This is a genomic window from Klebsiella sp. HMSC16C06 (genome assembly GCF_001808325.1).
In the GTDB taxonomy this organism is placed as follows: domain Bacteria; phylum Pseudomonadota; class Gammaproteobacteria; order Enterobacterales; family Enterobacteriaceae; genus Klebsiella; species Klebsiella variicola.
In genome coordinates this window covers 25,183-81,039 of record NZ_KV793010.1, presented here as the reverse complement: position 1 = coordinate 81,039, position 55,857 = coordinate 25,183, and the positions used below count along the sequence as shown (strand labels likewise).

58 protein-coding genes and 1 tRNA gene are annotated in these 55,857 nt (G+C 57.6%); 19 read left to right on the top strand and 40 right to left on the bottom strand.

Annotation, left to right across the window (positions count from 1 at the left end):
- The first annotated feature begins 41 nt into the window (after positions 1–41).
- The gene (ldtC, locus tag HMPREF3142_RS17285) at positions 42–1,001 is read left to right on the top strand and encodes a L,D-transpeptidase LdtC (protein WP_012542231.1); all 960 of its coding nucleotides are present in this window, start codon (positions 42–44) and stop codon (positions 999–1,001) included.
- Between the two features lie 129 nt (positions 1,002–1,130).
- Here the strand turns inward: ldtC and bhsA are convergent, their stop codons facing one another.
- Positions 1,131–1,388, bottom strand: a complete 258-nt coding sequence (gene bhsA, locus HMPREF3142_RS17280; RefSeq protein ID WP_022065354.1) for a multiple stress resistance protein BhsA — start codon at positions 1,386–1,388, stop codon at positions 1,131–1,133.
- 133 nt (positions 1,389–1,521) lie between these two features.
- On the opposite strand from bhsA, the gene HMPREF3142_RS29475 reads away from it, so the two are divergent.
- Complete coding sequence (locus HMPREF3142_RS29475) at positions 1,522–1,641, top strand: hypothetical protein (RefSeq protein ID WP_046622381.1); 120 nt, start codon at positions 1,522–1,524, stop codon at positions 1,639–1,641.
- Positions 1,638–2,273 (top strand): TetR/AcrR family transcriptional regulator, encoded by a 636-nt coding sequence (locus tag HMPREF3142_RS17275; RefSeq protein WP_008806001.1) that lies wholly within the window; start codon positions 1,638–1,640, stop codon positions 2,271–2,273. The genes HMPREF3142_RS29475 and HMPREF3142_RS17275 overlap by 4 nt, the downstream gene beginning before the upstream one ends.
- A gap of 52 nt (positions 2,274–2,325) precedes the next feature.
- Here HMPREF3142_RS17275 and HMPREF3142_RS29470 read toward each other — a convergent pair whose 3' ends face one another.
- The gene (locus tag HMPREF3142_RS29470; RefSeq protein WP_012542233.1) at positions 2,326–2,448 is read right to left on the bottom strand and encodes a hypothetical protein; all 123 of its coding nucleotides are present in this window, start codon (positions 2,446–2,448) and stop codon (positions 2,326–2,328) included.
- Between the two features lie 69 nt (positions 2,449–2,517).
- Here HMPREF3142_RS29470 and HMPREF3142_RS17270 point away from each other — a divergent pair, with 69 nt between their 5' ends.
- Positions 2,518–4,707 carry a TonB-dependent siderophore receptor gene (locus HMPREF3142_RS17270; RefSeq protein ID WP_022065355.1) on the top strand — a complete coding sequence of 730 codons (2,190 nt, stop codon included), beginning with the start codon at positions 2,518–2,520 and terminating at the stop codon, positions 4,705–4,707.
- A gap of 57 nt (positions 4,708–4,764) precedes the next feature.
- Here the strand turns inward: HMPREF3142_RS17270 and HMPREF3142_RS17265 are convergent, their stop codons facing one another.
- The 22 genes from HMPREF3142_RS17265 to yceD all read right to left on the bottom strand — a co-directional run bounded on the left by HMPREF3142_RS17265 (position 4,765) and on the right by yceD (position 23,740).
- Positions 4,765–5,304, bottom strand: a complete 540-nt coding sequence (locus HMPREF3142_RS17265; RefSeq protein WP_008805999.1) for a glycine zipper 2TM domain-containing protein — start codon at positions 5,302–5,304, stop codon at positions 4,765–4,767.
- A 192-nt stretch (positions 5,305–5,496) separates the two neighbouring features.
- Positions 5,497–6,801: an NAD(P)/FAD-dependent oxidoreductase gene (locus tag HMPREF3142_RS17260; protein ID WP_008805997.1), complete on the bottom strand. Its 1,305-nt coding sequence runs from the start codon at positions 6,799–6,801 to the stop codon at positions 5,497–5,499.
- Between the two features lie 244 nt (positions 6,802–7,045).
- On the bottom strand, positions 7,046–7,588 hold the full coding sequence (gene ycfP, locus HMPREF3142_RS17255; RefSeq protein ID WP_002900775.1) for an alpha/beta hydrolase YcfP: 543 nt from the start codon (positions 7,586–7,588) through the stop codon (positions 7,046–7,048).
- A 35-nt stretch (positions 7,589–7,623) separates the two neighbouring features.
- A complete protein-coding gene (gene nagZ / locus HMPREF3142_RS17250; RefSeq protein WP_162494430.1) occupies positions 7,624–8,634 on the bottom strand; it encodes a beta-N-acetylhexosaminidase in 1,011 nt (336 codons plus the stop codon).
- A gap of 23 nt (positions 8,635–8,657) precedes the next feature.
- Entirely contained in the window at positions 8,658–9,485 is an 828-nt protein-coding gene (thiK, locus tag HMPREF3142_RS17245; RefSeq protein ID WP_008805995.1) for a thiamine kinase, read from the bottom strand.
- Entirely contained in the window at positions 9,466–10,104 is a 639-nt protein-coding gene (gene lpoB, locus HMPREF3142_RS17240) for a penicillin-binding protein activator LpoB (RefSeq protein ID WP_162493324.1), read from the bottom strand. Before lpoB ends, thiK begins: the two co-directional genes overlap by 20 nt.
- 21 nt (positions 10,105–10,125) lie before the next feature.
- Complete coding sequence (locus HMPREF3142_RS17235) at positions 10,126–10,500, bottom strand: YcfL family putative periplasmic lipoprotein (protein WP_002900683.1); 375 nt, start codon at positions 10,498–10,500, stop codon at positions 10,126–10,128.
- A gap of 4 nt (positions 10,501–10,504) precedes the next feature.
- On the bottom strand, positions 10,505–10,861 hold the full coding sequence (gene hinT / locus HMPREF3142_RS17230) for a purine nucleoside phosphoramidase (protein WP_004204571.1): 357 nt from the start codon (positions 10,859–10,861) through the stop codon (positions 10,505–10,507).
- Between the two features lie 261 nt (positions 10,862–11,122).
- Positions 11,123–12,556: a PTS glucose transporter subunit IIBC gene (gene ptsG, locus HMPREF3142_RS17225; protein ID WP_008805993.1), complete on the bottom strand. Its 1,434-nt coding sequence runs from the start codon at positions 12,554–12,556 to the stop codon at positions 11,123–11,125.
- A 297-nt stretch (positions 12,557–12,853) separates the two neighbouring features.
- Positions 12,854–13,648, bottom strand: a complete 795-nt coding sequence (locus HMPREF3142_RS17220) for a metal-dependent hydrolase (protein ID WP_008805992.1) — start codon at positions 13,646–13,648, stop codon at positions 12,854–12,856.
- Between the two features lie 10 nt (positions 13,649–13,658).
- On the bottom strand, positions 13,659–14,663 hold the full coding sequence (gene holB / locus HMPREF3142_RS17215) for a DNA polymerase III subunit delta' (protein ID WP_070612245.1): 1,005 nt from the start codon (positions 14,661–14,663) through the stop codon (positions 13,659–13,661).
- Positions 14,660–15,301 carry a dTMP kinase gene (gene tmk / locus HMPREF3142_RS17210; protein WP_008805990.1) on the bottom strand — a complete coding sequence of 214 codons (642 nt, stop codon included), beginning with the start codon at positions 15,299–15,301 and terminating at the stop codon, positions 14,660–14,662. The genes holB and tmk overlap by 4 nt, the downstream gene beginning before the upstream one ends.
- Complete coding sequence (yceG, locus tag HMPREF3142_RS17205; protein ID WP_016160617.1) at positions 15,291–16,313, bottom strand: cell division protein YceG; 1,023 nt, start codon at positions 16,311–16,313, stop codon at positions 15,291–15,293. Before yceG ends, tmk begins: the two co-directional genes overlap by 11 nt.
- Position 16,314: 1 nt before the next feature.
- Complete coding sequence (gene pabC / locus HMPREF3142_RS17200; RefSeq protein WP_048267736.1) at positions 16,315–17,124, bottom strand: aminodeoxychorismate lyase; 810 nt, start codon at positions 17,122–17,124, stop codon at positions 16,315–16,317.
- A gap of 125 nt (positions 17,125–17,249) precedes the next feature.
- Positions 17,250–18,491: a beta-ketoacyl-ACP synthase II gene (gene fabF / locus HMPREF3142_RS17195; RefSeq protein WP_022065359.1), complete on the bottom strand. Its 1,242-nt coding sequence runs from the start codon at positions 18,489–18,491 to the stop codon at positions 17,250–17,252.
- 89 nt (positions 18,492–18,580) lie between these two features.
- Entirely contained in the window at positions 18,581–18,817 is a 237-nt protein-coding gene (gene acpP, locus HMPREF3142_RS17190) for an acyl carrier protein (RefSeq protein WP_000103754.1), read from the bottom strand.
- A 210-nt stretch (positions 18,818–19,027) separates the two neighbouring features.
- A complete protein-coding gene (gene fabG, locus HMPREF3142_RS17185; RefSeq protein ID WP_002899294.1) occupies positions 19,028–19,762 on the bottom strand; it encodes a 3-oxoacyl-ACP reductase FabG in 735 nt (244 codons plus the stop codon).
- A gap of 12 nt (positions 19,763–19,774) precedes the next feature.
- Positions 19,775–20,704, bottom strand: coding sequence for an ACP S-malonyltransferase (gene fabD / locus HMPREF3142_RS17180; RefSeq protein WP_012542242.1), 930 nt, complete (start codon positions 20,702–20,704; stop codon positions 19,775–19,777).
- 15 nt (positions 20,705–20,719) lie between these two features.
- Complete coding sequence (locus HMPREF3142_RS17175; protein WP_070612244.1) at positions 20,720–21,673, bottom strand: beta-ketoacyl-ACP synthase III; 954 nt, start codon at positions 21,671–21,673, stop codon at positions 20,720–20,722.
- Positions 21,674–21,727: 54 nt separating this feature from the next.
- The gene (gene plsX / locus HMPREF3142_RS17170) at positions 21,728–22,825 is read right to left on the bottom strand and encodes a phosphate acyltransferase PlsX (protein WP_012542244.1); all 1,098 of its coding nucleotides are present in this window, start codon (positions 22,823–22,825) and stop codon (positions 21,728–21,730) included.
- Between the two features lie 203 nt (positions 22,826–23,028).
- Complete coding sequence (rpmF, locus tag HMPREF3142_RS17165; protein WP_000290724.1) at positions 23,029–23,202, bottom strand: 50S ribosomal protein L32; 174 nt, start codon at positions 23,200–23,202, stop codon at positions 23,029–23,031.
- Positions 23,203–23,218: 16 nt separating this feature from the next.
- Positions 23,219–23,740 (bottom strand): 23S rRNA accumulation protein YceD, encoded by a 522-nt coding sequence (gene yceD / locus HMPREF3142_RS17160; RefSeq protein WP_008805983.1) that lies wholly within the window; start codon positions 23,738–23,740, stop codon positions 23,219–23,221.
- Positions 23,741–23,881: 141 nt separating this feature from the next.
- On the opposite strand from yceD, the gene HMPREF3142_RS17155 reads away from it, so the two are divergent.
- Positions 23,882–24,466, top strand: coding sequence for a Maf family protein (locus tag HMPREF3142_RS17155; protein ID WP_008805982.1), 585 nt, complete (start codon positions 23,882–23,884; stop codon positions 24,464–24,466).
- A gap of 37 nt (positions 24,467–24,503) precedes the next feature.
- On the opposite strand, the gene rluC is transcribed toward HMPREF3142_RS17155, so the two are convergent.
- Positions 24,504–25,457, bottom strand: a complete 954-nt coding sequence (rluC, locus tag HMPREF3142_RS17150) for a 23S rRNA pseudouridine(955/2504/2580) synthase RluC (protein ID WP_012542245.1) — start codon at positions 25,455–25,457, stop codon at positions 24,504–24,506.
- Positions 25,458–26,156: 699 nt separating this feature from the next.
- On the opposite strand from rluC, the gene rne reads away from it, so the two are divergent.
- A complete protein-coding gene (gene rne / locus HMPREF3142_RS17145) occupies positions 26,157–29,405 on the top strand; it encodes a ribonuclease E (protein WP_070612243.1) in 3,249 nt (1,082 codons plus the stop codon).
- Positions 29,406–29,443: 38 nt separating this feature from the next.
- Here rne and HMPREF3142_RS17140 read toward each other — a convergent pair whose 3' ends face one another.
- Entirely contained in the window at positions 29,444–30,472 is a 1,029-nt protein-coding gene (locus HMPREF3142_RS17140) for a LysR family transcriptional regulator (protein ID WP_176747619.1), read from the bottom strand.
- A gap of 16 nt (positions 30,473–30,488) precedes the next feature.
- Between HMPREF3142_RS17140 and HMPREF3142_RS17135 the strand changes: the two genes are divergently transcribed.
- The gene (locus HMPREF3142_RS17135; protein ID WP_070612242.1) at positions 30,489–31,703 is read left to right on the top strand and encodes an MFS transporter; all 1,215 of its coding nucleotides are present in this window, start codon (positions 30,489–30,491) and stop codon (positions 31,701–31,703) included.
- 53 nt (positions 31,704–31,756) lie between these two features.
- Here the strand turns inward: HMPREF3142_RS17135 and murJ are convergent, their stop codons facing one another.
- From murJ to rimJ, 4 genes are all read right to left on the bottom strand, one after another.
- Entirely contained in the window at positions 31,757–33,292 is a 1,536-nt protein-coding gene (gene murJ / locus HMPREF3142_RS17130; protein ID WP_023339882.1) for a murein biosynthesis integral membrane protein MurJ, read from the bottom strand.
- 111 nt (positions 33,293–33,403) lie between these two features.
- The gene (locus HMPREF3142_RS17125) at positions 33,404–34,315 is read right to left on the bottom strand and encodes a Gfo/Idh/MocA family protein (RefSeq protein ID WP_155870612.1); all 912 of its coding nucleotides are present in this window, start codon (positions 34,313–34,315) and stop codon (positions 33,404–33,406) included.
- A 14-nt stretch (positions 34,316–34,329) separates the two neighbouring features.
- The gene (locus tag HMPREF3142_RS17120; protein ID WP_012542247.1) at positions 34,330–34,983 is read right to left on the bottom strand and encodes a YceH family protein; all 654 of its coding nucleotides are present in this window, start codon (positions 34,981–34,983) and stop codon (positions 34,330–34,332) included.
- 9 nt (positions 34,984–34,992) lie between these two features.
- Positions 34,993–35,577, bottom strand: coding sequence for a ribosomal protein S5-alanine N-acetyltransferase (gene rimJ, locus HMPREF3142_RS17115; protein WP_008805973.1), 585 nt, complete (start codon positions 35,575–35,577; stop codon positions 34,993–34,995).
- A 228-nt stretch (positions 35,578–35,805) separates the two neighbouring features.
- Here rimJ and mdtH point away from each other — a divergent pair, with 228 nt between their 5' ends.
- The 7 genes from mdtH (at position 35,806) to HMPREF3142_RS17080 (ending at position 41,177) form a co-directional block, all read left to right on the top strand.
- On the top strand, positions 35,806–37,014 hold the full coding sequence (gene mdtH / locus HMPREF3142_RS17110) for a multidrug efflux MFS transporter MdtH (protein ID WP_042947243.1): 1,209 nt from the start codon (positions 35,806–35,808) through the stop codon (positions 37,012–37,014).
- Between the two features lie 115 nt (positions 37,015–37,129).
- Positions 37,130–37,690 (top strand): lipoprotein, encoded by a 561-nt coding sequence (locus tag HMPREF3142_RS17105; protein WP_012542249.1) that lies wholly within the window; start codon positions 37,130–37,132, stop codon positions 37,688–37,690.
- A gap of 125 nt (positions 37,691–37,815) precedes the next feature.
- Positions 37,816–38,862, top strand: coding sequence for a dihydroorotase (gene pyrC / locus HMPREF3142_RS17100; RefSeq protein ID WP_048964264.1), 1,047 nt, complete (start codon positions 37,816–37,818; stop codon positions 38,860–38,862).
- Between the two features lie 73 nt (positions 38,863–38,935).
- A complete protein-coding gene (gene dinI / locus HMPREF3142_RS17095; RefSeq protein ID WP_002898994.1) occupies positions 38,936–39,187 on the top strand; it encodes a DNA damage-inducible protein I in 252 nt (83 codons plus the stop codon).
- Positions 39,188–39,491: 304 nt separating this feature from the next.
- On the top strand, positions 39,492–39,746 hold the full coding sequence (bssS, locus tag HMPREF3142_RS17090; protein WP_008805969.1) for a biofilm formation regulator BssS: 255 nt from the start codon (positions 39,492–39,494) through the stop codon (positions 39,744–39,746).
- A gap of 126 nt (positions 39,747–39,872) precedes the next feature.
- Positions 39,873–40,991, top strand: coding sequence for an N-methyl-L-tryptophan oxidase (gene solA / locus HMPREF3142_RS17085; RefSeq protein WP_008805968.1), 1,119 nt, complete (start codon positions 39,873–39,875; stop codon positions 40,989–40,991).
- A gap of 72 nt (positions 40,992–41,063) precedes the next feature.
- Positions 41,064–41,177, top strand: a complete 114-nt coding sequence (locus HMPREF3142_RS17080) for a DUF2770 family protein (RefSeq protein ID WP_002898988.1) — start codon at positions 41,064–41,066, stop codon at positions 41,175–41,177.
- Here HMPREF3142_RS17080 and HMPREF3142_RS17075 read toward each other — a convergent pair.
- The gene (locus tag HMPREF3142_RS17075) at positions 41,163–42,227 is read right to left on the bottom strand and encodes an oxygen-dependent tRNA uridine(34) hydroxylase TrhO (protein WP_008805967.1); all 1,065 of its coding nucleotides are present in this window, start codon (positions 42,225–42,227) and stop codon (positions 41,163–41,165) included. The two genes, HMPREF3142_RS17080 and HMPREF3142_RS17075, sit on opposite strands and share 15 nt — an antisense overlap.
- A 205-nt stretch (positions 42,228–42,432) precedes the next feature.
- On the opposite strand from HMPREF3142_RS17075, the gene HMPREF3142_RS17070 reads away from it, so the two are divergent.
- The 3 genes from HMPREF3142_RS17070 (at position 42,433) to HMPREF3142_RS17060 (ending at position 45,240) form a co-directional block, all read left to right on the top strand.
- Positions 42,433–43,353, top strand: coding sequence for a Kdo(2)-lipid IV(A) acyltransferase (locus HMPREF3142_RS17070; protein WP_004893024.1), 921 nt, complete (start codon positions 42,433–42,435; stop codon positions 43,351–43,353).
- A 170-nt stretch (positions 43,354–43,523) separates the two neighbouring features.
- Entirely contained in the window at positions 43,524–44,762 is a 1,239-nt protein-coding gene (gene mdtG, locus HMPREF3142_RS17065) for a multidrug efflux MFS transporter MdtG (RefSeq protein WP_008805966.1), read from the top strand.
- A gap of 91 nt (positions 44,763–44,853) precedes the next feature.
- On the top strand, positions 44,854–45,240 hold the full coding sequence (locus HMPREF3142_RS17060) for a MysB family protein (RefSeq protein ID WP_012542251.1): 387 nt from the start codon (positions 44,854–44,856) through the stop codon (positions 45,238–45,240).
- Here HMPREF3142_RS17060 and HMPREF3142_RS17055 read toward each other — a convergent pair whose 3' ends face one another.
- The 3 genes from HMPREF3142_RS17055 to mdoG form a co-directional block, all read right to left on the bottom strand.
- Positions 45,241–45,468: a YceK/YidQ family lipoprotein gene (locus tag HMPREF3142_RS17055; RefSeq protein ID WP_008805964.1), complete on the bottom strand. Its 228-nt coding sequence runs from the start codon at positions 45,466–45,468 to the stop codon at positions 45,241–45,243. It abuts the gene before it with no gap.
- Positions 45,469–45,534: 66 nt separating this feature from the next.
- Positions 45,535–48,063: a glucans biosynthesis glucosyltransferase MdoH gene (gene mdoH / locus HMPREF3142_RS17050; RefSeq protein ID WP_008805963.1), complete on the bottom strand. Its 2,529-nt coding sequence runs from the start codon at positions 48,061–48,063 to the stop codon at positions 45,535–45,537.
- On the bottom strand, positions 48,056–49,609 hold the full coding sequence (gene mdoG / locus HMPREF3142_RS17045; RefSeq protein ID WP_012968580.1) for a glucans biosynthesis protein MdoG: 1,554 nt from the start codon (positions 49,607–49,609) through the stop codon (positions 48,056–48,058). The genes mdoH and mdoG overlap by 8 nt, the downstream gene beginning before the upstream one ends.
- A gap of 251 nt (positions 49,610–49,860) precedes the next feature.
- Here mdoG and mdoC point away from each other — a divergent pair, with 251 nt between their 5' ends.
- Positions 49,861–51,021 (top strand): glucans biosynthesis protein MdoC, encoded by a 1,161-nt coding sequence (mdoC, locus tag HMPREF3142_RS17040; protein ID WP_012968581.1) that lies wholly within the window; start codon positions 49,861–49,863, stop codon positions 51,019–51,021.
- A gap of 34 nt (positions 51,022–51,055) precedes the next feature.
- On the opposite strand, the gene HMPREF3142_RS17035 is transcribed toward mdoC, so the two are convergent.
- The 6 genes from HMPREF3142_RS17035 to ghrA form a co-directional block, all read right to left on the bottom strand.
- Complete coding sequence (locus HMPREF3142_RS17035) at positions 51,056–51,649, bottom strand: TetR/AcrR family transcriptional regulator (RefSeq protein ID WP_008805960.1); 594 nt, start codon at positions 51,647–51,649, stop codon at positions 51,056–51,058.
- A 66-nt stretch (positions 51,650–51,715) separates the two neighbouring features.
- Positions 51,716–52,243, bottom strand: coding sequence for an O-acetyl-ADP-ribose deacetylase (ymdB, locus tag HMPREF3142_RS17030; RefSeq protein WP_008805959.1), 528 nt, complete (start codon positions 52,241–52,243; stop codon positions 51,716–51,718).
- Between the two features lie 152 nt (positions 52,244–52,395).
- Positions 52,396–52,878, bottom strand: coding sequence for a DUF1097 domain-containing protein (locus tag HMPREF3142_RS17025; RefSeq protein ID WP_016160611.1), 483 nt, complete (start codon positions 52,876–52,878; stop codon positions 52,396–52,398).
- Between the two features lie 103 nt (positions 52,879–52,981).
- Positions 52,982–53,536 carry a TorD/DmsD family molecular chaperone gene (locus HMPREF3142_RS17020; RefSeq protein WP_008805957.1) on the bottom strand — a complete coding sequence of 185 codons (555 nt, stop codon included), beginning with the start codon at positions 53,534–53,536 and terminating at the stop codon, positions 52,982–52,984.
- A 22-nt stretch (positions 53,537–53,558) separates the two neighbouring features.
- Positions 53,559–54,296, bottom strand: coding sequence for a phosphatase (locus HMPREF3142_RS17015; protein ID WP_008805956.1), 738 nt, complete (start codon positions 54,294–54,296; stop codon positions 53,559–53,561).
- Between the two features lie 88 nt (positions 54,297–54,384).
- Complete coding sequence (ghrA, locus tag HMPREF3142_RS17010) at positions 54,385–55,323, bottom strand: glyoxylate/hydroxypyruvate reductase GhrA (protein WP_008805955.1); 939 nt, start codon at positions 55,321–55,323, stop codon at positions 54,385–54,387.
- Positions 55,324–55,591: 268 nt separating this feature from the next.
- On the opposite strand from ghrA, the gene HMPREF3142_RS17005 reads away from it, so the two are divergent.
- Positions 55,592–55,679: transfer RNA gene (locus tag HMPREF3142_RS17005), tRNA-Ser, on the top strand.
- The last annotated feature ends 178 nt before the right edge of the window (positions 55,680–55,857 follow it).

The following is a 55,857-nucleotide window of genomic DNA, read 5'->3' as shown; positions in this document are numbered from 1 at the left end:
TCATATAAAAATAACCACTTATATATTTTGGAGTTATGGTAATGAGAAACCGTTTCCCCGTTACGCTCTGGCTGGCGCTGGTCGCGCTGGTCGCCGCGCTGGCTCTGCCCGCGCGCGCCAACACCTGGCCCCTTCCCCCGCCGGGCAGCCGGCTGGTAGGTCAGAATACGTTCCACGTGGTGCAGGATAACGGCGGTTCGCTGGAGGCGATTGCCAAAAAGTACAATGTCGGCTTTCTGGCCCTGCTGCAGGCCAATCCCGGGGTTGACCCCTATGTTCCCCGCGCCGGCAGCGTGCTGACCATCCCCCTGCAGACGCTGCTGCCCGATGCGCCGCGCGAAGGGCTGGTGATTAACCTTGCCGAGCTGCGCCTCTACTATTACCCGCCGGGTAAAAATGAAGTGACCGTCTACCCGATCGGCATCGGCCAGCTGGGCGGAACCACCATCACGCCGACGATGGTCACGACCGTGTCTGACAAGCGGGCCAATCCGACCTGGACGCCCACCGCTAACATTCGCGCCCGCTATAAGGCAATGGGGATTGAGCTGCCGGCGGTGGTGCCAGCCGGTCCTGACAACCCGATGGGCCATCACGCCATCCGCCTCGCCGCCTATGGCGGAGTCTATCTCCTGCACGGCACCAATGCCGATTTCGGCATCGGCATGCGCGTCAGCTCCGGCTGCATTCGTCTGCGCGACAACGATATCAAGGCGCTGTACAACGCCATTTCGCCAGGCACTAAGGTGAATATCATTAACACGCCGATCAAGGTATCGGTAGAGCCGGATGGCCGCCGTCTGGTTGAAGTCCATCAGCCGCTGTCTGAGCATATCGATGACGACCCGCAGACCTTGCCCATTACGCTTAACGCGACCATGACGGAGTTCAAACAGGCGCCGCAAACCGACGGGACGGTGATGGAGCGCGCGATGAATTACCGCTCGGGCATGCCCATTGACGTCACGCGTCATGCTGCCCCTGGACCGCAGTCGTTGTAGTCTTACGCTGCAGAAAACAAAAAAACCCGCCTGATGGCGGGTTTTTTGTTGGCAAGGGTCAAACAGGGGTACAACAGGGTCTTACTCATCGCTGTCCGGTGAAGGGGGCCGGGCAACGACGCATCGGGCTTACTTGTAGATAACAGCGGTGCCGTGAAGGGTATTCGGACCGGTTACCGAAGTAATACGGAATGAGGTGGCGCCCATCTCTTCTGCTTTCTGCGCCAGCTGATCTTCCAGCGAGCCCAGGTTGGTCCCGGCAGAAGCAGAGATGGTGCCTACTTTATGCTGACCCGCTGGGGTGGACTGCACCTCAACAGCGGCAAAGCTGGCGAAAGAGAGTGAGCTAAGAACGGCGGCAATAGCCAGAGTATTAACGGTTTTCATGATTATTATACCTGTGCAGATGAATTTTTTAGTAGGGCCGTAAGTATTAACTTAACGATCGATAGGTAAATAGTAATGTGATCTACATCACACGTCAACGCATTTTTATAACGATCGTTTAACTATTTATAAAATGCTTAAATTTCATACGCATATGATTTATTTATTTTTAAACCAACAGCGCTGGCCCCGGCGATCGTTTATTTTTATAATGGCCTTTCACCAAACCAACATAGGTACAACGGCACCATGACAACTGACGTTCAAAGTTGCGCCAAAAAAAGCCGTGGCCGACCGAAGGTGTTCGACAGGGATGCGGCGCTGGACAAAGCCATGACACTCTTCTGGCAGCACGGCTATGAGGCGACCTCGCTCGCCGATCTGGTCGAGGCGACAGGAGCAAAAGCCCCCACCCTGTATGCGGAATTTGTGAATAAAGAAGGCCTGTTCCGCGCAGTGTTGGATCGTTACATTTCGCGCTTTGCCGCGAAGCACGAAGCCGTGCTGTTGGCCGAAGGGAAATCCGTCGATCAGGCGTTGCGCGACTACTTCACGGCGGTCGCCACCTGCTTTACCAGCAAAGAGACGCCGGCCGGCTGCTTTATTATCAATACCTCCGCCGCGCTGGCCGCCTCCTCGACGGATATCGCCAATACCATCAAATCCCGCCATGCGATGCAGGAGCAGGCGCTCACTCAGTTTCTGCAGCAGCGGCAAGCGCAGGGCGAACTCCCCGCGGGCCGCGACGTCGCGCCGCTGGCGCAGTTTCTCAACTGTGTCCTGCAGGGGATGTCGATTAGCGCGCGGGAAGGCGCGGATTTCGACAAGCTGATGCAAATCACCGACACCACTCTCCGTCTCTGGCCGCAGATCCTCGAGTCCTGATGTGCCCTGCCTCCGGCGGTATTCTGCCGCCGGATCCACTCTCCTGTTGGCTTTATCCCCACAAAATAGATTGATTTTTATTACCTTTTCTCGTGCAAGATAAACGCAAATGATATTGATTGCGATATTCATTATGTGCAAAATCCTTTTTTGAGTTTTTCCAGATGTTTCGCATTGTAACTAATGCCGACCCGGCGTCGGCCTATAACAACGACAAAGCAACTTGCTCATAAAAGGAATGGATATGAAAAAGCGCCTCTGGGTGCTCCACCCCCTGCTGCTGGTCAGCTCGCTGCCTGCGCTGGCGGCTCAGTCTGATGAAGACAGCATCATCGTTAGTGCAAACCGCACCCATCGCACCGTGGCCGAAATGGCCCAAACCACCTGGGTCATTGAGGGCCAGGAGATTGAGCAGCAGGTCCAGGGCGGGAAAGAGTTCAAAGACGTGCTGGCGCAGCTGATCCCGGGCATCGATGTCAGCAGCCAGGGGCGCACCAATTACGGGATGAACATGCGCGGGCGCGCCATCGTCGTGCTGATCGACGGCGTCCGGCTCAATTCCTCACGCACCGACAGTCGCCAGCTCGACGCCATCGACCCCTTTAACATCGAACATATCGAAGTGATCTCCGGGGCGACCTCGCTGTACGGCGGAGGCAGTACCGGCGGGCTTATCAACATCGTCACCAAGAAAGGGCAGCAGGATCGCCAGGTCGATCTCGAGGTGGGCAGCAAGAGCGGGTTTGCGAACAGTAACGATCACGATGAGCGCATCGCGGCGGCCGTCAGCGGCGGGACAGACCATGCATCTGGGCGCTTATCGGTAGCCTATCAGCGTTTCGGCGGCTGGTACGATGGCAATAACGATGCGCTGATCCTCGATAACACCCAAACGGGGCTCCAGCACTCTGACCGCCTCGACGTGATGGGGACGGGGACGATTGAGATCGATGACAACCGCCAGCTGCAGCTTGTCACCCAGTATTATAAAAGCCAGGGGGATGATGACTACGGCCTGTGGCTCGGGAAGAACATGTCCGCGGTCACCAGCGGCGGCAAAGCGTACACCACCGACGGGCTCAATTCCGACCGTATCCCCGGTACAGAGCGGCACTTAATCAGCCTCCAGTACTCCGATGCCGACTTCTTCGGCCAGAATCTGGTGAGCCAGGTGTACTATCGCGATGAGTCCCTCACCTTCTATCCGTTCCCGACGCTTACGAAAGGCCAGGTCAGTAGCTTCTCCTCGTCGCAGCAGGATACCGATCAGTATGGGGCAAAGCTGACCCTTAACAGCCAGCCGCTGGCGGGATGGGATCTCACCTGGGGTCTCGACGCCGATCATGAGACCTTCAATGCCAACCAGATGTTCTTCGATCTGCAGCAATCGCTGGCGTCCGGCGGGCTGCACAACGAATCGATCTACACCACCGGCCGCTATCCGGGATACAGCATCTCCAACGTCGCGCCGTTCCTGCAGTCCAGCTACGATCTGAACGAGATCTTTACCGTCAGCGGCGGGGTACGCTACCAGTGGACCGAAAACCGGGTTGACGACTTTGTCGGCTACGCCCAGCAACAGGATATCGCCAACGGCAAAGCGCGCTCCGCCGACGCCATCAAAGGCGGCAAAACCGATTACGATAACTTCCTGTTTAACGCCGGGATCGTGGCGCATCTGACCGAGCGTCAGCAGACCTGGTTTAACTTCTCGCAGGGCGTCGAGCTGCCGGACCCCGGTAAATACTACGGCATCGGTAAATACGGCGCGGCGGTCAATGGCCATCTGCCGCTGATCTCCAGCGTCAACGTCGATGACTCGCCGCTGCAGGGGATCAAAGTTAACTCGTATGAGCTGGGCTGGCGCTACACCGGCGATAACCTGCGCACCCAGCTGGCGGCATATTACTCGACTTCGGATAAGACCATCGTCGTCAACCGCACCGACATGACCATCGACGTGCAGTCCGACAAACGGCGTATTTACGGCGTTGAGGGAGCGGTCGATTACTTTATTCCGGACAGCGACTGGAGCGTCGGCGGTAACTTCAACGTGCTGAAATCACAGGTGCAGACCGACGGCCGCTGGCAAAAATGGGATGTCACCCTCGCCTCACCGTCCAAAGCCACCGCCTGGGTGGGTTGGGCGCCGGATCCGTGGAGCCTGCGCGTGCAGAGCCAGCAGGTGTTTGACCTCAGCGACGCCGCCGGTAACAAGCTGGAAGGCTATAACACCGTTGATTTTATTGGCAGTTACGCGCTGCCGGTGGGGAAACTGACCTTCAGTATCGAAAACCTGCTTAACGAAGACTATGTCACCATCTGGGGCCAGCGGGCGCCGCTGCTCTACAGCCCGACCTACGGCAGTTCATCGCTGTACGAATACAAAGGCCGTGGCCGTACCTTCGGTCTGAATTACGCGTTAACCTTCTGATAAAAAAAGCCCCTCAGCCTGAGCGATTGAGGGGCTAATCACTACATAAATCTGTTTTTAGATTTTGTTGTTCAGGACCAGCTGGCCGTTGTTGTCCAGCGGGATCTGGCTGCCAGGATTGTGATCCATACGGATTTTCCCCTGCTGATCGCCTATTTTATAGGTCACATCGTAGCCCAGCATTTTATCGGATTTGTCATATACCGTTTTACAACGCTGCTGGGTGGTAGTGTAGGTATCGTTGTCCTGCATCGCCCCCTGCAGCTGGTTGCCGGCATAGCCGCCGCCCAGCGCACCTACCACTGTCGCTACACTACGTCCGCGACCGCCGCCAAACTGGTGGCCAATCACCCCACCGGCCACCGCGCCGAGTACCGAACCGGCGATACGGTTTTCATCCTGGACCGGACGACGATGGGTCACCGTGACATTGCGGCATTCCTGACGCGGCGTTTTCACGGTTTCTTTAATCGGTGTACTGGAGACCACTTGCGCATACTGCGGGCCGCGATCTAACACGTTGAGACCAGCGACAGCTGCAACGCCCAGCGCGGCAGCCACGCCTATCCCTATACCCGCCAACATAGATTTATTCACGGGAGATCCTCCTTTGTTGCTGTTGATACAATTTTGCAACCGGAGCCGGGAGGGCGCAAATCAGATAGCGGATGAAAAGTGCGAGAATTCGCAGCAAATCAAGGGGATTCAGAGGATTCCGAGCGGGATCGCCGCGGTTTCAGCAGAAGAGCCCGGAGCGCCGTCAGGGCGGCTCCGGGTAAAGACAGCGTATTAGTGCAGCTTAAGACGCGGGCGAATGATGCGGTTGATGCGCCCGACCAGCATCATCAGGCCGGTTTTGAAATAGCCGTGCAGGGCGATCTGATGCATACGGTACAGGGAGATGTACACGAAGCGCGCAATACGCCCTTCCACCATCATCGAGCCGCGCATCAGGTTACCCATCAGGCTGCCGACAGTGGAGTAATTAGACAGCGACACCAGCGAGCCATGGTCTTTATAGGTGTATGCCTTCAGCGGTTTGCCTTTCATCTGCGCCAGGATGTTGTTCAGCGCGCAGGTAGCCATCTGGTGCGCCGCCTGGGCCCGCGGAGGGACAAAGCCGCCTTCCGGACGCGCACAGGAGGCGCAGTCGCCGATGGCGAAAATATCCGCATCGCGGGTGGTCTGCAGCGTCGGCTCGACCACCAGCTGATTGATACGGTTGGTTTCGAGGCCGCCGATCTCTTTCATGAAATCTGGCGCTTTGATCCCGGCCGCCCAGACCATCAGATCCGCTTCAATATATTCGCCATCTTTGGTGTGCAGACCGCCTGCATCCGCGCTGGTGACCATGGTCTGCGTCAGCACCCGTACGCCCAGCTTGGTCAGCTCATTATGCGCCGCCCCGGAAATGCGCGGCGGCAGTGCGGGCAGAATACGCTCGCCCGCCTCGACCAGCGTGACGTTCAGCGCTTCGTTAGTCAGCCCTTTGTAGCCGTAGCTGTGCAGCTGTTTCACCGCATTATGCAGTTCAGCGGAGAGTTCCACGCCGGTGGCGCCGCCGCCGACAATGGCGATGTTCACTTTACCGTTGGCACCCAGGTTGGCGGAGTATTTGAGGAACAGGTTGAGCATTTCCTGATGGAAACGACGCGCCTGATGCGGGTTGTCGAGGAAAATGCAGTTCTCTTTCACGCCAGGGGTGTTGAAGTCATTCGAGGTACTGCCCAACGCCATCACCAGCGTGTCGTACGGCAGTTTACGCTCAGCCACCAGCAGCTCGCCTTTTTCATTACGCAGCTCGCCGAGGGTGATGGTCTTCCCTTCGCGGTTGATATCCACCACCGAACCCAGTTGGAACTGGAAACCGTGGTTGCGGGCATGGGCCAGATAGCTCAGCGCATCGACACCTTCATCCAGAGAACCGGTGGCCACTTCATGCAGCAGCGGCTTCCACAGATGGCTGTGGTTACGGTCCACCAGGGTGATTTTCGCTTTTTTATGGCGCCCTAACTTTTTCCCCAGCTGAGTTGCCAGTTCCAGTCCGCCAGCGCCGCCACCCACAATTACGATTTTTTTCAATGGCGTAGTCATGTGTACCCCTAAAATTATTAACCAATTGTTAAATAAAAGTTATGATAATAGCCTTTATTTAACAACAGGTTACGTCAATGAAACCATTCAGCACCGTCGAGAATACCATGAACGGTGCATTGGTCATACCAAAATTGATATGCATCAAGTTTTGTCGCGTATTTTTTCAGCGAAACCAATAAGTGTAGGCATAAAAAAACCCGCGCGGTGAACACGGCGCGGGTTTGGCGACAGGGGAAAAGGCTTAACCGAGGGTTTTAAACGCTTTCAGCCGCTGCAGGTGCGGCGAGATGTTTTTAAATTTATGGGTCTGCTCTTCATCCCAGATAATTTCATAATAGTGGTGCAGGAGATCGGCGGAACGCTGGCTGTCCAGCGCTTCGTCCTGCCGGGAGAGCACCACCAGACAGCGATCGCGATTCTTCTCACGGAAGTTGGTCACACACTTGGTGGCGATGTCAGCATACTCTTCCGGGCGGTCGATTTTGCCTTCCATGTTTTCATGCGGAAACAGGTTTGGATTGAACACCGCCTGGCGGATATCGCACAGAAAACCAATCCGCTCCGCCCAGTAGCCGCCAAGTCCGACGCCGCAGATCAGCGGCCGGTCATCGGCGGTAAGCTGCAGCATTTTATCGACCTCTTTCAGCAGATGCTGCATGTCGTGCTTGGGGTGGCGCGTGCTGTAGCTAATCAACCGCACGTCCGGGTCGATAAACTGCAGCTGCATCACCTTCTCATGGTTACCGGGGCTGTTCGAGTCAAAACCGTGTAAATAGATAATCATCGCATCCTCACCAGACAACAACGCCCCGCAGAGCGTTACGCGGACTTCGCCTCTTGCCAGCGCGCATGAAGCTGCTCCAGCTGGGCACTCACCGTTTTCCAACGGGCTGAATCCCTTAACTCCTGACGGGAAAAGGAACCTTTATGATACAATTTCGTAACACGCTCTGCTTTGATCGGCGACAGGTTATCCAGCACACTGACCGCGCCCTTACGATTATTGCAGACCAGTATCATATCGCAACCGGCGTCCAGCGACGCCTGACCGCGTTCGGCGTAGCTGCCCATGATCGCCGCCCCTTCCATCGACAGATCGTCGGAGAAAATCACCCCGTCGAAGCCCAGCTCGCCGCGCAACACCGTTTTTAACCAGTACGCTGAGCCGCTGGCCGGGCGCGGGTCGAGCTCCGGGTAAATCACATGCGCGGGCATAATGGCATCCAGACGCTGTTCGGCGATGAGGCTTTTGAATACCGCCATATCGTGGTCGCGAATCACCGATGCCGGCCGCGGATCGAACGGGGTCTCTTTGTGCGAATCGGCGGTCACCGCTCCGTGTCCCGGAAAGTGTTTGCCGGTGGTTTTCATGCCCGCGGCGTGCATCCCGTCAATAAAGTGACGCGCCATCGTCAGCGCTTTCTGCGGATCTTCATGATAAGAACGTTCGCCGATCGCGGCGCTGATGTGGCCGACGTCCAGCACCGGCGCAAAGCTAATATCGATGTCCATGGCGATCATTTCGCTGGCCATCAGCCAGCCGGCCTCGGCGGCCAGTTTGCCCCCCTCTTCCATCCCCAGCAGCGCGGCGAAAGACTGGGCCGCCGGTAAACGGGTAAAGCCTTCGCGGAAACGCTGAACGCGTCCCCCTTCCTGATCGACCGCCACCACCAGATGGTTCCGGGAGGCGTCGCGGATCTGGCGCACCAGCTCCCGCAGCTGCGCCGGATCGTGATAATTACGGGTAAAGAGGATCAACCCTCCCACCAGCGGATGCGCCAGAATCTCTCGCTCTTCCGCATCCAGTTCATACCCTTCGACATCCAACATGACTGGGCCCACACTGACCTCTCTTATCCTTTACGTTCGTTGTCTAACTGACACCATATTTCATCTGCCAGCGTGATAAATTGCCGATCGCCGCTCTGCTGCCAGCGCATTTCATACCATCCCGCCATCAGCAGCAATACCCACGGGCGCCAAAGTACAACCTGCCGCCAAAGCTGCTGCGCGTCGATGGCCGCCCGCCGGGCATACGCCGCCACCAGCTGGCGGCGCTGGTGAGGGGAAATCCACACCGCGGCCAGCTCCAGCGCGATATCGCCATCGCCGGCATATTCCCAGTCGATCAGCCTCAGGCCGGACTCGCTGTGGATAATATTGCCGGCATGGACGTCCATATGCAGCGGCGCCAGCCGCAGAGGACGGGGCTCGCCCCGGCGGCGCAGCCGCTGATGCCAGCGCAGCCAGCGCGGCGTGCGCCGTGCCGGATCGCAAGTCTGCCAGTACTGGGCCAGCAACGGTGCGAGGGTAACACGCCAGCCGAATCGCGGTTGCTGATGCACGTCATACAATAAGTTTGTCAGCATAGGGCAGGCCGGTAACTCGCTTTTCACCTCCCCTGCGCAATATTCCACCACCATCCAGCAGGGTGAGTAAAATAGCGGGGCTGGCGCCAGCCTGGCAGGCAGTCGGCGGAGCGCGCGATACTGACGGCGGAAATAACAGGAAGCGGCTGACGGGTCGTGCGGCTGACGTAGCACGTGCCGCTGGTCGCCGTCGCTGATAATCACACTGCCGCCGCTGAGGCCATTCTGGCTCAGCGAGGCGACAGGATGATAGCGGGGGAAGAAGCGCGACAAGAGCTCATCGCGCGTCAGCTTATTGTTGCTGAACAGCACCTTTACCTGACCAGATAATCTCGCCGGTTTGCACCAGCATCAACTGCATCTTCAGTTCAGGCGCGTTGACGTTGCCGGTGGCATTGGAGTAAAGCACATACTGCGCGCCCACGTTGCGGGCGATACCCATGGCTTTGCTGCGGCTGCCGAGGCTGTCCTGCGGCGACAGGCCCAGCTGCTGTTTGGCGACCCCCAGCTGCTGCGCCGAGACCAGCGTAAACTTGCCGTTGCCGGCCAGCGCATTACGCAGCGCGGTAGTGGCTTCTCCCGCATTCAGCGTACCATTGGTGCGGTTGTTCACGCTGTCAACCAGCAGAATACTGCCCGCATTGACGCCGCTGGCCTGCAGCATCTGCCCCACCAGCGGCTGGACCGCGCCGTTCCAGTCATAATGACGCACGCGCGGCGCCGGCTGACCAGACTGCTGATCCTGATGCTCAATGGGCCCCGGCTGCGACGGTACGGCAGGAACCGCCGGTACCGTCGGCACCGTGGGCTGCGGCTGCGCAGGCTGCTGCGGCTGCGGTTTGGCCTCTTCGACCGGCGCAGGCTGCTCACGTAACCCCGCACAGCCTGCGAGGAATATCGCCAGTGCTGTGATTAACGCATAGCGACACATTTTCATCATTATAATTACCCCTTACAGATAAAGATAAAGGCGGGCCTTATGCGCCCCCAGGATATTGGCGCTACCATACAATGTCACCGAAGAGCGTGCCGGAACCACGATGGTGCGCGGCGCGTCCAGCGGATGCATCTCCAGCCCTCGGGCGTCATACCAGAAAAAACGATAGTGCACGGTGACCGGCTGCTGGCGCTCGTTATACAGCGTTGAGGAGGCGGTAGCCTGAATCTCCGTCGCCACCACGGCAGGCTCGCTGGCGCTGATCCCGGCCGCCAGCACGCTCGACTCCATCACCAGCGCCTGCTGGTCAGAAACCGGGATCTCCGGATGTGAACTACACCCGGCCAGCAGTCCCGCCGCCAGGCAAGCGCCCAAAAGGGTCCTGAGCATGGCGTTAGCCTTTATGCGCCAGCATCGGGCCCAGCGGACGACCGCCCAACAGATGCATGTGGATATGGTAAACTTCCTGGCCGCCGTGGCGGTTGCAATTAACGATCAAACGGTAGCCATCGTCGGCAAGACCTTCATCGCGGGCGATCTTCGCCGCGACGGTCATCATCCGGCCCAGCGCCAGCTCATGTTCGGTGGTGACGTCATTCACGGTAGGAATCAGAACATTCGGGACAATCAGAATGTGGGTGGGTGCCTGCGGGGAGATGTCGCGAAAAGCGGTCACAAGCTCATCCTGATAGACAATATCCGACGGGATCTCCCGGCGAATGATTTTGCTGAAAATCGTTTCTTCTGCCATGACTGATTCCTTATTAGTTTTATCCCATACGCTGGCCTGCTTCTGCAGATAAACGCGGACGCACAGGTTCAGATAAGAGTATGAGCGACATCCTCCCTCTCTTTCAACCTGAAAGCAGTTTTTCTTATTCAACTATAGACTTAGCTGCTGAGGGATTAAGCATTTGCCGGATACTCTTCAGGGTTATCGCCTCAGAAAACCTCACCTCGTAACGTAAAAAAGGCAGCCAATAGGCTGCCTTAGTCTCCCCGATACTACGTCTTAACTGTTACGGATGTACTCATCCATTTCAGTTTTCAGGTTATCGGACTTGGTACCGAAGATGGCCTGTACGCCAGAACCTGCCACTACCACGCCAGCGGCGCCCAGTTTTTTCAGGCCAGCCTGGTCAACTTTCGCTACATCCGCCACGCTAACACGCAGACGAGTAATACATGCGTCGAGGTTGGTGATGTTCTCTTTACCGCCGAAAGCGGCGATCAGAGCCGGAGCCATCTCGCTGGTTGCGCCAGCTTTGCTCTCTTCGGTGGTATCTTCACGACCCGGTGTTTTCAGATCCAGGGCTTTAATCAGCACGCGGAAAATGACGTAGTACACGATCGCATAGCAGATACCGACAATCGGGAACAGCCACAGCTTGCTGCTGTTACCGGACAGGACGATAAAGTCGATCAGGCCGTGAGAGAACGAGGTACCGTCACGCATACCCAGCAGGATACAGATCGGGAACGCCAGACCCGCCAGAATGGCATGGATAACGTACAGGATCGGCGCCACGAACATGAAGGAGAACTCGATCGGCTCGGTGATACCGGTCAGGAACGAGGTCAGCGCGGCGGAGATCATGATACCGCCCACTTTGGCGCGGTTTTCCGGTTTAGCAGAGTGCCAAATCGCGATTGCCGCTGCCGGCAGACCGTACATTTTGAACAGGAAGCCGCCAGACAGTTTGCCCGCGGTCGGGTCGCCTGCCATGTAGCGCGGGATATCGCCGTGGAACACCTGACCAGCCGCGTTGGTGTATTCGCCGATCTGCATCTGGAAAGGAACGTTCCAGATGTGGTGCAGACCAAACGGCACCAGGCAACGCTCGATGAAACCGTAGATACCAAACGCTACCACCGGGTTCTGATAAGCAGCCCACTGGGAGAAGGTCTGGATCGCGGAACCGATCGGCGGCCAAATGAAGGAGAGGATCACGCCGGTGAAGATAGCGGCCAGACCAGAGATAATCGGTACAAAGCGCTTGCCCGCAAAGAAGCCCAGGTATTCTGGCAGCTTGATACGATAGAAGCGGTTGAACATGTACGCGGCGATAGCACCGGAGATAATACCGCCAAGCACGCCGGTATCAGCCAGGTGTTTTGCCGCAATCTCTTCAGCAGGTAAATGCAGCACCAGCGGCGCAACCACCGCCATGGTTTTCACCATGATGCCGTAAGCCACGACTGCAGCCAGTGCGGATACACCGTCGTTATTGGTGAAGCCGAGGGCCACACCGATAGCGAAGATCAGCGGCATGTTGGCGAAAACTGAACCGCCTGCTTCTGCCATAACGTGGGAGACCACGGCTGGCAGCCAGCTGAAGTTTGCAGAACCGACGCCCAGCAGGATACCTGCGATAGGCAGTACGGATACCGGCAGCATCAGCGATTTACCGACCTTCTGCAGGTTAGCAAATGCATTCTTAAACATAATTGAGAGTGCTCCTGAGTATTTGGTACTTTTTTACGTTTTCACGCATTGGCCCGGGGGGGAGAACCGTGCCGTGGACAGGACATCTAAGCGCCCTTTATTTATTACACAGAGTAAAATAATTAACGGGATGATTGTTTGACGGCTATCACGTTTCAATCAGCCTTACGGTAAAAATTTACATCAGCTTACATAAGTTGTATCCAGATGTTGCCAAAAAACCTTCACCGCCACTTTTGTGGCGGTGAACTTTACTCGCTTTGGTTATTAATTACGAGCCTTAAAATAATAAGCAGATCAAGCAGGTTGTAAGCGGGCGGGGTCAATATGGAACAGAGTGGCAAAATTATCGGTGGTCTGCTGGGCCAGTTGCTCCAGCGACACGCCTTTCAGTACCGCCATGTATTCCGCAACGTCACGGACCAGCGCCGGCTGGTTCTCTTTGCCGCGATGGGGGACTGGCGCCAGGTACGGCGAATCGGTCTCCACCAGCAGGCGATCCAGCGGAACATAGCGCGCCGCATCGCGCAGCTGCTCGGCGTTACGAAAAGTGACGATACCGGAAAACGAGATATAGAACCCCATGTCGAGCAATTTACCCGCTGTCTCCCTGTCCTCAGTGAAACAGTGTAGTACGCCACCGCAATCCGTCACCTTTTCTTCGCGTAAAATGGCCAAGGTATCGGCGCGCGCGTCACGGGTGTGGACGATCACCGGCTTATTCAGCTCGCGGCCAATACGTATGTGGTCGCGAAACGAGGTTTGCTGCTGGGCTTTGGTTTCCGGGGTATAAAAATAATCCAGACCGGTCTCCCCCATCGCCACAACGCCCTCTTCCGCCGCCAGCGTGCGCAGGGTCTCCACCTCGTAGGCTTCGTCCTGGTTTAACGGATGCACGCCGCAGGAGAAGACGACGTTGTCACGCGTCCCCACCAGCTCACGCATACTGCGGTAGCCGGGCAAGGTCGTGGCGACCGCCAGGCAGAATTTCACATCGCGCGCGGCCGCTTTTGCCAGCACGTCGTCGACGTTTTTGTGCAGAGTTTGATAATCCAGACCATCAAGATGGCAGTGGGAGTCGACTAAAAACATAATGTCTCACTCAGAGGTGGGATACGGGTAAAACCGTCCCGGGTTGCAGGTAATGTTCCCAGCGCAGCAGGCGCTCGGTGAGCAGCAGTTCGCGGTTGACGCCGACGACGTTCAGCAATTGCTCACGGCAGGTACAGACGTCATGGGCGATCGCCTGCAGCCGGGCGGCGGGCAGGCTGTGCGCCAGCTGCTCCAGCAGCGGCCAGACGTCCGGGTTACTCACCAGGGTAATCCCCTGCTGTCGTTTTTGCGCATCGATCAGCAGCGATGCCAGCCAGTGCAGGCGAACCGCCGCCTGTTCATGATTGAGTATCGGCAGCAACGCCAGCCAGTCACCGCTCGCCAGAGTGGCCGCCAGGGCCTGACACAGCTGCTGCCGCGCCATCCACTGCGGTTCCTGTAATAGTTCGAGCGCCGCGGCCGGCGCGCTGGCGCACAGACGCAACGCGGTCAACAGTGACTCCTGCGGCAGGTTCACCTCTCGCTCCAGCCAGGCCAGGGCATAAGACTCCGACGGCGGCGCCAGGTGGTGCAGGCGACAACGGCTGCGCAGAGTCGTCAGCAGACGCGCCGGCTCCTGGCAGGCGAGGAAGAACCAGGTATTCTCCGGCGGCTCTTCCAGCGTCTTCAGCAACGCGTTGGCGGCGGCATCTGTCAGTAAAGCGGCATCGCTAATCCACACCACTTTCGCCCCGCCAAGGCGCGCGCGCTCATAGAGCTTTTCGTTGACATCGCGCACCGCATCAATGCCCAGCGCACTCTTGCCCTTTTCAGGGGCCAGCGGATAGTAATCAGGATGCGTGCCGGCCTGCATTAGCTGGCAGCTGTGGCAGTGGCCGCAGCTTTTATGCCCTTCGGGCTGGCGGCACATCAGGAAGCGGCACAGCGCGTAAATCAACGCCTCACCGCCCATTCCGCTCAGAGACTGTAACAGTAAGGCGTGGTGGCCTCGTCCGGCCTGATAGCTTCCGACCAGTTGCTCGAACGACGGGCGCAGCCACGGATACCATTTCATGCCGGTTGCTCCGCCATCCACTGGGCGATTGTGGCGCGTATGTCGCGAGCGACGGCGTCGAGCGGCTGGGTCGCGTCAACCGTGCGGATCGACGGGTCTGCAGCGGCCAGCTCAAGGTAGCGCGCGCGGGTGCGATTGAAGAAGTTCATGGACTCCTGCTCAATGCGATCAAGCTCTCCGCGGGCCCGGGCGCGCTGCAGCCCCACTTCCGGCGTGACGTCGAGGTACAGCGTCAGATTGGGGCGGAAATCGCCGAGTACCGCGTCGCGCAGCGTCGCCAGCATCGTACGGTCGATTCCCCGGCCGCCGCCCTGATAAGCCTGAGTCGACAGATCGTGACGATCGCCGATCACCCACTGGCCGCGGGCCAGCGCGGGCTTAATCACGGTCTCCACCAGCTGGACGCGCGCCGCGTAAAACATCAGCACTTCCGCTTTATCATTAATGACCTCATCACCCGTGGACTGGATATCCAGCACCAGGCTACGCAGTTTTTCGGCAAGGACAGTGCCCCCCGGCTCGCGGGTAAACACCATATCGTGAATACCTGCCGACTGCAGCGTCTCCACCACCAGCTGACGTGCGGTGGTCTTCCCGGCGCCCTCCAGCCCCTCGATGACGATATAGTTACTGCGCATTTTTTTCCTTAAGTACTTTCAGATAGTCCTGCACCGCACGGTTATGACTGACCAGGTTTGTGGTAAACGTATGGCCCCCTTTCCCGTCGGCGACAAAATAGAGGTATGACGTTTTCGCCGGATGGGCGGCCGCCTTCAGCGACGCCTCGCCCGGCACTGCGATAGGACCAGGCGGCAGGCCGCTGATGGTATAAGTGTTGTATGCGGTCGGCGTCTCGAGATCCTTACGCGTTAACTTACCAGTATACCCCTCGCCCATCCCGTAGATCACGGTCGGATCGGTCTGTAAGCGCATACCGATGCGCAGGCGATTGATAAATACCGACGCGACGCGGTCGCGCTCTTCCGCCACCGCGGTCTCTTTCTCAATAATCGAGGCCATGGTCAACAGCTGGTTCTGATCGGCATAGGGCAGATTGTCCATCCGTCCTTCCCAGATCTTCGCCACTTCGGCGACCATTTTCTGATGCGCGCGCTTGAGGATGGCGATATCGCTGGTATTGGCGGTGTACATCCAGGTATCCGGCCAGAACCAGCCCTCCACCCAGTCGGCATGCTCAAGACCCAACGCCTTAGCCACCGTCGCGTAGCTATCATCCTCGAGAGTGTGCTTCACGTACGGGGCATCGCGCAGCTGGCGCAGGTAGTCGCTGACGCGCATACCTTCGACAAAGCGCAGCGGAAACTGCGCCTCTTTACCGCTGGCCAGCAGCTGCAGCATCTCGCGCACCGTCATCTGCGGCGTGAAGCGATAGGTCCCGGCTTTGAAGTGAGACAGCTCAGGTTCCACCCGCAGCAGCCACTGGAAAACGCGCGGGCGGTTGATCACCTTCTCGCGATAAAGATCCTGGCCCAGCGCCAGACGGCCGGTACCGGGCTCCAGGGTGAAGATGGTCTCTTCTTTAATCAGCAGCTTGCTGTCCGCCAGCTGGCGTACTTTCCACATGCCTGCCGCCGCGGCGATGCCCAGCACCACCACTAACAGCAGAATAAAACGTAACATTTTCTTCATACTAACCAGACAGCTCACACAAAGGGGCTAAAAAATGGTAAAGCTCGCGCGAGGACCAGACGGTCTCCTCCCAGCGACGAACCGGCACCAGCGGCATCAGCGCATTGCAGATCAGCACTTCATCGGCTTCACGCAATACCTCAGGACGCGCTGTCACTTCGACAACGCGAAACGCCGATGGTGCCAGCTGTGCGATACAGCGCTGCCGCATAATGCCGTTGACCCCGGCGTAATCGAGCCGCGGAGTAAATACATCCCGTCCCTGACGCCAGAATAAATTCGCGGCACAGCATTCCGTAAGCCACCCGTCACTGTCAAGGACCAGCGCCTCATCGGCGTCCGTCTGCTCAAGATGAGAGCGGATCAGTACCTGCTCAAGGCGATTAAGATGCTTCAGTCCGGCAAGCCACGGGTTGCGCCCCAGGGGCACCGGGCTCTGGGTCAGGGTAATGCCCTCCTCCCGCCAGCGCGCATAATGCGCCGGGAATGGAGAGACACTGAGAATGCGGGTGGGCGACACGCAGCCCGCCGTACTGTATCCCCTTCCCCCAACGCCGCGGGTGAGGATCACCTTCAACACGCCCTGCGCGTGCGGCCGCGCCAGACGCTGCATCTCTTCGCTCAGCGTCAGCCAGTCGTGAAATGGTATTTGTAATTTTTCACAGGTTGTCTGCAAACGCTGCAGATGGGCATCCAGTAGCGCAACCTGCCTCTGCTGGATGCGGGCGGTGGTAAAACAGCCGTCGCCAAACTGGGCGGCGCGATCGTTCGCCGCCAGCGTGTCCTGTTCAACGCCATTTATCAAGAACATAAAGGACTCCTTTTCACTGGTCGGTGAGTGTCTCAGGACACGGAGCAGAGGACAAGCGGAGAAAGCCGAATAAAAAAGGCCCGACGAACGGGCCTTTTGTTAAAGCAGTACCGGGGCAAGCCCTGTCACACTTTTTTGAAGATCAGCGAACCGTTAGTGCCGCCAAAACCGAAGGAGTTGCACAGGGTGTACTCCATACCGGAAACCTGACGCGCTTCGTGTGGCACGAAATCGAGGTCGCAGCCCTCATCCGGGTTGTCGAGGTTGATCGTCGGCGGAACCGCCTGGTCGCGCAGCGCCAGGATAGAGTAGATCGACTCTACGGCCCCTGCCGCGCCCAGCAGGTGACCGGTCATGGATTTGGTGGAGCTCACCATGACGCGGTTCGCCGCATCACCGAAGACTGACTTAACGGCCTGCGCTTCTGCTTTATCGCCAGCCGGCGTCGAGGTGCCGTGGGCGTTGACGTAGCCAATCTGGCCCGGTTCGATGCCCGCATCGCGAATGGCATTCACCATCGCCAGCGCGGCGCCCGCACCATCTTCCGGCGGTGACGTCATGTGGTAAGCATCGCTGCTCATGCCGAAGCCAACGATCTCGGCGTAGATTTTGGCACCGCGTTTTTTAGCATGCTCGTACTCTTCCAGCACCACCATACCCGCGCCGTCGCCCAGCACGAAGCCGTCGCGATCTTTATCCCACGGACGGCTCGCCGCCTGCGGGTTGTCATTGCGCGTGGAGAGCGCACGCGCCGCGCCGAAGCCGCCCACGCCAAGCGGGGTACTGGCTTTTTCCGCACCGCCTGCCACCATCGCATCGGCATCGCCATAGGCGATGATGCGCGCGGCCTGGCCGATGTTGTGCACGCCTGAAGTACATGCGGTCGCGATAGAGATGCTTGGCCCACGCAGACCAAACATGATGGTCAGATGCCCGGCCACCATGTTAACAATTGTGGAAGGAACGAAGAATGGGCTGATCTTACGCGGTCCGCCGTTAACCAGCGAACTGTGGTTTTCTTCGATCAAGCCGAGACCGCCAATACCGGAGCCGATAGCGGCGCCAATACGGGTTGCATTCTCTTCCGTCACTTCAAGGCCAGAATCCTGCATGGCCTGAACGCCAGCGACAATTCCATATTGAATGAAGGCATCCATCTTGCGCTGTTCTTTGCGCGAGATAATGTCATCACAGTTAAAATCCTTTACTAAGCCAGCAAATTTCGTTGCATAGGCGCTAGTATCGAAATGGTCGATCAGGCTGATGCCACTCTGACCGGCAAGGAGAGCTTTCCAGGTAGACTCTACGGTATTGCCGACAGGAGACAACATGCCCAGTCCGGTCACAACTACACGACGCTTAGACACGTTTGTCCTCCAGGGAGGGAAAATAGATTCTTGTGGGACAATAAAAAGATAAAACTCAGGCGGTCGAATGACCGCCTGGAGATGTTCACTTACGCCTGGTGGCCGTTGATGTAATCAATGGCAGCCTGAACGGTGGTGATTTTCTCAGCTTCTTCGTCCGGAATCTCAGTATCAAACTCTTCTTCCAGAGCCATTACCAGCTCAACGGTGTCAAGAGAATCAGCGCCCAGGTCTTCAACGAAGGAAGCATTGTTGGTAACTTCTTCCTGCTTAACGCCCAGCTGCTCGCCGATAATTTTCTTAACGCGTTCTTCGATAGTGCTCATACTCTTAAATTTCCTATCAAAACTCGCTTTCGCGATGGTTTTCGTAGTGTATAAAATGTTGAAAAATTTGCAACTAAATCCCGGCAGGTCTTACCACGATTTTGCGCTATTTTGAGGCCGTTTGCCCTAAGAACGCAAATCTTTTCGCACAAAACCGCACAGGGAACCGTGCGAAGTGCGCGGTTCCTGAACGTTTTGCACAAATCTCGGTCAGACCATGTACATTCCGCCGTTGACGTGCAGCGTTTCACCAGTGATGTAACTTGCTTCGTCAGAGGCTAAAAATGCAACCGCGCTGGCGATTTCATTTGGGGTGCCAAGGCGCCCCGCAGGAACTGCCGCCAGCGTACCCGCACGCTGCTCATCGGTCAGCGCACGCGTCATGTCCGTTTCAATAAAGCCCGGAGCAACAACGTTTACAGTAATACCGCGGGACGCAACTTCACGCGCCAGTGATTTACTGAAGCCGATCAGACCCGCTTTCGCCGCAGCGTAGTTGGCCTGACCCGCATTTCCCATGGTACCAACCACAGAACCGATAGTGATAATACGTCCATGACGCTTTTTCATCATAGCGCGCATTACCGCTTTTGACAGACGGAAAACCGATGACAGGTTGGTTTCGATAATATCGTTCCACTCGTCATCTTTCATGCGCATCAACAGATTGTCGCGAGTGATCCCGGCATTATTCACCAGGATATCCACTTCGCCAAACTCTGCGCGCACATTTTCCAGAACAGATTCAATAGATGCCGGGTCGGTCACATTCAACATCAGACCTTTACCGTTGGCGCCTAAATAGTCGCTGATGGCCTGCGCGCCGCTTTCGCTGGTCGCAGTACCGATAACTTTCGCGCCACGAGCGACGAGCGTTTCAGCGATTGCACGGCCAATACCGCGGCTTGCACCGGTAACCAGCGCGATTTTTCCTTCAAAACTCATGGTTTTCCTCTTTTATTGCTCAAGCGCCGCAGACATCGCCGCCGGCTCGTTAAGCGCGGAAGCGGTCAGGGTGTCAACAATACGTTTGGTCAGGCCGGTGAGGACTTTACCCGGGCCAACTTCATACAGATGCGTTACGCCCTGCGCCGCCATAAACTCAACGGTTTTGGTCCACTGGACCGGGCTGTACAGCTGGCGTACCAGCGCGTCGCGAATGGCGTCCGGCGTGGTTTCGCATTTCACGTCGACGTTATTCACTACCGGAATCGTCGGCGCGTTGAAGGTGATTTTCTGCAACTCCAGCGCCAGTTTTTCTGCAGCTGGCTTCATCAGCGCGCAGTGGGACGGCACGCTCACCGGCAGCGGCAGCGCGCGTTTGGCGCCAGCGGCTTTACAAGCGGCGCCAGCGCGTTCAACGGCCTCTTTATGCCCAGCGATAACCACCTGGCCCGGGGAATTGTAGTTCACCGGAGAGACAACCTGCCCTTCGGCCGATTCTTCACAGGCTTTGGCGATAGAAGCGTCATCCAGGCCGATAATCGCGGACATGGCGCCGGTACCTTCCGGTACGGCTTCCTGCATGAATTTCCCGCGCAGTTCAACCAGACGAACGGCATCAGCGAAACCGATAACCCCTGCGCAAACCAGCGCGGAGTATTCGCCGAGGCTGTGGCCCGCCAGCAGGGTCGGCGCTTTGCCGCCCTGCTGCTGCCAGACGCGGTATAGCGCCACGGAGGCGGTCAGCAGCGCCGGCTGAGTCTGCCAGGTTTTATTCAGTTCTTCTGCCGGGCCCTGTTGAGCCAGCGCCCACAGATCGTAACCCAACGCTGCGGACGCTTCACCGAAGGTCTCTTCAATCACCGGCCAGGTGGCAGCCATATCGGCCAGCATGCCTACGGCCTGGGAACCTTGTCCCGGGAACACAAAAGCAAATTGCGTCATGTTTAAATCCTTATACTAAAAACGAACCAGCGCGGAACCCCAGGTGAAACCGCCACCAAAGGCTTCCAGCAGAATCAACTGACCGCGTTGGATACGGCCATCGCGAACGGCTTCATCCAGCGCGCAAGGGACCGACGCCGCGGAGGTGTTGCCATGGCGGTCGAGGGTCACAACGACGTTATCCATCGACATGCCCAGTTTCTTCGCCGTCGCGCTGATAATACGCAGGTTTGCCTGGTGCGGCACCAGCCAGTCCAGCGCTGAACGTTCAAGATTATTCGCTGCCAGCGTCTCATCAACGATGTGCGCCAGCTCGGTGACCGCCACTTTGAAGACTTCATTGCCGGCCATCGTCAGATAGATCGGGTTTTCCGGATCGACGCGATCGGCGTTCGGCAGGGTCAACAGTTCGCCATAGCTGCCGTCAGCATGCAGATGCGTCGAGATAATGCCTGGCTCTTCAGACGCGCCAAGCACTACCGCGCCCGCGCCGTCACCGAAAATAATGATCGTGCCGCGATCGGTGGGATCGCAGGTACGCGCCAGCACATCGGCGCCAATCACCAGCGCATAATCCACCGCGCCGTTCTTCACGTACTGATCGGCGACGCTCAGCGCATAGGTGAAACCGGCGCAGGCGGCCGCGACATCAAACGCCGGGCAACCCTTAACGCCCAGCATAGACTGGATCTGGCATGCCGAACTCGGAAACGCGTGCGTGCCGGAGGTGGTCGCAACGATAATCAGACCAATCTGCTCCGCGGACACGTCCGCCATCGCCAGCGCCTGCTTTGCGGCTTCAAAGCCCATCGTAGCAACTGTTTCATGCGCTGCGGCAATACGACGCTCACGGATACCTGTGCGGGTGACAATCCACTCGTCAGAGGTCTCTACCATTTTTTCCAGGTCGGCGTTTGTACGCACTTGCTCGGGCAGATAGCTGCCGGTACCAATAATCTTCGTATACATGTACGCTCAGTCACTCTTGGGTAATATACCCGCCTCTTTCAACCTGCCGCGGCGTCAATCGTGGCCATTCGTCCCGCTTTGCTGTCGGGAGTTCACGTCACTGTCGCTTTCCGGCAGCGCGAAACCAGCTGGGTATAAAGATTCCAGGCGCGCGGCGATCCGTTGAGGAATTTGCCGCTGCACCGCCTGCACTGCCTGCTCTATCGCGACGCTAAAGGCGCGTTGATTGGCAGCACCATGACTCTTGATCACGGAACCGCGCAATCCTAACAGACAGGCGCCATTATACTGGTCGGGGTTGAGGTGACTGAATCGCCTCGCCAGGCTTTTTTGTAACCAACGTTTTAATAACAGCAGCCACCACGACCGTTTTTTGCCCTCTCCCTGAGATTTCAGCAGTGAAAGGAACATTCTGACAACACCTTCCATGGTTTTTAATGTGACGTTGCCCGTGAATCCATCACAAACCAGCACATCGGTTTTTCCAGTCAACAGTTCATTGGCTTCAAGATAGCCGATGTAGTTGAGGGAAGGCAGCGTTTTCAGCACTGCGGCAGCATCGCGAATGCTGCTGAGGCCTTTCATCTCTTCTTCGCCGATATTCAGCAAGGCGACGCGCGGGTTGGTCATGCCAACCACTTCCTCCGCCAGCACCGCGCCCATGACGGCGAACTGCACCAGCATCGTGCTGTCGCAATCGACGTTGGCGCCGAGATCCAGCACCACGGTTTTGCCCTTCTGCTGGTGCGGCAGAACCGTCACCAGCGCCGGCCGCTCAATACCTTCGATCGGTTTGAGCAACAGTTTCGCCAGTCCCATCAGCGCGCCGGTGTTGCCGGCGCTGACGCAGGCTTCCGCCCGCCCTTCTTTCACAAGCTCCAGCGCCACGCGCATTGAGCTTCCGCGACTGCTGCGGATAGCCTGTGCGGGTCGCGCATCACTGGCAATAACTGACTGCGCAGGAATAATCTGCAGACGCGAACGTTGTTCGAAGTCAGCTTTGGCAAGTAATGGCGTGATGGCGTCGGGGTCGCCGACTAAAAGAAGTGTGAGTTGCGAATTAGAGTTCAGTGCCTGCAGTGCTGCAGGCACCGTCACGGATGGGCCAAAATCGCCCCCCATGACATCTAACGCCAGGGTTAGACGTGTCAAGGTATCGTCGCTGCCCGGTTCGGTGATTCCCCAGTTGCCCGGGGAGTCCTCACTAAGCTTCATCACGCTGGCACTCGCGAATGTTCACGCTGCAGACGCAACAATTCGGGCATTGATGCCCCTGGTGATCGGGTTAACCGAATGTCCAGGGACGCACACGCCCGCCATGGCCTGCAACGGGAAATTCTGCGAGTATCGCGTGATTACTTAGCGATAACCTTGCGACCGCGGTAGAAACCGTCGGCAGTGATGTGGTGACGCAGGTGTTTCTCACCAGAAGTTTTGTCTACAGACAGGCTGGTGACTGCGGTCAGCGCGTCATGGGAACGACGCATGCCACGTTTGGAACGGGTTGGTTTATTCTGTTGTACGGCCATGGACCTTACTCCTCAATTACTTACGCTTTAAGCTGGCTAATACGGCAAATGGGTTTGGTTTTTGTGCCTCTTCAGGCAGTTCGCCAAAGACCATGTCCGCGTCGGACACTTCACAGTGTTCAGAATCATGCACCGGAACTACGGGCAGGGAGAGGATAATTTCATCCTCGACCATTGCCTGCAGGTCGATTTCACCGAATTCGTTAACCTCAATCGGCTCATACGCTTCCGGTAGTGCTTCGGCCTGTTCGTCATTTCTGACGGGGCTAAAACAATACGTGGTGTGGACGTGATGAGGGAACGGTTTCCCGCAACGCTGGCATTCGAGGGTTACCGTTACCTTTGCATCGCCAGTAATGACGGCGAGACGCTGGTTATCGATAGCGAACGACATGCTGCATTCCACATCGCTGTCCACGCTGACTACAGAATCGGCTACACGTTCAACCTGATCGCGGGCATAGATGCCTTCGTAATCAAGGCGTTTTTGAGCCGTGCGGACCGGATCAAGAGTCAGGGGTAATTTTACCTTTTGCATAGGGCGCGCATATTAACTTTGTAATGTCATAGAGTCAAAGAAAAAGGCAGCCTCAGGTTGCCTTTTGCCATTTATTCGCACACATTGCGGCGCATAGTTTAAGATGATGCTCTGCGAAGCGCTATATGTGGATGAAAAAATATGTCTGAACTTATCCTCGCGTCAACCTCTCCCTGGCGGCGCATGCTGCTGGAAAAACTGGGGTTACCGTTTGAATGTGCCGCGCCTGACGTTGACGAAACGCCGCTGCCGGAAGAATCCGCGCGTCAGCTTGTCGCCCGACTGGCGCAAGCCAAAGCGCAAAGCCTGGCCTCCCGCTATCCGCACCACCTTATTATAGGCTCCGATCAGGTTTGCGTATTAGACGGTGAAATCACCGGCAAACCGCACACCGAAGAAAATGCCCGCCGGCAGTTGCGAAAGGCCAGCGGGACCATCGTCACCTTTTATACCGGTCTGGCGCTATACAACTCCGCCACCGGCCATCTGCAAACCGAATGCGAGCCCTTTGACGTTCACTTTCGCCATCTCAGCGATAAAGAGATTGAAGGCTACGTCCGCAAAGAGAACCCGCTGCAATGCGCCGGGAGTTTCAAGAGCGAGGGGTTAGGGATTACGCTATTTGAACGACTGGAAGGCCGCGACCCGAACACTCTGGTCGGTTTACCCTTAATCGCGCTCTGTCAGATGCTGCGCCGCGAGAATAACAATCCGCTGTTAGGTTAAAGCAAAAAAAACGGCGGAACTGATTCCGCCGTTGCGCTTATTTGCTCTTACGTAGCACCTGTAAACAGTGCTTCAGCTGGTTATCCAGCGGCGCCTCAACGCGCATCACCTCCCCGCTCCCCGGGTGGGTAAACTTCAGCGCCGCCGCGTGCAGGAACAGGCGGTTTAAGCCGGTACCGGACAGCTGCTTGTCGAACTCGCGGTCGCCATAGCGATCGTCAAAAGCGATAGGATGCCCGGCATACTGGGTATGAACGCGGATCTGATGCGTGCGGCCGGTGACCGGGCTGCAGCGCACCAGCGTGGCGAATTCGTAACGCTCTTCCACTTTAAAGCGCGTCTCCGACGGCTTGCCTTCCTGACTCACGCGAACGATACGCTCCCCACTCTGCAGAATATTCTTCAACAGCGGGGCCTGGACCACTTTGGTATGCGACTGCCACTGGCCGCGCACCAGCGCCAGGTAGTCTTTCTGCATGCCTTTATCGCGCAGCTGCTCGTGCAGCGAACGCAGCGCCGAGCGCTTTTTCGCCACCAGCAGCACGCCGGAGGTATCGCGGTCGAGACGATGCACCAGCTCAAGGAAACGTGCCTCCGGGCGCAGGGCGCGCAGCCCTTCAATCACGCCAAAGCTCAGTCCGCTGCCGCCGTGTACCGCAGTACCGGAAGGTTTGTTGAGTACCAGAATATGATCGTCTTCATAGAGGATCACCTCAGAGAGCGCGGCCACTTTCTGCAGATGCGGCGATACCGCCTCTTCTTCACGCTCCGCCACGCGCACCGGCGGGATACGGACTTCATCACCCGCTTCCAGCTTATACTCCGGCTTCACGCGCTTTTTGTTTACCCGCACCTCGCCTTTACGCAGGATGCGATAAATCATGCTCTTCGGTACACCTTTCAATTGGGTACGCAAAAAGTTGTCGATACGTTGCCCCGCTTCATCAGCAGCAATGGCAACCATTTTTACGGTTGGGGTCTCAGTTTTCATGGTGCGCGATTCTAAATAGCCGGACGCATTAGCGCCACTCATTTTTATATGCTTATATTTATCATTATCCTGTTTTCACGGTTTACCTGACCGCCATTTTGTTTGTTATTAGAACAATCTGTATGGGCAGGTGATAAAACTGTGAGTAACCGGGTGATAAAAGGTGAAAGTCAACTTGCTATAACAAGGTTAGCAATGGAATAATGAGACCGTTTTCCGTATTGCATCTTGTTAGAACAAGACATTAGCGGAATGACCAATTTTGTCTGACCGATCGCCCACGCAGCAATGGCGTAAGACGTTGTGATCTTTCAGACAGTTAGCGGGCTGCGGGTTGCAGTCCTTACCGGTACAGGCTCTATGGATTTCAAGTCGCAGGAAGGCGTCAACTCCGGGACTCCCGGGAGCTCATCTGGATCCTTTGATCGAGGTGAGCAGGTTAAGCCACCATGCCTGCAACGCGAAAGACGACGAGTATAAATGGAATATTCTCTGGTGATACATCCCAGGCTGTTCCCCTGAATAATTGCGCTGTGTTTCCGTTTGAAACACAGGCGACCGACACTCTGCGCCTCTTAAGCGCGCGACAACCGTGAGGTTGGCGACGTGAACCAGACACGAGGCCATCGGTTTTCCCCCGGAAAGGCATTACTCTGCCCGCAGCTTAGTCGTCAATGTAAGAATAATGAGTAAGTTACGATGAAAAGAATGTTAATCAACGCAACTCAGCAGGAAGAGTTGCGCGTCGCCCTTGTTGATGGGCAGCGCCTGTACGACCTGGATATCGAAAGCCCCGGGCACGAACAGAAAAAAGCGAACATCTACAAAGGCAAAATCACCCGCATTGAACCTAGCCTTGAAGCCGCGTTTGTCGATTACGGCGCCGAGCGTCATGGTTTCCTCCCCCTCAAAGAAATCGCCCGCGAATACTTCCCCGCTAACTACAATGCGCACGGTCGTCCTAATATCAAAGACGTGCTGCGTGAAGGTCAGGAAGTTATCGTGCAGATTGATAAAGAAGAACGCGGCAACAAAGGCGCTGCGCTCACCACCTTTATCAGCCTGGCAGGCAGCTATCTGGTCCTGATGCCGAACAACCCGCGCGCGGGGGGAATTTCCCGCCGTATCGAGGGCGACGACCGCACTGAACTGAAAGAAGCGCTGGCGAGCCTGGAGCTTCCGGACGGCATGGGTCTTATCGTTCGCACCGCTGGCGTCGGCAAATCTGCCGAAGCCCTGCAGTGGGACCTGAGCTTCCGCCTGAAGCACTGGGAAGCGATTCAGAAAGCCGCGGAAAGCCGTCCGGCGCCGTTCCTGATCCACCAGGAAAGCAACGTGATTGTCCGCGCATTCCGCGATTATCTGCGCCAGGACATCGGCGAAATCCTGATCGATAACCCGAAAGTGCTCGAGCTGGCGCGCCAGCATATCGCCGCACTGGGTCGTCCGGATTTCAGTAGCAAAATCAAACTGTACACCGGTGAAATCCCGCTGTTCAGCCATTATCAGATTGAATCGCAAATTGAGTCCGCCTTCCAGCGTGAAGTGCGCCTGCCTTCCGGCGGGTCTATCGTTATCGACAGCACCGAAGCGCTGACCGCGATCGATATCAACTCCGCCCGCGCCACCCGCGGCGGCGATATCGAAGAGACAGCCTTCAATACCAACCTTGAAGCGGCTGACGAGATTGCCCGCCAGCTGCGTCTGCGCGACCTCGGCGGCTTGATCGTTATCGACTTCATCGATATGACCCCGGTTCGCCACCAGCGTGCGGTGGAAAACCGTCTGCGTGAAGCCGTTCGTCAGGACCGCGCGCGCATTCAGATCAGCCATATTTCGCGCTTCGGCCTGCTGGAGATGTCTCGCCAGCGCCTGAGCCCGTCGCTGGGCGAATCCAGCCATCACGTCTGCCCGCGCTGTTCCGGCACCGGTACCGTGCGTGATAACGAATCGCTGTCGCTGTCTATTCTGCGTCTGATTGAAGAAGAAGCGCTGAAAGAGAACACCAAAGAAGTCCACGCCATCGTTCCGGTACCGATCGCCTCTTATCTGCTGAACGAAAAACGTGCCGCAGTGAGCGCAATCGAATCCCGTCAGGGCGATGTCCGCGTCATTATCGTGCCAAACGACGAGATGCAGACGCCGCACTACTCCGTCCTGCGCGTGCGTAAAGGTGAAGAGACCTCAACGCTGAGCTATCTGCTGCCGAAGCTGCATGAAGAAGAGATGGCGCTGCCTGGTGACGAGGAGCCAGCAGAACGTAAACGTCCGGAGCAGCCTGCGCTGGCCGCCTTTGTGATGCCTGACGCCCCACCGGCACCGATGCTGGAAGAGCCTGTGGCTGCCCCTGCGGTCGCCGCTGCCCCGGTCGCGGCCGCCGCGTCGGCCCAGCCGGGACTGCTCTCACGCTTCTTCAGCGCGCTGAAAAATATCTTCTCTGGCACTGAAGAAGCCAAGCCGGTTGAAGTTCCGGTCGAGAAGAAAGCGGAAGAAAAACCGGAGCGTCAGCAGGAGCGTCGCAAACCGCGGAGCAACAACCGCCGCGATCGCAACGACCGCAACGACCGCAACGATCGCCGTGATAACCGCGACAATCGTGACAACCGCGATAACCGTGACAATCGCGACACCCGTGCGGACAATGCCGAGGGTCGTGAGCCGCGCGAATCGCGTGAAGAAAACCGTCGCAATCGTCGCGAAAAGCAGCCGCAAAACGTAGAAGCGCGTGACGCTCGCCAGACCGTCGGCGATGACGCGGACAAAGCCAAATCCCGCGACGAGCAGCAGCCGCGCCGCGAACGCTCCCGCCGCCGCAATGACGATAAACGTCAGGCGCAGCAGGAAGCCAAGGTGCAGACGCGTGAAGAGCCGGAAGTACAGGAGACTGAGCAGGAAGAGCGTGTGCAGACTCTGCCGCGTCGTAAACCGCGTCAGCTCTCCCAGAAAGTACGCATTGAGTCAGCCGTTGCCGAGCAGACTGCCGAGATCGCGCCTGAGACCGTTGTGGCTGAAGTCGCCACCCCGCGCAGCGAGCCGGTGAAAGCCGAGCTGCCGGCGGTAGTGGAAAACGTAGTGGAACACGATGAAAACGGCGAATCCCGTGAAGCGAACGGTATGCCGCGCCGCTCTCGTCGTTCCCCGCGTCATCTGCGCGTGAGCGGTCAGCGCCGTCGTCGCTATCGTGACGAACGCTATCCGACCCAGTCGCCGATGCCGCTGACCGTCGCCTGCGCCTCGCCGGAGATGGCTTCCGGTAAAGTCTGGATCCGCTACCCGGTCGTTCGTCCGCAGGACCAGCAGCCGGAAGAGGTTCCGGTTCAGGACACCAGCGCCATTGAAGCCATCGAGGCTGTTGCGACACCGGTTGCCGTGGTTGAAACCGTCACTGCCGCGCCAGTTACCGTCGAGCCGGCGACCATGGAGCCCGTTACCGCTGAGCCGGTGGTCGTCGAACCTGTCGTAGCCGCCGAGCCGGTGATCGTTGATACTCCGGAAATTGTCGAGCCAGCCGCTGTCGAGCCAGCGCCGGTCGAAGCGCCAGCTGTCGAAGCGCCTCAGGCTATTGCGCCAGTGACGATCGACGCCGAGCCGGTCACGGTTGAACCTGAAGTGGTGGAAACGGCGCCTGTCGTTGAAGCGCCAGTGGAAACCATCGTTCCGGCCGCGGAAACCGTGGTGGAAGCACCGGTGACCGAAGCCGCCCCAACAGCCCCTGCCGAACCGGTCAAAGCTGAAACGCCGGTAAGCAAACCCGTGGTTGTGGCTGGCGATCGCCATGCTACCGCGCCGATGACCCGGGCGCCTGCTCCGGACTATGTCCCGGAAGCGCCGCGCCACAGCACCTGGGTCCGCCCGCCGTTCGCTTTTGAAGGTAAAGGCGCCGCCGGTGGTCATAGTGCGACGCGTAAAGCCACCGCAGAACCGACCCGCCCACAGCCCGTCGAATAAGCGTGCTTAATAAAAAAACCGGCCTCTGGCCGGTTTTTTTATGCGCTTTGCGGACGCTGCATCCCGGCCAGATCCGGCATGATCTCCCGCATCAGGTCAAGGAACTTACGCAGGCGTGTCGGATAATAGCGCGCCCAGGGATAAACCAGATGAACCGGTAGCGAGGCGGGACGCCACTGCGGGAACAGCTCAATCAGCCGTCCGGCGGCAATATCCTCCACGACTGTCCAGCTGGACACCATCGCCACCCCCAGCCCCGCCAGCGCGGTATTTCGCGCGACGTACAGGCTGTCAGTGCTCAGGCAGGGGGTGATGGCCGTCGAGACGATTTGCCCACTTTCCAGATGCCGGAGCCGTATCTCATGCTGATAAAAGGTATTAATGGCGATCCACGGCAGGCCGGATAGCGCCTCCAGCGAGGTTAACGGCGGGTACTTCGCCAGGAGTTCAGGGGAAGCCACCACGCAGCGCGGCACTTCCGCCAGCAGCACGGATACCGTGGCCGGATCCACCTCCGCGCCAACGCGGATGGCGCAGTCGATATTATCGCTGAGAAAGTCGACGGTATTATCATTCAACATCCACTCGACCGACAGTTGCGGATGACGCTGCAGAAATGCGACCAGCGGCGCCAGCAGCTGTTGCTGGCCAAAAGCATGGGGAGCCCGTACCCGCAGCACCCCCACGGGCTGATCGTCGGCAATACGCAGATCATCCTCCAGCGCCAGCCAGGCGTCCACGACCTGACGGGCATGGCGATAACAGCGTTCACCATCGTCAGTGAGCTTCATCGCATGAGTGGTGCGCAGGATCAACTTCACCCCCAGCAGTCCTTCCAGGGACTGCAGGCGGCGGCTGACGGTTGCCTGGGTGGTATCCATCTGCCCCGCGGCGGCGGAGAGTGAGCCGGCCTCTATAATACGAATATAGGTGCGCATCAGCTCAATGCGGTCTATACGCTCCTGTCTTTTCATTTTTCTTTTGCCTATACGTGCTACGTATAACCGTTTTACCACCAGCCCGGCTACCGCGCCAGCTGCATTCAGGGAAAAATAGCGCCATCGCATCAATGAGGTACTGATCATGACACCGACTTCCATTTCCACCCGCGACGCAGGCTGGATTATCTTCATTCTCGCGCTCGGCGCCGGCTTTAGCGTCGCCTCTATCTATTATGCGCAGCCGCTACTGCCGCTGATGGGCGCCAACCTCCATCTGTCGGTAGAAGGGATGGGGCTGGTTCCTACCCTGACGCAGGCTGGCTACGCGCTCGGCATTCTCTTCCTGCTCCCGCTCGGCGACCGTCACGATCGCCGCCGGCTGATCCTGCTGAAGAGCGCAATGCTGGCGATCCTGCTGTTCCTGTGCAGCCTTACCGGCCAGCTCACCTCACTGCTGGTGGTTAGTCTGCTGATCGGTATGGCGGCCACCATGGCGCAGGATATCGTCCCGGCGGCGGCGATCCTCGCTCCGGCAGGCAAGCAGGGAAAAATGGTGGGCACGGTGATGACCGGGCTGCTGCTGGGGATCCTGCTTTCCAGGACGGTCAGCGGCGTAGTGGGCGCCGTATTCGGCTGGCGGGTGATGTATCAGGCGGCTGCAGTCAGCGTGGCGCTGATTGGCCTGGTGATGTGGCGGGTCCTGCCGCGCTTCGCCATTCACTCGACGCTGAGCTATCCGCAGCTGATGGCCTCAATGGCGCATCTGTGGCTGCGTTATCCGGCGTTACGCCGCGCTGCGCTGGCTCAGGGGGCGCTCTCTGTCGCCTTTAGCGCTTTCTGGTCGACGCTGGCGGTGATGCTCTCAGAACACTATCACATGGGGAGCGCAGTAGCGGGTGGCTTTGGTATCGCCGGTGCCGCCGGGGCGCTGGCGGCACCGCTGGCCGGCGGACTGGCCGATAAGTTTGGCGCCGGTAAAGTGACTCAGATGGGCGCGGCGCTGGTCACCCTCTCCTTCGCCCTGATGTTTATGCTGCCGCTGCTCCCTCTGCATGGCCAGCTGGCGCTGATTGCTCTCTCGGCTATTGGCTTCGATCTCGGCCTGCAGTCAAGCCTGGTGGCATATCAGAACCTGGTTTACAGCCTGGAGCCGCAGGCCCGTGGCCGCCTGAACGCTCTGCTGTTCACCGTGGTCTTTATCGGGATGTCGCTGGGGTCGGTGCTGGGCAGCAAGTTGTACGTGCTGGCGGGCTGGAACGGAGTGGTCACCCTCGCCGTCGTCAGCGGGGCAATTGCCCTGGCGATCCGCCTGCTGGAGAATGCGCGCCTCATCGCAGCCGAACGCCGCACATCATAAAAAAAACCCGCTTCGCCTGAGCGAAGCGGGTTTCCTCTTTCCCTCGCAATGGCTTACGCTGTGCGACGGGCAAACTCTTTTACGCGGAAGCCCAACACCAGTAGCGTAGCGAAATAAGCCACTACTCCGGCGACCACCACCACCAGCAGGCGCATCAGGCGGAACGGCATCGTCCCCTGAGACCACTCCGGCATGAGATGCATGACGCCCAGCAGCGCCGCGGCCATCACCACCACCGCCGCGACCAGACGCAGCAGGAAAGTCAGCCAGCCGGGCTGTGGGGTGAAAATTTTCTGTTTACGCAGTTGCCAGTAGAGCAGCGCGGCGTTCAGGCAGGCCGCCAGCCCTATGGACAGTGACAGGCCCGCGTGCTTGAGCGGGCCGATAAACGCCAGGTTCATCACCTGGGTCATAATCAGGGTGACAATGGCAATTTTCACCGGCGTTTTGATGTCCTGACGGGAATAGAAGCCCGGCGCCAGCACTTTCACCACGATAAGCCCCATCAGTCCCACGGAATAGGCCACCAGCGCGCGCTGGGTCATCGCCGCGTCAAAGGCGCTGAATTTACCGTACTGGAACAGGGCCACGGTCAGCGGTTTAGCGATGATCCCCAGCGCCACCGCGCTCGGCAGCGCCAGCAGGAAGCAGAGTCGAAGGCCCCAGTCCATCAGGCGGCAATACTCGTCATGGTTACCACTGGCGAAGCTTTTCGACAACGACGGCAGCAGGATGGTGCCAAGGGCCACGCCCAGGACACCTGACGGAAACTCCATCAGACGGTCGGCATAGTACATCCATGACACCGATCCCGACACGAGAAACGAGGCGAAGATGGTATTGATGATGAGGGAGATCTGGCTTACCGACACGCCAAGGATCGCCGGCCCCATCTGCTTCACTACCCGCATCGCGCCAGCATCTTTCAGATTAATTCTGGGCAGAACCAGCATGCCAATCTTCTTCAGGTGCGGCAACTGGTAGGCCAGCTGCAGCACGCCGCCGACCGTCACCGCCCAGGCCAGCGCCAGCACCGGCGGATGGAAGTACGGCGCGGCAAACAGCGCAAAGCCAATCATGCTGACGTTGAGGAACGTCGGGGCAAAGGCCGGCACCGAGAAACGGTTCCAGGTATTGAGGATCGCCCCCACCAGCGAGGCCAGGGAGATCAGCAAAATATAGGGGAAGGTAATGCGCAGCAATTGGGTGGTCAGCGCAAATTTATCGGCGGTATCAGCAAACCCGGGGGCGGTGATGGTGATCACCCACGGCGCCGCCAGCATCCCGATAACGGTGACGATCGCCAGGGCCAGGGTCAGTAATCCGGAGACATACGAGACAAACACCCGGGTGGCATCTTCGCCCTGCTTGCTTTTATATTCGGCAAGGATCGGCACAAACGCCTGCGAGAAGGCGCCTTCGGCAAAAATACGCCGCAGCAGATTAGGCAGTTTGAAGGCGACAAAAAAGGCATCGGTCGCCATCCCGGCACCAAAAATGCGCGCCACAATCGCATCGCGGGCAAAGCCCAGCACGCGCGAAAACATGGTCATCGAACTGACGGCCGCCAGTGATTTTAAAAGATTCATTACGCTGTTATTCCAAACCCTGGAGTAAAACGCCCGCAAATGCGGGCGCTGGAAAGTGGCGATAGTCTACCGGGTTCAATATGAATTACTACTGTCAGTTGTTACAACGGATTATTCGCTGATCGCGTCACGCCAGAGTTTGTCAACCACCCGCTGAGCCAGCAGCGCCTGTTCGCCAGCGGTTTCCGGAACCGTCTGATTTTGCACGCATTCGATGAAATGTCGCGCGCAGCCGACAAAACCGCGCTGCTCGAGGGTGGTTTGCCAGCCCGCCACCGGGCGCTGGACCACGCCAAGACCACACTCCTCCTGCCATTCGCGCATCTCACTCACCGCATATAACCCGCCATCGGTGACCGCCTGCACCCACTCACGCTGGCTTCCGGCACGGCGGTGCATGCTGGTGGTAACCTGCAGCCGGGGCGAACTGAACTGGTGTTCGGCATAGAGCATTTCACCCTGAGGAGTGATCTGCAACGTGCCGCCGCGCAGGCGCGCCTGACCATCAGCCAGCCACAACGCAGTATCCACCACGTGCAGATAGTCATCGAGAAGGGTAAAGCGCAGATCGTTGCCTACGCTGTCGCTACGATGCTTATCCATCCGCAGCGAGGCCGCCTCGCCCAGCCGCCCCTTCAGTTCACGATAGAGTGGCGCAAAGCGGCGATTGAAACCGACCATCAGCGTCAGATGACGCCGGGCAGCCAGCTCGACCAGCGCTTCCGCCTCGCTCAGTTTGTCCGCCAGCGGTTTATCCACACAAACATGAACCCCGGCATTCAACAAGTGATTCACGACTTCATAATGTGAAGCCGTCGACGTATGGACAAAGACCGCATCGCACTGCGCCGCCAGGGCATCCAGCGAATCAGCATACGGGATCCGCCAGGTTTCGCAGATGCGCAACGCCTTCTCTTTTCCCGGCGACCAGGCTGCCTGCAGCGTCCAGCTTTCCGCAGCGCCTAACACCGGCAGCCACGCTTTCTGCGCGATGCCCCCTAAGCCAACCACCCCAATGCGCAGTCTTGTCCCCACGTTTAGTCCCCCAGATGGTGTAACAGCGAGTCAAGGCGCGCTTTCAATTCCGCCACCTCGCCTTCCAGTGCTTCAACCCGGGCACGCAGATCGTCATCGTCTTCCAGCGGCGAGAGTGCTTCCACCGTGGTGATCAGCGTGTCCATGTCATCGCAAAACAGATGCATATAGCGGCTTTCCCGTTTCCCCGGTTCCCGTGGCAGGCGGGCAACAAAAGGACCATCCTCGCGCGTCGCTAACCCTTCCAGCACGCTTTCCACTTCCGCCATATCGCTGAACTCATGCATCCGCTGCGCGCGGCTACGGAGTTCACCCGGCGTCTGGGCGCCGCGCAGCAGCAGCGTCGTCACCACCGCTACTTCGCCGGCGCTGAGTTTCAGATCGCCAAATTCAGAGTTGCAAAAGCGCTGCTCATACTTGGTCACTCGATTGCCGAATCCGCTGACCGTGCGTAAATAGTGGCGCTTCACCAGGGTATCCAGCAGCGTCTGGACCTCACCTTCGCTCAGCGACATCACCGGTTCGCGGTTGGTTTTCTGATTGCAGGCGGTCACCACGGCGTTCACCGACAGCGGGTACTGCTCGGGCGTGGTAACCTGCTTTTCCAGCAGACAGCCAATGACGCGCGCTTCGTGCGCGGTTAACTGATATTTCATCCTCTCTCCTTAGCGCCCTGCTGACCAGTCCGGCGTCGTTAGCGCCGTCAGTACATGGTCACGCCACTGCCCGTCAATCAGCAGATAATCTTTGGCGTAACCCTCTTTTTCGAACCCCAACCGCGCCAGCAGCGCGCCGCTGCGCTGATTATGCGGCATATAGTTGGCCATAATGCGATGGATATGCTGCGTGCGCTGCATATAGCGAATCGCGGCGGTCAACGCTTCAAACATCAGCCCCTGCCCTTGCCACTTCTCGCCAATGGAGTAGCCGAGATAACAGGCATGGAATGATCCGCGAACTACGTTGGAGAAATTCGCCACGCCAACGATCTCTTTTTCCTCCGCATCGAGCAGCGCGAAATAAAATGCAGACCCCTGCTTATGAAACTCGCCGATCATTGACAGACGCGCCTGCCACCCGGAGGGATAGCAGTGGCTGTCGTCACGTACCGGCTCCCAGGGTTTTAAGAACACTTTATTCTCGGCGTAATAATCGGCCAGACGCCAGGCGTCACGATCGTGGACCAGGCGCACCACCAGCCGGTCCGTCGTCAAACGCACCTTCGGCACGTTACTGCGATAGCCAAACATTTCCTTTTCAGTCCCCCTGACTTCAATCTTGCTCTCATCACTATACCTGTCCTGCACGATAGTGTGAAAACAGCAACATACCATTTTCTGCGCCATCTCCTCTTTTCGATGAATAGGCTCAATCGAACTTGCTTTTTGATAAAAAAATATTGTCGCAAGGGTGCTGGGAAAAGCAGCAGATTGCCCGCAGAATATCCTCGCTTATCTCTATTTTTCCCTGGAGGGGAAATGTCCCGCGTCTCGCAGGCAAGGAGCCTGGGTAAATATTTCCTGTTAGTCGATAACATGCTGGTCGTGCTGGGCTTTTTTGTCGTTTTTCCGCTGATTTCCATCCGCTTTGTCGATCAGATGGGTTGGGCAGCGCTGATAGTCGGCATTGCGCTCGGCCTGCGCCAGCTGGTGCAGCAGGGATTAGGCATTTTTGGCGGCGCCATTGCCGACCGCTTCGGCGCGAAACCCATGATTGTCACCGGCATGCTGATGCGCGCCGGCGGCTTCGCGGCGATGGCCGTTGCCCATGAGCCCTGGGTGCTCTGGCTCTCCTGTATCTTGTCCGGGTTAGGCGGCACGTTGTTCGATCCGCCACGAGCCGCGCTGGTGGTCAAACTGGTGCGCCCGCATCAGCGCGGCCGCTTTTTCTCCCTCCTGATGATGCAGGACAGCGCCGGCGCGGTGATTGGCGCCCTGCTGGGCAGTTGGCTGCTACAGTATGACTTCCGTCTGGTGTGCAGCGCCGGCGCCGCGCTGTTTATCGCTTGCGCCGCGTTTAACGCCTGGTATCTGCCAGCATGGAAACTGTCCACGGTGAAAACGCCAGTCCGCGAGGGGCTGGGACGGGTGCTGCGGGATAAGCGCTTCGTCACCTATGTCCTGACGTTAACAGGCTATTACATGCTGGCGGTGCAGGTGATGCTGATGCTGCCGATCATGGTGAACGACATTGCCGGTTCGCCGGCCGCCGTGAAGTGGATGTACGCCATCGAAGCCACCATTTCGCTGACCCTGCTCTATCCCATTGCCCGCTGGAGCGAGAAACGCTACCGCCTTGAGCACCGGCTGATGGCCGGTCTGCTGGTGATGACGCTGGCGATGCTGCCGATTGGCATGACCAGCAGTTTGCAGCAGTTATTTACCCTGATCTGCCTGTTTTACATCGGTTCGATCATCGCGGAACCCGCCAGGGAGACGCTGGGCGCCTCGCTGGCGGATGCCCGGGCGCGCGGCAGCTATATGGGGTTCAGCCGCCTGGGTCTCGCCTTCGGCGGCGCGCTGGGTTACGCGGGCGGCGGCTGGCTGTTTGATGCCGGCAAAGCCGTGGGCCAGCCCGAACTGCCGTGGCTGATGCTCGGCGCCATTGGGTTTATCACTTTCCTTGCCCTGTGGTGGCAATTCAGTCCAAAACGCTCCGCCTCCGGTATGCTGGAGCCGCGCACCTAAGCGCGTAGGTCCGCGGTTTCTCCTGCCTTTCAGCCTATTCTGCTGGCATGAAGAATGCTGACAGGTCATGATGCTTTGTGTCAGGATGAATGATGGTACGAGCTTGAGGAACCCCATGAAAAAAATATTGATCGCCGCGGCGCTGATTGTCAGCGGTCTGCTGAGCGGCTGTAACCAGTTGACCCAATACACGGTAAGCGAGCAGGAGATAAACCAGGCGCTGCAGAAGCGTAACCATTTCGCCAAAGATATCGGTCTGAAAGGCGTTGCCGATGCCCATATTGAGCTGCAGAACCTGACCAGCGCTATTGGCCGTGAAGAGCCGGGTAAAGTCACGCTGACCGGGGTCGCCAACGTCGATCTGAACTCCCTGTTCGGCACCCAGAAAGCGACGATCGATCTGAAGCTCAAAGCGCTGCCAACCTTTGACAGAGAGAAAGGCGCTATCTTCCTGCAGGAAATGGAGGTGGTCGATGCCAAAGTGGCGCCCGAGAAGCTGCAGTCGGTGATTCAGGCCCTGCTCCCCTATCTGAATCAGTCGCTGCGCAGCTACTTCAGCCAGCAACCGGCCTATGTCCTGCGTGAAGACGCCAGCACCGGCGAAGCGCTGGCGAAGAAATATGCCAAGGGCATAGAGGTGAAACCGGGCGAAATTGTCATCCCCTTTACCAATTAATCTCCAGGGCGCTACGGCGCCCTGAATTTTTTACGGAAATGAGTGCAAAGGAAAACGTTTACGCTTATCCTTAGTGCCCGGCAAAAAACAGCCCTGATGACTGAACCTATTAGCCGGAGCCTTCCATGACAGCACAACCCCAGGTATTGAAAATCCGCCGCCCAGACGACTGGCATATCCATCTGCGTGATGACGATATGCTGAAAACCGTCGTGCCTTACACCAGTGAGTTTTATGGCCGGGCGATCGTGATGCCGAATCTGGTGCCGCCTGTCACCACCGTCGCGGCGGCTATCGCCTATCGCCAGCGCATTATGGACGCCGTCCCGGCCGGGCACGATTTTACCCCGTTGATGACCTGCTATCTGACAGACTCCCTCGACCCGGCGGAGCTGGAGCGCGGCTTTAACGAAGGTGTGTTCACCGCCGCCAAGCTCTACCCGGCCAACGCCACGACCAACTCCAGCCACGGTGTCACCAGCACCGACGCCATTATGCCGGTGCTGGAGCGGATGGAAAAACTGGGCATGCCGCTGCTGGTACATGGGGAAGTCACCCACGCCGAGATTGATATTTTCGATCGTGAAGCGCGCTTTATTGACACGGTGATGGAGCCCCTGCGCCAGCGCCTGCCCGGTCTGAAGGTGGTCTTTGAGCATATTACTACCAAAGATGCCGCCGAATATGTGCGTGACGGCAATGAACTGCTGGCGGCCACTATTACCCCGCAGCACCTGATGTTCAACCGCAACCATATGCTGGTCGGCGGTATTCGTCCTCACCTGTACTGCCTGCCGGTACTCAAACGCAATATTCATCAGCAGGCGCTGCGCGAACTGGTCGCCAGCGGCTTTAGCCGCGCCTTCCTTGGCACCGACTCCGCGCCGCACACCCGCCATCGTAAGGAAGCCAGCTGCGGCTGCGCCGGCTGCTTCAACGCCCCGACCGCCCTCGGCAGCTACGCCACCGTGTTTGAAGAAATGAACGCTCTGCAGCACTTTGAAGCCTTCTGCTCGCTGAACGGCCCGCGCTTCTACGGTCTGCCGGTCAATGAAAGCTATGTTGAGCTGGTGCGTGAAGAGACCACGGTCGTTGACAGCATTGCGCTGCCCAATGATAGCCTGGTCCCGTTCCTGGCGGGTGAAACCGTTCGCTGGACGATGAAGCGATAAAAAACGTAGCCCCCTGTTGTCAACGCCCACCAGATACTGTATAAATAAACAGTATCAAACACAGGGGGCAATTATGCGCATCGAAGTGTCTATCGCCAAAACGACCGCCTTACCCAACGGCGCGCTGGAAGCGCTGAATAACGAACTCTCCCGGCGTATCGCCGAGCAATTCCCGGCCATCGACAGTCAGGTGAGCGTGCGCTACGCCACCGGCAACCAGCTCTCGGTGTTCGGCGCCCTGAAAGAAGACAAAGACCGGATAAGCGAAATCCTGCAGGAAACCTGGGAAAGCGCGGACGACTGGTTTGTCCACGATCTCTCCTGAAGCATGGCGGGATCCAGTTACTCTGGTTTGCTCCCTCATTGTGCTTTTCTTTGCCGGGTCGCCCCGGCTTTTTTCTCCCCGCCTCTTGTTCAGAATATTCCTGATTATTCTGCTTAATATCGGCTAAAATGGCCATTTCCCGCGCTTATCTTGCGTAAAAAAGCGGCGAAAACAAGAAAATCATGCTGCCTTTCATTTAATTTCTCGAGTTTATTCTTGATCCCTGATATAATTAACTTGCTTCAAAAAACATGCATTAAACCTCGAGAATTGTTGTCTTTTAACATATGAATAAGGGGTTATGATGGAAAAAAATAATGAAGTCATTCAGACCCATCCCCTCGTTGGATGGGACATCAGCACCGTTGATAGCTACGATGCGCTGATGTTGCGCCTGCACTACCAGAACCCCACTCAAGAAAACAGTCATGATGCTGAAATTGGCCAGACGCTATGGCTTACGACGGACGTCGCACGTCAATTTATTTCAATCCTGGAAGCAGGCATTGCGAAGATTGAATCTGGCGAATACCAGGAAAACGAGTACCGCCGACATTAACGCGATACGGGGAATGACTAAACAATAGTCTTAACAGGCACCTGCGGGTGCCTGAATTATTTTCGGGCTTGTATAAGCGCAGGGAGTTAATTACCCTGCTAATAAGGCAATTACCCGGAACTCACCATGCAATACGATCTTATCATTATCGGCAGCGGATCGGTCGGCGCTGCCGCTGGCTATTATGCGCGTCGTGCCGGACTCAATGTTCTGATGACCGATGCCCACCAACCTCCCCATCAGGAGGGCAGCCATCATGGCAGTAGCCGTCTTATCCGTCACGCTTATGGCGAAGGTGAAAAGTATGTTCCGCTGGTGCTGCGCGCCCAGCAGCTGTGGGATGAACTGGCTGAAATCAGCGGCGAAGCCGTTTTTGAACGCACCGGCGTCATTAACCTCGGCCCCGCCAGCTCTCCTTTCCTGGCCAACGTCGCCGCCAGCGCCAGGGCGTTCGATCTTGAGGTTGAAGAGTTAGATGCTCAGGCCGTCATGCAGCGCTGGCCGGAGATACGCCTTCCCGACGACTATCGGGCGATTTTCGAACCGGCGTCCGGCGTACTGCGCAGTGAGCTGGCTGTCGAGACCTGGATACGTCTGGCACGGGAAGCTGGCTGCGCGCAGCTATTCAACTGCCCGGTCTCAGCCATTCATCACCATGCAGACGGGGTCACCATTGATACCCTTGACGGTGAATATCACGGCAAGAAATTGCTGATTAGCGCCGGTACCTGGGTCACCCGCCTGCTTCCGGACCTCCCCATCCAGCCGGTACGTAAGGTTTTTGCCTGGTTCCAGGCCGATGGCCGTTACAGCAGCAAGAATCATTTCCCGGCATTCACCGGCGAGCTACCCAACGGCGATCAATACTACGGTTTCCCGGCGGAAGATAACGAGCTAAAGATCGGCAAGCATAACGGCGGTCAGCCTGTCTCCACGCCGCAGGAGCGATCGGCGTTTGGCGCTGTCGCCAGCGATGGTTCCGAATCCTTTCCGTTTTTACGTAACGTCCTGCCCGGGATCGGCGGCTGTCTGCACGGCGCCTCCTGCACCTATGACAACACGGTCGATGAAGATTTTATTATCGATACGCTCCCTGGCAGACCAGACACACTGCTGATCACCGGTCTGAGCGGCCATGGCTTTAAGTTTGCGCCGGTGCTGGGAGAAATTGCCAGTCAGTTTGCCCAGGGACAGACGTCGACCTTTAACCTGACGCCTTTCTCGCTGGCGCGCTTTAGCTCATAACGGAATGCGGCACGCTTGCCGCCGGAAAAAAAACGGCCTCTGTGTCGAGGCCGTTAGTCATTGAGAACGGTTATGCGTCGCCTGTTTAATATGCTGGTTAACAACGTGCGCGAGCACTTTATGATCTACCTTGCGCTGTGGTTGCTGCTGGCGATCATCGATCTCGTCTGGTTATGGTTTTTCTGACGACTCCGGCTCGGGGATCCCGAGTTTGGTGTTCAGTCGGCCACGCGATTTGTTAAAGATTTTATTGCCGTTTTCGCGTCCGGCGCGCAGTTTGCGCTGCTCCTCTTCCGGCAGCTTATGCTCTTCCATGCACGCTTCGCTACAGCAACCGGCAAACTTCTCAGCGCAGCTCGGGCACTGTATAAACAGCAGATGACAGCCATCATTCAGGCAATTGGTATGGGTATCGCACGGCGCGCCACACTGATGACAGTGCGCGATGACGTCATCGGAGATACGCTCGCCCATCCGCTCATCAAAGACAAAGTTTTTGCCAATAAAACGGACCGGCAGCCCCTGCTCACGTGCGCGGCGGGCGTACTCAATAATCCCGCCCTCGATATGCCAGACCTTATTGAAACCGTTATGCTTCATCCAGGCGCTGGCTTTTTCACAGCGAATACCGCCGGTGCAATACATAACAATTTTCTTGTCTTTGTGGTCCTGCATCATTTCCACGGCTTTCGGCAGCTGGTCGCGGAAGGTATCCGCCGGGATCTCCAGCGCGTTTTCGAAATGACCCACCTCATATTCATAGTGGTTACGCATATCGATAAATACCGCATCCGGATCGTCAAGCATGGCATTGACGTCCGCCGCCTTGAGATAATCCCCAACATTGGAGGCATCGAAAGAGGGATCGTCGATGCCATCGGCGACAATACGGTCACGCACTTTCAGGCGCAGCACCCAGAAAGATTTCCCATCGTCCTCAAGGGCGATATTGAAACGCAGCCCCGCCAGCGCCGGATCGAAGCCATAGAGAAACTCACGCAGGGCTTCAACGTTGCTTTCCGGCACGCTGATTTGCGCGTTGATCCCTTCCCGGGCCAGATAAATACGGCCAAAGACCTTCAGCTGGGTTAAGGCAACCCATAACGCATCGCGAGTGGCTTGTGGGTCGACAATGGTGAAATATTTATAGAATGAGATCGTCGTGCGCGGCTCGGTCTCAGCCAGCATTTGCGCCTTTAACGTCTCATTTGAAATGCGGTTGTGTAACACTGGCATGGTGTACCTGCTCGACATAGAAATGAGGAAATAAACGGCGGGCATGATATAGCAAAGCTAATTAATTTACATCCCTACATTTTACGCTACATTTCTCTCACCCGGTCGCGCCCCGCTTAACAAAACGAGCTGACTGTCGCCGCCTTTGGCTGGCCGGTAAAAAAATGCGATAATATAAGACGTTGCTCACTGATACGGGTATGAAATGACTCATTTGCCTAAATTTTCTCCGGCGCTGTTGCATCCGCGCTATTGGCTGCTGTGGCTGGGTATCGGCCTGCTGTGGCTGGTTGTCCAACTGCCCTATCCGCTGATTTACCGCCTGGGAAATGCCATCGGCCGACTGGCCATGCGCTTTATGAAGCGTCGGGCGAAGATCGCCTATCGCAACCTTGAGCTCTGCTTCCCCGACAAAAGCGAGCAGGAACGTCACCGAATGGTGGTGATGAACTTTGAATCGGTGGGTATGGGACTGATGGAGACGGGGATGGCCTGGTTCTGGCCGGTTCGTCGTATCGCCCGCTGGACCGACACCATCGGCTTTGAGCATATCCGCGATGTGCAGGCGCAGCAGCGCGGCATTCTGCTGATCGGTATTCACTTCCTGACTCTCGAGATGGGCGCGCGGATGTTCGGCATGAACGAGCCGGGGATTGGCGTCTACCGTCCCAACGACAACCCGGTGATCGACTGGCTGCAGACATGGGGCCGCTTGCGCTCAAATAAGGACATGATTGACCGTAAGGATCTGAAAGGGATGATCCGGGCGCTGAAAAAAGGTGAAGTGGTCTGGTATGCGCCGGATCACGATTACGGTCCGACCGCCAGCGTCTTCGCCCCACTGTTCGCTGTCGACCAGGCGGCGACCACCTCCGGCACCTGGATGCTGGCGAAAATGTCCAAAGCCTGTATCGTCCCCTTCGTCCCGCGTCGCAAACCGGATGGTAAAGGTTATGAACTGATTATCCTGCCGCCAGAGTGTTCCCCGCCGCTGGACGACGCGGAAACCACGGCCGCCTGGATGAACAAGATTGTTGAGCAGTGCATCATGATGGCCCCGGAACAATATATGTGGCTCCACCGCCGCTTCAAAACCCGCCCCGAGGGCATGCCCTCCCGCTACTGATCCCTTTTCCCGGCCGCGCATGTGGCCGGGAATGCGCTTCTCGCTCATGCTTTAGGCTCTGCTTTAGCTTTAAAAGCTCTCCTCCATTGCGGCATTTATTTCCCAGGCGCATAATTAGCAGGCTCATATTTTCTCTTAATTTGACCTGCCGCGCAGGCCAGTGGAACCCTATGTCCTCTGCTGATACCCCTATTAACTGGAAACAAAATCTGACCGTGACCTGGCTCGGCTGCTTTTTAACGGGCGCCGCCTTCAGTCTGGTTATGCCCTTTCTGCCACTCTATGTCGAACAGCTCGGGGTCACCGGGCATAGCGCGCTGAACATGTGGTCCGGGCTGGTCTTTAGTATCACCTTCCTCTTCTCCGCCATTGCCTCACCGTTCTGGGGCGGTCTTGCTGACCGCAAAGGACGAAAAATTATGCTGCTGCGTTCCGCCCTCGGAATGTCCGTAGTGATGATGCTGATGGGGATGGCACAGAATATCTGGCAGTTTCTGCTGCTACGCGCACTGCTCGGCCTGCTGGGCGGCTTTATTCCCAACGCCAACGCCCTGATTGCCACCCAGATCCCGCGCCACAAAAGCGGCTGGGCGCTGGGCACGCTGTCAACCGGCGCGGTGAGCGGCGCCCTGCTCGGCCCGCTGGCGGGTGGCTTCCTGGCCGACCACTGGGGCCTGCGCACCGTCTTCTTTATGACCGCGGCGGTGCTGTTTATCTGCTTCCTGTTTACCCTGTTTTTAATCCGTGAAAATTTTGTGCCGATCGCCAAAAAAGAGATGCTCAGCGCCAGAGAGGTTTTCTCCTCGCTACAGAATCCCAAGCTGGTGCTCAGCCTGTTTGTGACCTCGCTGATCATCCAGGTGGCCACCGGCTCCATTGCGCCGATTCTGACGCTTTACGTGCGCGATCTCGCGGGCAACGTCAGTAACATCGCCTTTATTAGCGGGATGATCGCCTCGGTGCCGGGAATAGCCGCGCTGATGAGCGCCCCGCGGCTGGGCAGGCTCGGGGATCGTATCGGGCCGGAAAAGATCCTCATCGTCGCGCTAATTATCTCTGTGCTATTGCTGATCCCGATGTCGTTCGTTCAGACCCCACTGCAGTTGGGTATCCTGCGTTTCCTGCTCGGCGCGGCAGACGGGGCACTGCTGCCGGCAGTGCAAACCCTGCTGGTGTATAATTCCACCAGCCAGATCTCCGGGCGTATCTTTAGCTATAACCAGTCGTTCCGCGATATTGGCAACGTCACCGGCCCCCTGATAGGCGCCTCGGTGTCCGCCAACTACGGTTTCCGCGCGGTATTCCTGGTCACCGCGGGCGTGGTGCTCTTTAACGCCATTTATTCTACCCTCAGCCTGCGCCGACCTGCCGCGGAAGCCTCGCAGCCTGACCGCCATTCAGTAAATTAATGTCCAGAGGGGCCCAGCCCCTTGACGCTTTGGCTACCGCCTTCTATAGATTGAATCGTGTTCAATTCATATTCTTCTCAGGAGATTCGCTATGCCAAAGGATTCGATGTTCTATGCCACGCTCGAAGAAGCTATTGATGCAGCACGCGAAGAATTTCTCGCCAATAATCCTGACAGCGATGAAGAGAGCGCTAACGTTGAGCAGCTTAATATTCAAAAGTATGTGCTGCAGGATGGCGATATCGCCTGGCAGGCCGAATTTTTTGCTGACGAAGACGAACAAGGCGAATGTTTACCGATGCTCAGCGGCGAAGCTGCGCAGAGCGTTTTCGACGGGGATTATGATGAGATAGAGCTGCGCCAGGAGTGGCTGGAGGAAAATACCCTCCATGAGTGGGATGAAGGCGAATTCCAGCTCGAGCCCTCGCTGGACACCGAAGAGGGACAGACGGCGGCCGACGAGTGGGACGAGCGCTAATCAGTTATAGGGCCCGTGGCTGGCATCCAGCGGCAGCAGCAGCGTATCGAACACCAGCGAGAACGGCAGGTCCAGAACGGTGAGATAGCGCCATGCCGAGTCGCGAACGTCCCACTGCACGCCCGGGTAATATTGATTGCCATGCCCCTGCCCGGGCACCGTCCGGCTGATAATGCTGCCGCAGCCGCTCAGCAGCAGCGCCATGGCAATGATCGATAATATTCGCATCCACAACCTCGTGTTTCAGATAAAAAAATACCGGCATCGCTGCCGGTATTTTCCTTTACGTACGGCTTATTTCGTTTTCAGCGCCAGCGGGTTAAGCGCTAACTGCTGATAGGCGTTGACCCACGATGAATATTTCTCCGGCGCGGCCCAGACGCGATAGTGCAGACGCGACATGGTCACCGGGTCGCTCAACAGCACCAGTCGACGATCGCGGTTCAGCTTATCCGGCGTTTCGTTCAGTGCCTGCTCAACGTGGCGCTCGCGAGCGATCTCAAGGATATGACCATGACGGTGGCGCGCGGTGGCCATCGCCGTGGCGAGGGCGTTAAACGACGGATTGAATACCGCGTGCATAAAGCCATCGTCCAGTGAACGCTGACGGTTCAGCGTCAGGTACGCGTCGGTATCCTTGAGCACCTGCGGCGGCGAATACTCTTCCGGGATCAGGAACAGCTTCCAGCGCTTGGTGCGCAGGCCCACGGTCGCCCGGCTGGAGATCGCCGACACGAACGGCGACAGGATCAGCGAGACGACGATCGGCGCCAGCCAGAACAGGAAGCGCAGATCCAGCCATGCCATTCCGACTGCCCATACCAGCCCCAGCAGCAGCTGCGAGCCGTGACGCATAAAGGCTTCTCCCCACGGCGTGGAGTCATCATCACGCTGCGGCGAATTCCACACCACTTCCCAGCCGAGGAAGGCGCTGACCACGAAAACGGTGTGGAACAGCATGCGAACCGGCGCCAGCAGGACCGAGAACAGGACCTCCAGCAGCAGAGAAAGCGTGACGCGGATAAATCCGCCATACTCTTTCGGCCCTTTACACCACACCAGAATAATACTCAGCAGCTTCGGCAGGAACAGCAGCACCATGGTCGAAGCGAACAGCGCGATGGCCAGCTCCGGACGCCACTGCGGCCACACCGGGAACAGCTGACGCGGCTGCAGGAAGTACTGCGGCTCGGTCAGGGCATGCACCACCTGTAGCGCCGTCGACAGGGCAAGGAACATAAACCACAGCGGCGCCGACAGGTACGACATCACGCCGGTGAGGAACACCGCCCGGTGAACCGGGTGCATCCCTCTGACGAGGAACAGGCGGAAGTTCATCAGGTTGCCCTGACACCAGCGACGGTCGCGTTTCAGCTCGTCCAGCAGGTTCGGCGGCAGCTCCTCATAGGAGCCCGGCAGATCGTAGGCAATCCACACCCCCCAGCCGGCACGGCGCATTAGCGCGGCTTCGACGAAGTCGTGCGACAGAATCGACCCGGCAAAGTTACCCTCGCCCGGCAGCGGCGCCAGCGCGCAGTGCTCGATGAACGGCTTCACGCGGATAATGGCGTTGTGTCCCCAGTAGTGGGACTCCCCCAGCTGCCAGAAGTGCAGACCGGCCGTAAACAGCGGACCGTACACCCGGGTGGCAAACTGCTGGCAACGCGCATACAGCGTGTCCATGCCCGAGGCGCGCGGGGATGACTGGATGATCCCGGCGTTCGGGTTCGCTTCCATCAGGCGCACCAGGCTGCTCAGACACTCGCCGGTCATCACCGAGTCAGCGTCCAGCACCACCATATAGCTATACTGGCTGCCCCAGCGGCGGCAGAAATCATCGATGTTGCCGCTCTTACGCTTCACGCGACGACGACGGCGACGGTAGAAGATCTGCCCTTCGCCCTGCACTTCGGCAATCAGCTCCATCCACGCCTTTTGCTCAGCCACACAGATATCGGGGTTATAGCTGTCGCTGAGGATATAGACGTCGAAATGAGCGGCGTTACCGGTCGCTTTCACCGACTCCCAGGTCGCCCGCAGCCCGGCGAAAACGCGGTCAACGTCTTCGTTACAGATCGGCATAATAAGCGCCGTACGGTGCGCCGGGTTCAACGGTTCGTCACCAACCGTCGAGGCGGAAATACTGTACTTGTCGCGGCCAATCAACAGCTGCAGAAAGCCCATTAACGCAGTCCAGAAGCCGGCGGAAACCCAGCAGAACAGCACCGCGAAGAGGATCAGAATGCCGCTCTGCAACACGTACGGCAGCAGCTGCATGAACGAGATCCACAGGTTCTGCCCCACCATGTCGGCCGGGTTGATCAGCGCCCAGCCCTGATAAGGCAGAATGGTTTTCATATACCAGGTGGCCACCACGGTCTGCGACAGCGTCAGCAGCAGCAGGATGTAGCGACGAATGGTGCCGACGGTACGCCATTTTTGCTCACTCTCGCGCTCTTCTTGCGTCAGGCGGGAGAGATAGCGCGGCGTGACATCGCGGCCGCGCAGACGATCCCAGAAGCGGCCGACCGGGTTAGTCCGCCACGGGTCCGGGATCATCGAGGAACGCCTGGCTTTCGGCATAGCATGCAGCTGGGTACGACCTTCGTCATCCTTCACCAGTTGATCGCCAGAAAGCGAATCCGGCCAGCTGTGCGCCAGACGCGCCTTCACCGACCCCAGCGGAGAGTCGTCTTCGCGAGCGAAGGTCTGATGTTCGTCATCCAGGGCCTGATGAACGGCCTGCAGGCTGGTGTCCGGCAGCGCCGATTTTTCGGCGTCCGACAGCGGCAATGCGTCAATGTACTTCGTTATCTTATTCATTGGCAGGCAGCTGATAGCTCCAGGTTTCGCTCAACGTGTCATCACCGTTAACCAGTGCGGCACGCATTTCCGTCGTTTTCTTCGGATCTTTGACCTTCAAACGCAGGATCATCCGCCAGCCTTTGGTCACTGGATTGTAACGCACGGTATTTTCAACGATTTCCGCGTTATCGCCGGTGCTCGCCTGAGCAGCGACCGGGGTATCCGCTGGCAGTTTCTTCATATCGGCGCCGGTGAAGTCGACAATGAAGGCAACCGTACCGTCCGGCTGACGGATCAGGTTCGACTGCTTCACGTCGCCGGTAGAGCGGCGGGTCTGCATAACGTAAGCGTTATCTGGCGCATGCAGCTTGTCTTCATCGCGGCTGAAGGTGATGGTGTATTTGAAATTCATCTCCTTACCCGGCTCCGGCAGCTGATCCGGCGTCCAGTAAGTCACGATGTTATCGTTCGTTTCATCGTTGGTCGGAATTTCAACCAGCTCGATTTTCCCTTTGCCCCAGTCCCCTTTCGGGGTGATCCAGGCGCTTGGACGCAGGTCATAACGATCGTCGAGATCCTCGAAGCGCGAGAACTGACGGCCGCGCTGCAGCAGGCCAAACCCTTGCGGGTTTTCCATCGCATAGCTGCTGACAGCCAGGTGTTTCGGATTGTTCAGCGGACGCCAGATCCACTCGCCGTTACCGGCCAGGATAGACAGACCATTGGAGTCGTGCAGCGCCGGACGATAGTTGAGCGTCGGAGAAGGCTGGTTGGAACCGAACAGGAACATGCTGGTCAGCGGCGCCACACCCAGTTTGCCGACTTTGTCACGCAGGTAAACTTTGGACTGTACGTCCACGACGGTGTCGCGTCCCGGCATGATGACAAAGCGATAGGCGCCGGTTGCCCGTGGGGAATCCAGCAGCGCATAGATAGTCAGACGCTTGTCAGTGGCTTTTGGACGTTCGATCCAGAACTCACGAAAACGCGGGAACTCTTCGCCGGACGGCAGCGCGGTATCGATAGCCAGACCACGCGCGGACAGACCGTAAACCTGACCCTGACCCAGCACGCGGAAGTAGCTGGCACCGAGCATGCTGACGATTTCATCGTTCTTATCTTTGCTGTTGATCGGATACAGTACTTTGAAGCCGGCGAAACCGAGGTCTTTCACCGTGTCTTTATCGTGCTGGACGTTACCAAAGTTGAAATAGTCCGGACTATATTTAATTTTGCGCACGCTGGTCGCCGTCACTTCATTGATGGTGACCGGCGTGTCGAAGTACATCCCCTGATGGTAAAATTCAAGCTTGAATGGGGTTTTCTGGTTATTCCAGTAAGCTTTATCGTGATTAAACTGAATTTGCTGGTAGTCCGCGTATTTCATGTCGCGGAAAGCGGAGGGCAGGTTACTCTTCGGCGCTTCATAGCCTTTCCCGGCTAACGTTTTGGCCTCTTTTGCAACGTCATCAATGCTAAACGCCCATGCAGATGAAGTACACAGGGACAACATTACGGCTGCGCTTAACCAACGCATTTTCATCATCTGTGGTTTATGTTTCATATAAGTAAGCACTTCCCCCTTTGTGTGCTTAAATCGATCCGATCTATTTTAATGGAAACTCAGGCAATCCGACAACATAATCCCTGCTTTGTTCAGCCTGGCGGCACAGGGAATAAACAGTTCGCTGTCCCGTTTGCACTTTGAGTGCTTATCCTGGAGACAGATACCCCGAGTTCATGTAGGGTTGCTGATAATGTAAGCGTTATCACCTTGAGTGATAAGACGAATTATCTGAGATTGTCGTGAATCGTATGAATAATACTCCGGTACAGCGTGAATATTTCTTCGACAGCATCCGCGCCTGGTTGATGCTGCTGGGGATCCCTTTCCACATTTCGCTGATTTATTCCAGCCACAGCTGGCATGTCAACAGCGCCGAACCCTCGTGGTGGTTGACGCTGTTTAATGACTTCATCCATGCCTTTCGCATGCAGGTTTTTTTCGTCATCTCCGGCTATTTCTCCTACATGCTGTTCCTGCGCTACCCGCTGAAAAAATGGTGGAAAGTGCGCGTTGAACGGGTCGGTATTCCGATGCTGACCGCCATCCCACTGCTGACGCTGCCGCAATTTATTATGCTGCAATACGTCAACGGCAAGGCGGAAAACTGGCATACCCTTTCGATGTACGACAAATTTAATACCCTGGCCTGGGAGCTCATTTCCCACCTGTGGTTTTTACTGGTTCTGGTGGTGCTGACCTCGCTGGGGGTGGTGCTGTTTAAATGGCTGACGCGCCGTCCGGCTGGCCACGGCCTCGCCTTCAGTGACACTGTCACCATGGGCCAGCTGACGATGATTTTCCTCGCGCTGGGGGTCTTTTATGCGCTGATCCGCCGGTCCTTGTTCCTGCTCTATCCGCCCCTGCTGAGCAATGGTCTGTTTAACTTTGTGGTGATGCAGACGCTGTTCTATCTGCCCTTCTTTGTGCTGGGCGCGCAGACCTTTATTAACCCACGCTTAAAGACCATGTTCACCACTCCATCGCCGTGGTGCTGCGCCGCAGCACTGCTCGGGTTTATCGCCTATCGACTGAATCAGCAGTATGGGTCCGGCGACGGCTGGATGTATGAAACCGAATCGGTGATTACTATGGTGTTGGGGCTGTGGATGGTCAATGTGGTCTTTTCGCTCGGCCATCGACTGCTGAACTTCCAGTCAGCGCGCGTGACCTATTTCGTCAATGCCTCGCTGTTTATTTACCTGGTGCACCACCCGCTGACGCTACTGTACGGGGCGTGGATCACCCCGGCCATCAAGTCCAATACCTTAGGCTTTATTGTCGGGCTGGTTTTTGTGGTGGGTATCGCGCTGATCCTGTATGAAATTCATCTGCGCATTCCGCTGCTGCGTTTCCTGTTCTCCGGTAAACCGATGAACAAACCGGCCAAAACCCCGGCTTCGGCCAGCTAATTTGCCGCGGGTGCGGCACGCCAGGCGTGTCGCATTACGCCTGCTCGTCAAAAAGCCGGTCGAAAATCATATTATACAGAGCTTCTAAATCTGCCTTATCGACCGGGGTCGAGGCGCAGAGCTCACAGCGATAGGCGGCCCCCTCGGTCAGAACGGCGATGAGCTCTGATGCGGCATTGCGTCGCGCATCGCTGAGCCCGGGATGGTAGCGCTGCGACAGACGCCCTCCTTCCTCTTTCAAACGCCGATCGGCCTGCACCAGGATCTCGCGCAAGCGTGGGTTACGCGAGGCTTCGGCGTTGATCTCCATCAGCAGATAATTGTCGCTTTTGGTGGCTGCCGACGTCGGGATCCTGCCGGCCAGCACCGCCGCTTTGCGCGCCAGATTGTGGTTCTCATCGATCATCTCCCCGACCCTGGCGTGGACGATTTCGCTGACAATCGCTTCGATGATCGCCTCTTTGCTGGCAAAAATACGATACAGCTGACCAACGCTCAGGCCCGCCTCGCGGGCAATATCGGCAACGGAAGCGCCATGCAGCCCCTTTTCAGCAAAACACCTTTGCGCAGCGGCAACGATCTCTGCGCGGCGCGCCTGCTGCTTCTGCTGTACTTTTCCTTCTGACACCCTGCTCCCTCCTGCTATCCATCTTTCCCGTCAATACCGGCGGTTATCATAGCCTATTCTGCTGGATCAGGGGTATGACGCCAGCAGGCGGCGATAGATAGCCGCCGTTTCCTCATCAAAACAGACGAACAGGACGCGCTCAAGGGGGTTATAGCGAGTGAGAAACGCGGTGACGGTGCGCACGGCGATCTCCGCCGCTTCCTCTTTTGGATAGCCATACACGCCGGTGCTGATCGCCGGAAACGCAATGGAGCGATAGTTGTTTGCCGCGGCCAGCTGCAGACTGTTTTTGTAAGCATCCGCCAGGGTTTGCGCTTCCATGCGGTCGCCGCCGTGCCAGACCGGGCCCACGGTGTGGATCACCGCGCTGGCGGGAAGATCGCCCGCAATAGTGATCACCGCGTGACCGGGAGGACATTCGCCCTGCTGCTGCAATACCTGTTTGCAAGCCGCCAGCAGCGCCGGGCCGGCCGCCCGGTGGATCGCGCCATCTACCCCGCCGCCGCCCAGCAGCGAGGGGTTTGCCGCATTAACAATCACATCGACTTCAAGCGTCGTAATATCGCCGAGAATTACCTCAGGTTGAACAGCCATTTCTCCTCCTGTCGGCATAGCGCGTGGATACGGCTTTCTGCCGATACTAGGGCATTCCCGCCCCCGGGAGCAAGATTATCCCTCAGCCCTGGCGACGGGAAGCTAAAAAAAACAGGACCCTAAGGGTCCTGTTGAGTCTGCTGTTTCGCCAGTCAGGCGTTGTCATTAGCGAACAATTTATGTTTGCCCGCGCGGGCCGCCAGCCACAGGCCACTATTCTTCATGGCATAGCCAAAAACCAGACCCAACGCCAGGGAGGGCACCACCAGGCGCCAGTCGCCGTCTGCCGCAAAAGTCGCGCAGGCGCCGATAAAGGTGCCCGGTACAAACGACAGCAATGTCTGTCGCGCCTGAATGCACATCAGGAAGGCGACGATACCGGTCATCATATAGCTGAGGATCTGCAGCTGCGGGGCCAGTGCGCTACCGTGGATAATCACTAATGCCCAGACCACGCCGCTCATTACCGTGCACGAGGAGATGGCCAGACCTTTCAGACCGCCCTGCGGGCAGGCGAAATAGGCCGTACAGCCGAGGAAACCGGCCCAGCTCAGCAGGCCGAGAGCGACCGCCACCCATCCCCAAATTCCGGAGAGAATGCCCGTCGTTAATGCGATTGCGAAGAGTATGTTCATGGCGCGTATCCTAGCAGATACGCGCCGGAAGAATGAGATCTAAAGCACAGTATATGAATGAACCTAATTTCAGTTGCATTCAAATAGTGATTAACATCACATATTATTGCTCATCTTCTTCCTGAAGCTCGTCCCACATCGCGGCGATGGCGTCGCGGGTCAATGGCGCCATGGTGCGCCAGAACGGCGTGTGCGCATGGGCTTCGACTTTGCCCAGCATCGTCCCGCACCATGGCAGGATATAGTCAGCAAACAGGAGCTCCAGCGTCTCGCTCTGGTCTTCTGTAGCATGATCCTCAAGCCAGGAGGCGGCCAGCAGCAGCGATCCGAGATGATCCGCCGGACCTTCCCCTGTCGGGATACCGTGTTCGCTCATAAAAGCCCGTACTTCTGCTTCCGAGGAACCCTCCACCCACGCGCTACGGTACGGCGGCACGCTGCAGGCTTCACCGACGAACAGCGCATTATAGTCCGTCGCCAGGGACTGCATCTCACAGCTTTTCTGCAGACGCGCCAGCAGTTCATCCTGCTCAAGCGGCCAGCTGGCAGCCAGTTTGCCCTCACGGATCAGGGTAAACAGCGGCACCAGCAGCGGGTCCTGCGGTTGACGATAATACAGCGAACCCAGCACGCGGCAGAGGATTGAAAACTCGTTCATTCAGTTATTCCAGTTATACAAATTAAAGGTCAGCAAATTCCGGGATCGCCGGCATGCCCCGCGACTCGAGGAAGTTGAGCAGGCGACGCGGAGAAACGTTGAGGATCCTCTCCTCCGGGAAATCGACCGCATCAAGGATCTTGCGGCATTCGGTAAATTCCCCGAGGGTAAAGGCAGTGTGAGAGTCCGAGCCCAGCGCCACCCATCCCCCGGCATCACGCACCGCCGCAGCGATAGCTCGACAGTTATCTTCACTGCCCACGCGCGATGAAATAAAAGAGGAGTTATTAATCTCCAGCGCCACCTGATAGCGGGCCGCCGCTTCGGCAATAGCCGGGATATCCACCGGGAATTTCGGATTACCCGGATGGCTAATCATATGCACCTTACCGCTGGCCATCGCGGCAATCATCGCCTGCGTATGGGTGTCTCGATCCTGCGGCGGGAACACCGGCTCATGGAATCCGGCAATGATCAGATCAAGCGAGGTTAACATCGGCCCGGAGCAGTCGATCTCACCTTCGATATTTTTAATATTCGACTCAATACCGCGCAGGATCCCCACCCCGTCTACCAGACGGGGCCAGATGCGCATATTAACGAAGTGCCAGTAGTGCGGGGCATCCGCCATATCCGGGCCATGGTCGGTGATGGCGAAGAGTTTGATCCCTTTACGCTTTGCTTCCGCAATATAATCGTGCAGGGTGCTGTAGGCGTGGGTGCTGGCGACGGTATGCATGTGCAGGTCAACGGGATACATCACATTCTCCTCTTCTGTTTGCCGCAAGAATAGCAGGAAACCGGGCTATTGATTAGCAAAAACCCCGCCGTGGCGGGGTTCTCTCGTCTTAATAACCGCGCTGGCGGTCAACCTGACCGCTTACCGGTTCCCCTCGCTCAAGCCGGCTAATGGTCTCCGCAATGTAGGTGATAGCTTCCATTGGACGGGTCACTGCCGCCACATGGGGGGTCATGGCCACCCGCGGATGTGCCCATAGCGGGCTCTCCTGCGGCAGCGGTTCGCGACTGAAGACATCGAGCATCGCCCCTTTGAGCTTACCGCTGTTCAGCGCCGCCAGCAGATCCTCTTCAACGACATGCACGCCGCGAGCAAGGTTGAGGACATAGCTCTCATCCGGCAACTGCGCCAGCAGCGTTTGGTTAATAATACCGGCGGTTTCGGCGGTATTCGGCAGCAGGTTGATCAGCACGCGAGTGCCCTGCAGGAATTCGCCCAGTTCGGCCTGACCGGCGAAGCTCTGTACCTGTGGCCAGGATTTGCGGCTACGGCTCCAGACGCGAAGCGGGAACCCCCAGGGTTGCAGACTTTCCGCAACCTTCGCCCCCAACACGCCGGCTCCCATAATCCCGACAGTGAATTCGTCGGCGCGATACTCGGGCAGCGGCTGCCAGCGGGAAGCCAGCTTCAGCGCCTGATAGTCATCAAAGCGGCGGAACCAGTGCAGCACCTGGCTCACGGCATACTCCTGCATCTGCCGTCCCATACCGGTATCTTCGAGGCGAAACAGCGGGATCGACAGCGGCAGCATATCCGGATGGTCACGCAGCTTGCTGAGAATAGAATCTACCCCCGCCCCGAGGGCAAACACGGCCTTCAGCGCCCGGCCCTGCAGCATCTCTACCGGCGGATGCCAGACCAGGGCATAGTCCGCCGGCTGGTTGTCACCCGCTTTCCACTCGCGCACCCGCGCCCCGGGTAACTGTTTTTCCAGCTCACGGATCCAGAATGGGGTATCAAAGGTCTGATGGTAAAAAATAATCTCCATAGGGGCTCCTGATAGCAGACGCCTTTGGCCGATTGACGCTGGCGTCTTATTTTACTCATTGTTTTCTATTGGTTTGCCAGCATAACAAATTTCCCCCGAGCGAAAAGGGAAAAGGCACTGGCGACAAAAAAAACGGATTTCGCACGTTTAAGGAGCAAGTTGCTCGAAGTTTGTCTAAACGCGCTTTTTTTGCAAAAAGTTGATTGACGGGCGATACGTATTTCCCTACATTAGCGCCCGTTCCCGACAACAACGGGAAAGACAATATGGTGAGGTGTCCGAGTGGCTGAAGGAGCACGCCTGGAAAGTGTGTATACGGCAACGTATCGGGGGTTCGAATCCCCCCCTCACCGCCATATTTTAAGAAGAGCTCGTACGCAAGTACGGGCTTTTTTTCGTCTGTGGCACCCGCCGGGGGGATGAGAACCCCCGACCGGGGTTCGACAACTGGCGCAGCCAGTTGGACAGACCGCGAGCCCGCGAGCGGGCTGCCCCGCAGGGGCGAGCGAAGCGAGTCAATCCCCCCCTCACCGC

Coding starts and splice junctions, on each gene's coding strand:
- HMPREF3142_RS29470 (WP_012542233.1), bottom strand. CDS start 2,448: ATGCGAAACATCTGGAAAAACTCAAAAAAGGATTTTGCACATAATGAA.
- holB (WP_070612245.1), bottom strand. CDS start 14,663: ATGAAATGGTATCCGTGGCTGCGCCCGTCGTTCGAGCAACTGGTCGGA.
- HMPREF3142_RS17075 (WP_008805967.1), bottom strand. CDS start 42,227: ATGCCAGTGTTACACAACCGCATTTCAAATGAGACGTTAAAGGCGCAA.
- HMPREF3142_RS17140 (WP_176747619.1), bottom strand. CDS start 30,472: ATGCGATGGCGCTATTTTTCCCTGAATGCAGCTGGCGCGGTAGCCGGG.
- HMPREF3142_RS17055 (WP_008805964.1), bottom strand. CDS start 45,468: ATGCGAATATTATCGATCATTGCCATGGCGCTGCTGCTGAGCGGCTGC.
- yceD (WP_008805983.1), bottom strand. CDS start 23,740: ATGCAAAAGGTAAAATTACCCCTGACTCTTGATCCGGTCCGCACGGCT.
- rne (WP_070612243.1), top strand. CDS start 26,157: ATGAAAAGAATGTTAATCAACGCAACTCAGCAGGAAGAGTTGCGCGTC.
- bssS (WP_008805969.1), top strand. CDS start 39,492: ATGGAAAAAAATAATGAAGTCATTCAGACCCATCCCCTCGTTGGATGG.
- mdtH (WP_042947243.1), top strand. CDS start 35,806: ATGTCCCGCGTCTCGCAGGCAAGGAGCCTGGGTAAATATTTCCTGTTA.
- rluC (WP_012542245.1), bottom strand. CDS start 25,457: ATGAAAACTGAGACCCCAACCGTAAAAATGGTTGCCATTGCTGCTGAT.
- HMPREF3142_RS17060 (WP_012542251.1), top strand. CDS start 44,854: ATGCCAAAGGATTCGATGTTCTATGCCACGCTCGAAGAAGCTATTGAT.
- pyrC (WP_048964264.1), top strand. CDS start 37,816: ATGACAGCACAACCCCAGGTATTGAAAATCCGCCGCCCAGACGACTGG.
- mdoH (WP_008805963.1), bottom strand. CDS start 48,063: ATGAATAAGATAACGAAGTACATTGACGCATTGCCGCTGTCGGACGCC.
- ptsG (WP_008805993.1), bottom strand. CDS start 12,556: ATGTTTAAGAATGCATTTGCTAACCTGCAGAAGGTCGGTAAATCGCTG.
- HMPREF3142_RS17135 (WP_070612242.1), top strand. CDS start 30,489: ATGACACCGACTTCCATTTCCACCCGCGACGCAGGCTGGATTATCTTC.
- HMPREF3142_RS17120 (WP_012542247.1), bottom strand. CDS start 34,983: ATGAAATATCAGTTAACCGCGCACGAAGCGCGCGTCATTGGCTGTCTG.
- ycfP (WP_002900775.1), bottom strand. CDS start 7,588: ATGATTATCTATTTACACGGTTTTGACTCGAACAGCCCCGGTAACCAT.
- rimJ (WP_008805973.1), bottom strand. CDS start 35,577: ATGTTTGGCTATCGCAGTAACGTGCCGAAGGTGCGTTTGACGACGGAC.
- tmk (WP_008805990.1), bottom strand. CDS start 15,301: ATGCGCAGTAACTATATCGTCATCGAGGGGCTGGAGGGCGCCGGGAAG.
- fabD (WP_012542242.1), bottom strand. CDS start 20,704: ATGACGCAATTTGCTTTTGTGTTCCCGGGACAAGGTTCCCAGGCCGTA.
- nagZ (WP_162494430.1), bottom strand. CDS start 8,634: ATGTTGGATGTCGAAGGGTATGAACTGGATGCGGAAGAGCGAGAGATT.
- HMPREF3142_RS29475 (WP_046622381.1), top strand. CDS start 1,522: ATGCTTAAATTTCATACGCATATGATTTATTTATTTTTAAACCAACAG.
- mdtG (WP_008805966.1), top strand. CDS start 43,524: ATGTCCTCTGCTGATACCCCTATTAACTGGAAACAAAATCTGACCGTG.
- HMPREF3142_RS17020 (WP_008805957.1), bottom strand. CDS start 53,536: ATGAACGAGTTTTCAATCCTCTGCCGCGTGCTGGGTTCGCTGTATTAT.
- lpoB (WP_162493324.1), bottom strand. CDS start 10,104: ATGTGTCGCTATGCGTTAATCACAGCACTGGCGATATTCCTCGCAGGC.
- hinT (WP_004204571.1), bottom strand. CDS start 10,861: ATGGCAGAAGAAACGATTTTCAGCAAAATCATTCGCCGGGAGATCCCG.
- HMPREF3142_RS17220 (WP_008805992.1), bottom strand. CDS start 13,648: ATGTTTTTAGTCGACTCCCACTGCCATCTTGATGGTCTGGATTATCAA.
- ymdB (WP_008805959.1), bottom strand. CDS start 52,243: ATGGCTGTTCAACCTGAGGTAATTCTCGGCGATATTACGACGCTTGAA.
- HMPREF3142_RS17025 (WP_016160611.1), bottom strand. CDS start 52,878: ATGAACATACTCTTCGCAATCGCATTAACGACGGGCATTCTCTCCGGA.
- murJ (WP_023339882.1), bottom strand. CDS start 33,292: ATGAATCTTTTAAAATCACTGGCGGCCGTCAGTTCGATGACCATGTTT.
- bhsA (WP_022065354.1), bottom strand. CDS start 1,388: ATGAAAACCGTTAATACTCTGGCTATTGCCGCCGTTCTTAGCTCACTC.
- HMPREF3142_RS17155 (WP_008805982.1), top strand. CDS start 23,882: ATGTCTGAACTTATCCTCGCGTCAACCTCTCCCTGGCGGCGCATGCTG.
- dinI (WP_002898994.1), top strand. CDS start 38,936: ATGCGCATCGAAGTGTCTATCGCCAAAACGACCGCCTTACCCAACGGC.
- HMPREF3142_RS17175 (WP_070612244.1), bottom strand. CDS start 21,673: ATGTATACGAAGATTATTGGTACCGGCAGCTATCTGCCCGAGCAAGTG.
- ldtC (WP_012542231.1), top strand. CDS start 42: ATGAGAAACCGTTTCCCCGTTACGCTCTGGCTGGCGCTGGTCGCGCTG.
- HMPREF3142_RS17070 (WP_004893024.1), top strand. CDS start 42,433: ATGACTCATTTGCCTAAATTTTCTCCGGCGCTGTTGCATCCGCGCTAT.
- HMPREF3142_RS17015 (WP_008805956.1), bottom strand. CDS start 54,296: ATGTATCCCGTTGACCTGCACATGCATACCGTCGCCAGCACCCACGCC.
- mdoG (WP_012968580.1), bottom strand. CDS start 49,609: ATGAAACATAAACCACAGATGATGAAAATGCGTTGGTTAAGCGCAGCC.
- HMPREF3142_RS17275 (WP_008806001.1), top strand. CDS start 1,638: ATGACAACTGACGTTCAAAGTTGCGCCAAAAAAAGCCGTGGCCGACCG.
- yceG (WP_016160617.1), bottom strand. CDS start 16,313: ATGAAGAAAATGTTACGTTTTATTCTGCTGTTAGTGGTGGTGCTGGGC.
- acpP (WP_000103754.1), bottom strand. CDS start 18,817: ATGAGCACTATCGAAGAACGCGTTAAGAAAATTATCGGCGAGCAGCTG.
- HMPREF3142_RS17080 (WP_002898988.1), top strand. CDS start 41,064: ATGCGTCGCCTGTTTAATATGCTGGTTAACAACGTGCGCGAGCACTTT.
- ghrA (WP_008805955.1), bottom strand. CDS start 55,323: ATGGAGATTATTTTTTACCATCAGACCTTTGATACCCCATTCTGGATC.
- HMPREF3142_RS17105 (WP_012542249.1), top strand. CDS start 37,130: ATGAAAAAAATATTGATCGCCGCGGCGCTGATTGTCAGCGGTCTGCTG.
- solA (WP_008805968.1), top strand. CDS start 39,873: ATGCAATACGATCTTATCATTATCGGCAGCGGATCGGTCGGCGCTGCC.
- HMPREF3142_RS17260 (WP_008805997.1), bottom strand. CDS start 6,801: ATGACTACGCCATTGAAAAAAATCGTAATTGTGGGTGGCGGCGCTGGC.
- fabG (WP_002899294.1), bottom strand. CDS start 19,762: ATGAGTTTTGAAGGAAAAATCGCGCTGGTTACCGGTGCAAGCCGCGGT.
- mdoC (WP_012968581.1), top strand. CDS start 49,861: ATGAATAATACTCCGGTACAGCGTGAATATTTCTTCGACAGCATCCGC.
- rpmF (WP_000290724.1), bottom strand. CDS start 23,202: ATGGCCGTACAACAGAATAAACCAACCCGTTCCAAACGTGGCATGCGT.
- pabC (WP_048267736.1), bottom strand. CDS start 17,124: ATGTTCTTGATAAATGGCGTTGAACAGGACACGCTGGCGGCGAACGAT.
- HMPREF3142_RS17235 (WP_002900683.1), bottom strand. CDS start 10,500: ATGCTCAGGACCCTTTTGGGCGCTTGCCTGGCGGCGGGACTGCTGGCC.
- HMPREF3142_RS17270 (WP_022065355.1), top strand. CDS start 2,518: ATGAAAAAGCGCCTCTGGGTGCTCCACCCCCTGCTGCTGGTCAGCTCG.